The 55731-nt window shown below is 59.4% G+C and carries 57 protein-coding genes (1 of these 57 only partly in view); 33 read left to right on the plus strand and 24 right to left on the minus strand.

Features of this window, described 5'->3' with window-relative positions; all coding sequences use genetic code 11:
- Nucleotides 1-208 precede the first annotated feature (208 nt).
- Both rhtA and ACM6IK_RS25740 read left to right on the plus strand, forming a co-directional pair.
- The gene (gene rhtA, locus ACM6IK_RS25735; RefSeq protein WP_414876545.1) at nucleotides 209-1096 is read left to right on the plus strand and encodes a threonine/homoserine exporter RhtA; all 888 of its coding nucleotides are present in this window, start codon (nucleotides 209-211) and stop codon (nucleotides 1094-1096) included.
- 169 nt (nucleotides 1097-1265) lie between these two features.
- The gene (locus ACM6IK_RS25740; RefSeq protein ID WP_008054256.1) at nucleotides 1266-1547 is read left to right on the plus strand and encodes a hypothetical protein; all 282 of its coding nucleotides are present in this window, start codon (nucleotides 1266-1268) and stop codon (nucleotides 1545-1547) included.
- 14 nt (nucleotides 1548-1561) lie between these two features.
- Here the strand turns inward: ACM6IK_RS25740 and ACM6IK_RS25745 are convergent, their stop codons facing one another.
- Nucleotides 1562-2122, minus strand: a complete 561-nt coding sequence (locus tag ACM6IK_RS25745; protein ID WP_414876546.1) for a TetR/AcrR family transcriptional regulator — start codon at nucleotides 2120-2122, stop codon at nucleotides 1562-1564.
- Nucleotides 2123-2216: 94 nt separating this feature from the next.
- Between ACM6IK_RS25745 and ACM6IK_RS25750 the strand changes: the two genes are divergently transcribed.
- Both ACM6IK_RS25750 and ACM6IK_RS25755 read left to right on the plus strand, forming a co-directional pair.
- Nucleotides 2217-2945: an SDR family oxidoreductase gene (locus tag ACM6IK_RS25750; RefSeq protein ID WP_414876547.1), complete on the plus strand. Its 729-nt coding sequence runs from the start codon at nucleotides 2217-2219 to the stop codon at nucleotides 2943-2945.
- Nucleotides 2946-2981: 36 nt separating this feature from the next.
- Nucleotides 2982-3572, plus strand: a complete 591-nt coding sequence (locus tag ACM6IK_RS25755; protein ID WP_414876548.1) for a 2-hydroxychromene-2-carboxylate isomerase — start codon at nucleotides 2982-2984, stop codon at nucleotides 3570-3572.
- Here the strand turns inward: ACM6IK_RS25755 and ACM6IK_RS25760 are convergent.
- Complete coding sequence (locus ACM6IK_RS25760) at nucleotides 3569-4567, minus strand: zinc-dependent alcohol dehydrogenase family protein (RefSeq protein WP_414876549.1); 999 nt, start codon at nucleotides 4565-4567, stop codon at nucleotides 3569-3571. The genes ACM6IK_RS25755 and ACM6IK_RS25760 overlap by 4 nt on opposite strands.
- A 104-nt stretch (nucleotides 4568-4671) precedes the next feature.
- On the opposite strand from ACM6IK_RS25760, the gene ACM6IK_RS25765 reads away from it, so the two are divergent.
- A complete protein-coding gene (locus ACM6IK_RS25765; RefSeq protein ID WP_414876550.1) occupies nucleotides 4672-5592 on the plus strand; it encodes a LysR family transcriptional regulator in 921 nt (306 codons plus the stop codon).
- A gap of 65 nt (nucleotides 5593-5657) precedes the next feature.
- On the opposite strand, the gene ACM6IK_RS25770 is transcribed toward ACM6IK_RS25765, so the two are convergent.
- From ACM6IK_RS25770 to ACM6IK_RS25785, 4 genes are all read right to left on the minus strand, one after another.
- On the minus strand, nucleotides 5658-7466 hold the full coding sequence (locus ACM6IK_RS25770) for an aminopeptidase P family protein (RefSeq protein WP_414876551.1): 1809 nt from the start codon (nucleotides 7464-7466) through the stop codon (nucleotides 5658-5660).
- 65 nt (nucleotides 7467-7531) lie between these two features.
- Nucleotides 7532-8689, minus strand: a complete 1158-nt coding sequence (locus tag ACM6IK_RS25775) for a cysteine desulfurase family protein (protein ID WP_414876552.1) — start codon at nucleotides 8687-8689, stop codon at nucleotides 7532-7534.
- A gap of 206 nt (nucleotides 8690-8895) precedes the next feature.
- The gene (locus ACM6IK_RS25780; RefSeq protein WP_414876553.1) at nucleotides 8896-9510 is read right to left on the minus strand and encodes a LysE family translocator; all 615 of its coding nucleotides are present in this window, start codon (nucleotides 9508-9510) and stop codon (nucleotides 8896-8898) included.
- Nucleotides 9511-9611: 101 nt separating this feature from the next.
- Nucleotides 9612-9881 (minus strand): hypothetical protein, encoded by a 270-nt coding sequence (locus tag ACM6IK_RS25785; protein WP_116264832.1) that lies wholly within the window; start codon nucleotides 9879-9881, stop codon nucleotides 9612-9614.
- Between the two features lie 291 nt (nucleotides 9882-10172).
- Here ACM6IK_RS25785 and ACM6IK_RS25790 point away from each other — a divergent pair, with 291 nt between their 5' ends.
- On the plus strand, nucleotides 10173-10631 hold the full coding sequence (locus ACM6IK_RS25790) for a VOC family protein (protein ID WP_414876554.1): 459 nt from the start codon (nucleotides 10173-10175) through the stop codon (nucleotides 10629-10631).
- A 66-nt stretch (nucleotides 10632-10697) separates the two neighbouring features.
- On the opposite strand, the gene ACM6IK_RS25795 is transcribed toward ACM6IK_RS25790, so the two are convergent.
- Nucleotides 10698-12023 carry an ATP-binding protein gene (locus ACM6IK_RS25795; protein WP_414876555.1) on the minus strand — a complete coding sequence of 442 codons (1326 nt, stop codon included), beginning with the start codon at nucleotides 12021-12023 and terminating at the stop codon, nucleotides 10698-10700.
- A complete protein-coding gene (locus ACM6IK_RS25800) occupies nucleotides 12020-12700 on the minus strand; it encodes a response regulator (RefSeq protein ID WP_414876556.1) in 681 nt (226 codons plus the stop codon). The genes ACM6IK_RS25795 and ACM6IK_RS25800 overlap by 4 nt, the downstream gene beginning before the upstream one ends.
- A gap of 154 nt (nucleotides 12701-12854) precedes the next feature.
- On the opposite strand from ACM6IK_RS25800, the gene dsbD reads away from it, so the two are divergent.
- The 3 genes from dsbD to dsbG are packed head-to-tail and all read left to right on the plus strand — an operon-like array spanning nucleotide 12855 to nucleotide 16188.
- Nucleotides 12855-14591 (plus strand): protein-disulfide reductase DsbD, encoded by a 1737-nt coding sequence (gene dsbD / locus ACM6IK_RS25805; protein ID WP_414876557.1) that lies wholly within the window; start codon nucleotides 12855-12857, stop codon nucleotides 14589-14591.
- Nucleotides 14591-15445 carry a prolipoprotein diacylglyceryl transferase family protein gene (locus ACM6IK_RS25810; RefSeq protein WP_414876558.1) on the plus strand — a complete coding sequence of 285 codons (855 nt, stop codon included), beginning with the start codon at nucleotides 14591-14593 and terminating at the stop codon, nucleotides 15443-15445. The genes dsbD and ACM6IK_RS25810 overlap by 1 nt, the downstream gene beginning before the upstream one ends.
- Nucleotides 15421-16188 carry a thiol:disulfide interchange protein DsbG gene (gene dsbG / locus ACM6IK_RS25815; protein ID WP_414876559.1) on the plus strand — a complete coding sequence of 256 codons (768 nt, stop codon included), beginning with the start codon at nucleotides 15421-15423 and terminating at the stop codon, nucleotides 16186-16188. Before ACM6IK_RS25810 ends, dsbG begins: the two co-directional genes overlap by 25 nt.
- 64 nt (nucleotides 16189-16252) lie before the next feature.
- Here the strand turns inward: dsbG and ACM6IK_RS25820 are convergent, their stop codons facing one another.
- The 3 genes from ACM6IK_RS25820 to ACM6IK_RS25830 all read right to left on the minus strand — a co-directional run bounded on the left by ACM6IK_RS25820 (nucleotide 16253) and on the right by ACM6IK_RS25830 (nucleotide 18734).
- On the minus strand, nucleotides 16253-17065 hold the full coding sequence (locus ACM6IK_RS25820; protein ID WP_414876560.1) for an alpha/beta fold hydrolase: 813 nt from the start codon (nucleotides 17063-17065) through the stop codon (nucleotides 16253-16255).
- Between the two features lie 130 nt (nucleotides 17066-17195).
- Entirely contained in the window at nucleotides 17196-18014 is an 819-nt protein-coding gene (locus ACM6IK_RS25825) for a substrate-binding periplasmic protein (protein WP_414876561.1), read from the minus strand.
- A gap of 93 nt (nucleotides 18015-18107) precedes the next feature.
- The gene (locus ACM6IK_RS25830) at nucleotides 18108-18734 is read right to left on the minus strand and encodes a TetR/AcrR family transcriptional regulator (RefSeq protein WP_414876562.1); all 627 of its coding nucleotides are present in this window, start codon (nucleotides 18732-18734) and stop codon (nucleotides 18108-18110) included.
- Between the two features lie 177 nt (nucleotides 18735-18911).
- Here ACM6IK_RS25830 and ACM6IK_RS25835 point away from each other — a divergent pair, with 177 nt between their 5' ends.
- The 8 genes from ACM6IK_RS25835 (at nucleotide 18912) to ACM6IK_RS25870 (ending at nucleotide 28240) form a co-directional block, all read left to right on the plus strand.
- Nucleotides 18912-20714: an acyclic terpene utilization AtuA family protein gene (locus ACM6IK_RS25835; protein ID WP_414876563.1), complete on the plus strand. Its 1803-nt coding sequence runs from the start codon at nucleotides 18912-18914 to the stop codon at nucleotides 20712-20714.
- Between the two features lie 12 nt (nucleotides 20715-20726).
- Nucleotides 20727-21596, plus strand: a complete 870-nt coding sequence (locus ACM6IK_RS25840) for an SDR family oxidoreductase (RefSeq protein ID WP_108219599.1) — start codon at nucleotides 20727-20729, stop codon at nucleotides 21594-21596.
- A 3-nt stretch (nucleotides 21597-21599) separates the two neighbouring features.
- On the plus strand, nucleotides 21600-23216 hold the full coding sequence (gene atuC, locus ACM6IK_RS25845; RefSeq protein ID WP_414876564.1) for a geranyl-CoA carboxylase subunit beta: 1617 nt from the start codon (nucleotides 21600-21602) through the stop codon (nucleotides 23214-23216).
- Between the two features lie 25 nt (nucleotides 23217-23241).
- Nucleotides 23242-24399: a citronellyl-CoA dehydrogenase gene (atuD, locus tag ACM6IK_RS25850; protein ID WP_414876565.1), complete on the plus strand. Its 1158-nt coding sequence runs from the start codon at nucleotides 23242-23244 to the stop codon at nucleotides 24397-24399.
- The gene (locus tag ACM6IK_RS25855) at nucleotides 24396-25193 is read left to right on the plus strand and encodes an enoyl-CoA hydratase/isomerase family protein (protein WP_414876566.1); all 798 of its coding nucleotides are present in this window, start codon (nucleotides 24396-24398) and stop codon (nucleotides 25191-25193) included. The genes atuD and ACM6IK_RS25855 overlap by 4 nt, the downstream gene beginning before the upstream one ends.
- A 119-nt stretch (nucleotides 25194-25312) precedes the next feature.
- Nucleotides 25313-27274, plus strand: a complete 1962-nt coding sequence (locus tag ACM6IK_RS25860; protein WP_414876567.1) for an acetyl/propionyl/methylcrotonyl-CoA carboxylase subunit alpha — start codon at nucleotides 25313-25315, stop codon at nucleotides 27272-27274.
- A gap of 70 nt (nucleotides 27275-27344) precedes the next feature.
- The gene (locus ACM6IK_RS25865; protein ID WP_414876568.1) at nucleotides 27345-27887 is read left to right on the plus strand and encodes an exonuclease domain-containing protein; all 543 of its coding nucleotides are present in this window, start codon (nucleotides 27345-27347) and stop codon (nucleotides 27885-27887) included.
- Nucleotides 27888-27955: 68 nt separating this feature from the next.
- Nucleotides 27956-28240 carry a pyrimidine/purine nucleoside phosphorylase gene (locus ACM6IK_RS25870; RefSeq protein WP_400648323.1) on the plus strand — a complete coding sequence of 95 codons (285 nt, stop codon included), beginning with the start codon at nucleotides 27956-27958 and terminating at the stop codon, nucleotides 28238-28240.
- Between the two features lie 84 nt (nucleotides 28241-28324).
- Here ACM6IK_RS25870 and ACM6IK_RS25875 read toward each other — a convergent pair whose 3' ends face one another.
- Entirely contained in the window at nucleotides 28325-29131 is an 807-nt protein-coding gene (locus tag ACM6IK_RS25875) for an MOSC domain-containing protein (RefSeq protein ID WP_414876569.1), read from the minus strand.
- A 188-nt stretch (nucleotides 29132-29319) separates the two neighbouring features.
- Nucleotides 29320-30255 (minus strand): chemotaxis protein CheV, encoded by a 936-nt coding sequence (locus ACM6IK_RS25880; protein ID WP_223550721.1) that lies wholly within the window; start codon nucleotides 30253-30255, stop codon nucleotides 29320-29322.
- Nucleotides 30256-30718: 463 nt separating this feature from the next.
- Between ACM6IK_RS25880 and ACM6IK_RS25885 the strand changes: the two genes are divergently transcribed.
- The 4 genes from ACM6IK_RS25885 to ACM6IK_RS25900 all read left to right on the plus strand — a co-directional run bounded on the left by ACM6IK_RS25885 (nucleotide 30719) and on the right by ACM6IK_RS25900 (nucleotide 33726).
- On the plus strand, nucleotides 30719-31189 hold the full coding sequence (locus tag ACM6IK_RS25885) for a hypothetical protein (RefSeq protein ID WP_414876570.1): 471 nt from the start codon (nucleotides 30719-30721) through the stop codon (nucleotides 31187-31189).
- A 395-nt stretch (nucleotides 31190-31584) separates the two neighbouring features.
- Nucleotides 31585-32478: a sensor histidine kinase gene (locus ACM6IK_RS25890; protein ID WP_414876738.1), complete on the plus strand. Its 894-nt coding sequence runs from the start codon at nucleotides 31585-31587 to the stop codon at nucleotides 32476-32478.
- Nucleotides 32475-33134 (plus strand): response regulator, encoded by a 660-nt coding sequence (locus ACM6IK_RS25895; RefSeq protein ID WP_414876571.1) that lies wholly within the window; start codon nucleotides 32475-32477, stop codon nucleotides 33132-33134. The genes ACM6IK_RS25890 and ACM6IK_RS25895 overlap by 4 nt, the downstream gene beginning before the upstream one ends.
- 277 nt (nucleotides 33135-33411) lie before the next feature.
- Complete coding sequence (locus ACM6IK_RS25900) at nucleotides 33412-33726, plus strand: hypothetical protein (protein WP_414876572.1); 315 nt, start codon at nucleotides 33412-33414, stop codon at nucleotides 33724-33726.
- Between the two features lie 64 nt (nucleotides 33727-33790).
- On the opposite strand, the gene glp is transcribed toward ACM6IK_RS25900, so the two are convergent.
- Together glp and moaB are read right to left on the minus strand one after the other, a co-directional pair.
- Nucleotides 33791-35017 (minus strand): gephyrin-like molybdotransferase Glp, encoded by a 1227-nt coding sequence (gene glp / locus ACM6IK_RS25905; RefSeq protein WP_414876573.1) that lies wholly within the window; start codon nucleotides 35015-35017, stop codon nucleotides 33791-33793.
- Nucleotides 35001-35540, minus strand: coding sequence for a molybdenum cofactor biosynthesis protein B (moaB, locus tag ACM6IK_RS25910; RefSeq protein WP_108219612.1), 540 nt, complete (start codon nucleotides 35538-35540; stop codon nucleotides 35001-35003). Before moaB ends, glp begins: the two co-directional genes overlap by 17 nt.
- Before the next feature lie 81 nt (nucleotides 35541-35621).
- On the opposite strand from moaB, the gene mobA reads away from it, so the two are divergent.
- Together mobA and ACM6IK_RS25920 are read left to right on the plus strand one after the other, a co-directional pair.
- Nucleotides 35622-36224, plus strand: a complete 603-nt coding sequence (gene mobA / locus ACM6IK_RS25915) for a molybdenum cofactor guanylyltransferase MobA (RefSeq protein ID WP_414876574.1) — start codon at nucleotides 35622-35624, stop codon at nucleotides 36222-36224.
- A gap of 78 nt (nucleotides 36225-36302) precedes the next feature.
- Nucleotides 36303-36524 (plus strand): YgdI/YgdR family lipoprotein, encoded by a 222-nt coding sequence (locus ACM6IK_RS25920; protein WP_007994800.1) that lies wholly within the window; start codon nucleotides 36303-36305, stop codon nucleotides 36522-36524.
- Between the two features lie 84 nt (nucleotides 36525-36608).
- Here ACM6IK_RS25920 and ACM6IK_RS25925 read toward each other — a convergent pair whose 3' ends face one another.
- The 4 genes from ACM6IK_RS25925 to ACM6IK_RS25940 all read right to left on the minus strand — a co-directional run bounded on the left by ACM6IK_RS25925 (nucleotide 36609) and on the right by ACM6IK_RS25940 (nucleotide 39654).
- On the minus strand, nucleotides 36609-37499 hold the full coding sequence (locus tag ACM6IK_RS25925; RefSeq protein ID WP_414876575.1) for a pseudouridine synthase: 891 nt from the start codon (nucleotides 37497-37499) through the stop codon (nucleotides 36609-36611).
- A gap of 123 nt (nucleotides 37500-37622) precedes the next feature.
- Nucleotides 37623-37940, minus strand: coding sequence for a transcriptional regulator (locus ACM6IK_RS25930; RefSeq protein ID WP_414876576.1), 318 nt, complete (start codon nucleotides 37938-37940; stop codon nucleotides 37623-37625).
- A gap of 172 nt (nucleotides 37941-38112) precedes the next feature.
- Entirely contained in the window at nucleotides 38113-38349 is a 237-nt protein-coding gene (locus ACM6IK_RS25935) for a glutaredoxin family protein (RefSeq protein ID WP_414876577.1), read from the minus strand.
- A gap of 96 nt (nucleotides 38350-38445) precedes the next feature.
- A complete protein-coding gene (locus ACM6IK_RS25940) occupies nucleotides 38446-39654 on the minus strand; it encodes an ammonium transporter (RefSeq protein ID WP_414876578.1) in 1209 nt (402 codons plus the stop codon).
- Between the two features lie 328 nt (nucleotides 39655-39982).
- Between ACM6IK_RS25940 and ACM6IK_RS25945 the strand changes: the two genes are divergently transcribed.
- From ACM6IK_RS25945 to ACM6IK_RS25975, 7 genes are all read left to right on the plus strand, one after another.
- Nucleotides 39983-40297, plus strand: coding sequence for a DUF883 family protein (locus ACM6IK_RS25945; RefSeq protein WP_414876579.1), 315 nt, complete (start codon nucleotides 39983-39985; stop codon nucleotides 40295-40297).
- Between the two features lies 1 nt (nucleotide 40298).
- Nucleotides 40299-40688, plus strand: coding sequence for a phage holin family protein (locus ACM6IK_RS25950; protein WP_414876580.1), 390 nt, complete (start codon nucleotides 40299-40301; stop codon nucleotides 40686-40688).
- Nucleotides 40685-41029, plus strand: coding sequence for a hypothetical protein (locus ACM6IK_RS25955; protein ID WP_108219620.1), 345 nt, complete (start codon nucleotides 40685-40687; stop codon nucleotides 41027-41029). Before ACM6IK_RS25950 ends, ACM6IK_RS25955 begins: the two co-directional genes overlap by 4 nt.
- Nucleotides 41030-41242: 213 nt before the next feature.
- Nucleotides 41243-42571 (plus strand): deoxyguanosinetriphosphate triphosphohydrolase, encoded by a 1329-nt coding sequence (locus tag ACM6IK_RS25960; protein ID WP_414876581.1) that lies wholly within the window; start codon nucleotides 41243-41245, stop codon nucleotides 42569-42571.
- Nucleotides 42572-42749: 178 nt separating this feature from the next.
- Entirely contained in the window at nucleotides 42750-43142 is a 393-nt protein-coding gene (locus tag ACM6IK_RS25965; protein WP_414876582.1) for a response regulator, read from the plus strand.
- Nucleotides 43143-43389: 247 nt separating this feature from the next.
- Nucleotides 43390-44016 (plus strand): response regulator, encoded by a 627-nt coding sequence (locus ACM6IK_RS25970; protein ID WP_414876583.1) that lies wholly within the window; start codon nucleotides 43390-43392, stop codon nucleotides 44014-44016.
- Between the two features lie 8 nt (nucleotides 44017-44024).
- Nucleotides 44025-47666, plus strand: coding sequence for a transporter substrate-binding domain-containing protein (locus ACM6IK_RS25975; protein ID WP_414876584.1), 3642 nt, complete (start codon nucleotides 44025-44027; stop codon nucleotides 47664-47666).
- A gap of 86 nt (nucleotides 47667-47752) precedes the next feature.
- Here the strand turns inward: ACM6IK_RS25975 and ACM6IK_RS25980 are convergent, their stop codons facing one another.
- Together ACM6IK_RS25980 and ACM6IK_RS25985 are read right to left on the minus strand one after the other, a co-directional pair.
- Nucleotides 47753-48235: a GAF domain-containing protein gene (locus ACM6IK_RS25980; RefSeq protein WP_414876585.1), complete on the minus strand. Its 483-nt coding sequence runs from the start codon at nucleotides 48233-48235 to the stop codon at nucleotides 47753-47755.
- Nucleotides 48232-49122, minus strand: coding sequence for an ATP-binding protein (locus ACM6IK_RS25985; protein ID WP_218427736.1), 891 nt, complete (start codon nucleotides 49120-49122; stop codon nucleotides 48232-48234). The genes ACM6IK_RS25980 and ACM6IK_RS25985 overlap by 4 nt, the downstream gene beginning before the upstream one ends.
- A gap of 165 nt (nucleotides 49123-49287) precedes the next feature.
- Between ACM6IK_RS25985 and ACM6IK_RS25990 the strand changes: the two genes are divergently transcribed.
- The gene (locus tag ACM6IK_RS25990; protein ID WP_414876739.1) at nucleotides 49288-51609 is read left to right on the plus strand and encodes a response regulator; all 2322 of its coding nucleotides are present in this window, start codon (nucleotides 49288-49290) and stop codon (nucleotides 51607-51609) included.
- On the opposite strand, the gene ACM6IK_RS25995 is transcribed toward ACM6IK_RS25990, so the two are convergent.
- The 3 genes from ACM6IK_RS25995 to msrB form a co-directional block, all read right to left on the minus strand.
- Entirely contained in the window at nucleotides 51593-52054 is a 462-nt protein-coding gene (locus tag ACM6IK_RS25995; RefSeq protein WP_414876586.1) for a MarR family winged helix-turn-helix transcriptional regulator, read from the minus strand. The two genes, ACM6IK_RS25990 and ACM6IK_RS25995, sit on opposite strands and share 17 nt — an antisense overlap.
- Nucleotides 52051-52536, minus strand: a complete 486-nt coding sequence (locus ACM6IK_RS26000) for a glutathione peroxidase (protein ID WP_056727098.1) — start codon at nucleotides 52534-52536, stop codon at nucleotides 52051-52053. The genes ACM6IK_RS25995 and ACM6IK_RS26000 overlap by 4 nt, the downstream gene beginning before the upstream one ends.
- A 189-nt stretch (nucleotides 52537-52725) precedes the next feature.
- Nucleotides 52726-53121, minus strand: a complete 396-nt coding sequence (gene msrB / locus ACM6IK_RS26005; RefSeq protein WP_414876587.1) for a peptide-methionine (R)-S-oxide reductase MsrB — start codon at nucleotides 53119-53121, stop codon at nucleotides 52726-52728.
- 226 nt (nucleotides 53122-53347) lie between these two features.
- On the opposite strand from msrB, the gene ACM6IK_RS26010 reads away from it, so the two are divergent.
- Together ACM6IK_RS26010 and htpX are read left to right on the plus strand one after the other, a co-directional pair.
- Nucleotides 53348-54559, plus strand: coding sequence for a pyridoxal phosphate-dependent aminotransferase (locus ACM6IK_RS26010; protein ID WP_115948257.1), 1212 nt, complete (start codon nucleotides 53348-53350; stop codon nucleotides 54557-54559).
- A 316-nt stretch (nucleotides 54560-54875) separates the two neighbouring features.
- Nucleotides 54876-55731: the 5' portion of a protease HtpX gene (htpX, locus tag ACM6IK_RS26015; protein WP_007973520.1), read on the plus strand. Its footprint extends 35 nt past the window's final position; only the first 856 of its 891 coding nucleotides appear in the window; its start codon is at nucleotides 54876-54878; its stop codon lies off the right edge, out of view.

The following is a 55731-nucleotide window of genomic DNA, read 5'->3' on the forward strand; positions in this document are numbered from 1 at the left end:
TTTACCAAGGAGTTTTCCGTTTCGACTGCGCCGAAAGTGGGGCGAATTATAGGCCTCCAGAATCTGCCGTCAAGCGCCGATTCCGGTTTTCTACCGATATGTACAAAAACACTGCATATATATAGACGCGCCTGCGGGGAATGCGCAGTATATTGCCCAACACAAAAAGAAATACCCTTGATTACTATATTTCGGACGATGCCACGTAATGAATGATCAGCCCCGCAGCCTGGCCTCTACCCTGTTCTCGGTCGGGCTGCTACTCATAGCCATGGCATCGATCCAGTCCGGAGCCTCCCTGGCCAAAAGCATGTTCTCCGTTGTTGGCCCTCAGGGGACGACAACATTACGACTGATTTTTGCCAGCGTGATCATGATGCTGATACTGCGTCCATGGCGGGCAAAACTCACCGCAAGATCCCTGCGCACCGTCATCGTCTACGGGATGGCGCTGGGCGGCATGAACTTCCTCTTCTATATGTCATTGCAAACCGTCCCGCTGGGCATCGCGGTGGCGCTTGAATTCACCGGCCCACTGGCGGTGGCAATCTACGCCTCGCGTCGTGCTATCGACTTTTTGTGGATCGCCCTGGCGGCCGTCGGCTTGCTGTTACTGATACCAACGGGAGAAGCGACCGCAGGAATCGATCTGGTAGGCGCCGGTTATGCCTTGGGTGCAGGGGTCTGCTGGGCACTGTACATTTTGTTCGGGCAAAAAGCCGGGGCCGACAATGGCGTGCAAACCGCCGCATTGGGGGTAATGATTGCTGCACTCTTTGTAGCCCCCATCGGTATTGCCCATGCCGGTTCCGCTCTGCTGAGCCCGTCATTGATCCCAGTAGCTCTTGGCGTCGCCATCCTGTCCACTGCCCTCCCCTACACCCTGGAGATGGTCGCGCTGACCCGCATGCCAACCAGAACCTTCGGCACCCTGATGAGTATCGAGCCAGCCTTCGGCGCGCTATCCGGTTTGCTGTTCCTGCATGAATACCTCTCACTGTCGCAGTGGATGGCAATCCTGTGCATCATCCTGGCCTCCGTCGGCGCAACCATGACCATGAGCACTGCCGCCAGGCCAGCAGTAGCGGCAGATTGAGCGCGGATATGACACGGGTCTGGTATTTGCCGCTCAACTAGGCCATGTTTAGCCCCGCACCCCAGGGTCATGCCACGGACAAATCCAGATAGGGACATCGGTACGCGTCAAGCGAAAGCGAATACAGCCAGACCCGGGCACAAGATCCGGGGACGCTATAAGGACAGTAATGAAACGATTTTTGATACTGGTCGCCGTACTTGCAATTGCAGGCTGCGCAGCGACCTCGGAAACACAGATCAAGCACGGCAAGAAAGGGCTGCACATCAACTGTTCCGGACTGTCTTCATCCTGGGACAAGTGCTACGCCAGCGCCGCCAACTCCTGCGCCCCCAAGGGATACAAGGTCATTGCCAAGTCGGGAGATGCCGTGGAAGAGCCAGGCGATTATCCGTTTGGCCTCAATCCTGCGGGTTATACCAGCCGTAGCATGATTGTCATCTGCAAATAGACAGCGCCGTTGCGTCAGGTTCTCGGACTTGCGATCTGACGGCCGATTTCCTCATAGCTGGACTTCAGCACTGTGCGCTGGATATCCGGGCTAGCCAACATGCGCGCCACGACCAGCGCGCCAATACATTGCGACAGAATCGCCCACGCCAGGCTGTCGCTTTGCAAAACACCCGCCCAACTTTCCTGAAGCCGACAAATCCAGTGCTCTGCCTGTTGGCGGACTGTCAGGTCGGAACGGGCAATTTCCGCCCCCAATGCCGGTAATGCACAACCGGTTTCCGGATTCTCGACGTGAGACATGCTCAGGTACTGTTTCAAGCAGCGCTCAAGCTTGTCACGATCCTGCCCTTCCCCCAGTCGCGCCAGACTTTGACCCAACTCACGCTCGACAATGCTTGCGAACAGCTCGTCTTTTGACGAAAAGTGGCTATAGAAGGCACCGCCACTCAAGCCGATCGCTTTCATCAGGCCGTCCACGCCCACCGTTGAAAATCCGGACTTCTTGGCCGATACCGCACTGCTTTCCAGCAGCCTTTGCCTGGTTTCCAGCTTGTGACTGGCCGAATAACGCATCGCTCATCCCCCTTGAATTGCTCAACTTGACGTCTGTCGAATCATAGCATAACGTTCGTTTAGTTAACGATCGTTCACCAAAAGGGATCTACCCATGAATAACAAGAAGGTCGTACTGGTCGTCGGTGCAGGTGATGCCACGGGCGGCGCCATTGCCAAGCGTTTTGCCCAGGAGGGTTTTGTCGCCTGCGTCACTCGCCGCAGTGCGGACAAACTCCAGCCACTGGTGGATGTCATCAAGGCCGAGGGTGGCGAGGCCCACGGTTTTGCCTGCGATGCACGCAAGGAGGAAGACGTGATCGCGCTGGTCGAGCGGATCGAAAGCGAGATCGGCCCCATCGAGGCGTTCGTGTTCAACATCGGCGCCAACGTGCCGTGCAGCATTCTCGAAGAAACCGCCCGCAAGTATTTCAAGATTTGGGAAATGGCCTGTTTTTCCGGCTTTCTCAACGCGCGTGAAGTAGCCAAGCGCATGGCCAGGCGCCAACGGGGTACGATCCTGTTCACCGGCGCCACTGCAGGCCTGCGTGGCGCTGCCGGGTTCGCCGCATTTGCCGGTGCCAAGCACGGCATTCGTGCACTGGCGCAAAGCATGGCCCGAGAGCTCGGCCCCATGAATATTCACGTTGCCCATGTCGTCGTCGACGGCGCCATCGATACCGACTTCATCCGTGAAAGCTTCCCGGAAAAATATGCCACCAAGGATCAGGATGGCATCCTCAATCCCGAGCATATCGCCGAAAATTACTGGTACCTGCACAGCCAGCCCCGCGACGCCTGGACCTTCGAGCTGGACCTTCGCCCCTGGAGCGAACGCTGGTAAGCCCTCCCCTACAACAATAAGCAGAGCGCACCGACCATGAGCAAAACCGTGGAGTTCTACTTCGACCTCGGCAGCCCCGCCACCTATCTGGCCTATACCCAGCTACCGAAAATTTGCGCACAGACTGATACCCGGTTGATCTACATTCCGTTCTTGCTGGGCGGAGTGTTCAAAGCCACCGGCAACGCCTCTCCGGCGACTATCCCGGCCAAGGGCCGCTACATGTTTCAGGATCTGGACCGCTACGCCAAACGCTACGGCGTGCCCCTGAAATTCAATCCGCACTTCCCGATCAACACCTTGGTGCTCATGCGCGCCGTGACAGGCATGCAACTGCGCCACCCTGAACGCTTCGCCGCCTTCATCGACTGCCTGTTCAACGCCATTTGGGTCGACGGTCGCAGCCTGGATGAACCGGCAACCGTCGCGACAGTATTGAGCGAAAATGGATTCGATCCACAAGAGGTGCTGGCCCTGACCGCCGAGGAGGAAGTCAAAGCCCTGCTCAAGGACAACACCGAAAAAGCCGTGCAGCGAGGAGTGTTTGGTGCGCCGAGCATGTTTGTCGATAACCAGCTGTACTTCGGCCAGGATCGACTGGACTTCGTACTCGAGGCCCTGAGTTAAACCTCGACCACCAACCGCCCCTTTGCCGCTCCTGACAAGAGCAGTACGTGGGCGGCTTCTGCGGATTCCAGCGTAAACGAGTGCGGGTCAAGCAATGGCGCGATCTTGCCAGCTTCAATCAACTGCGCCGCCTCGTGCAGAATCTCGCCGTGATGCTCACGCCCCTTGCCGGTCAGGAGCGGCAACAAAGTGAAAACACCGGAGTAAGTCGCCCCGCGAAAGGAAAGCGGTGCCAGGCTGTGCTGCCCCCACCCCAGGCAACTGAGCACATGACCGTGATACATCCGTGCCGCCTTGAATGACGCATCCAGCGTTTCACCCCCCACTGTGTCATAGACAATGTCGAAGCCCTCACCGGCCGTATGCTCGGCCACATAGTCTTCAACCGAAGACTTGCGGTAATCGATAAACGTCGCGCCGAACCCTTCGATAATCGATTGCTGCCCGGCAGAGCCCGTGGCAAAAACGTCTGCGCCAAAAGCGCGGGCGATTTGCACCGCGACATGGCCAACGCCACCGGCGCCACCATGGATCAATACCTTCTGCCCGTGCCGAACGCGAGCCCGGTCAACCAGACCTTCCCAAGCGGTGATCAGCACCAGCGGCAAACCGGCAGCCTCACGCATGCTCAAGTTGTGCGGTTTGCGAGCCAACAGTCGCGCGTCGACCACCGCGTACTCGGCCAATGAACCTTGAATACCACCTATACCGGTGGCCATGGCATATACGTCATCCCCCGGCAGCCAACCACTGACGCCCTCCCCCAACGCCTCTACGGTCCCGGCCAGATCCATCCCCACTATCGCCGGCAATGGTTGAGCCGCATGGGTCGCCTGCCCGGAGCGGATTTTGCCGTCCAGCGGATTGACACCGCTGGCCTTGATCCTGACCAGTACCTGCCCCGCCTGCGGCACGGGCCGTGCAATGGAAACCAAACGTAACGGCGCATTGGCCGAGTCGACCATCAGAGCGCGCATATTCAGTGAGTCAGTCATTTCGCCATGTCCCATCAGTAGTGAATGCAGGACCGATTTTGTCTTGCTCAACTCATGCCGATAAGACGCCATGCCGCTATAGTGACCATTCCATTACGGCATCAATGAGCGATCCCGTGGACAAACTCAATGCAATGGCGATTTTCGTGCGGGTGGTCGAACGGGGCAGTTTTTCCGCCGTTGCCCGGGAGTTGCAGACCAGCCAGCCGACCATCAGCAAAATATTGCAAACACTGGAAACCCGATTGGGCGGAAAGCTGATTGCCCGCAGTACCCGCAAGTTATCCCTGACAGACGAAGGTCAGCGCTATTACAACGAATGCCGGACCATCCTCGCCGCCGTGGATGCGGCAGAACATAGCTTCCAGTCCGGTCGGGAAAAGGTCGCCGGACCTCTGAAAATCGGCTCGTCGGTGAGTTTCGGACGCCTGCAGATCGCCCCCCGGTTGCCGGACTTTCTCAAACACTACCCTGACGTACAGATAGACCTGCAACTGAGCGACCAAAACCTGGATCTGGTCGGCGAAGGGCTGGACGTCACATTCCGGATCGGTGCCCTGAACGACAGCGGCCTGATCGCTCGCCATGTCGGCAGTACCCACCGTGTGACCGTCGCATCACCTGACTACCTCAAGCAAAACGGCCAACCGCAAACGCCGCAGGAACTGGGCAGGCACAACTGCCTGATGTTCAACCTGCTGAGCAGTCAAAACCTGTGGGTGTATACAAAAGACGCCCAACGCCACGAAGTGCGGATCAAGGGCAATGCGCAGAGCAACAATTCCGAGGCGATCCGCGAAATGGTGCTGGGGGGATTGGGGATTGCACTGTCACCGGTGTGGCTATTCAGCGAAGACCTGAGCGCCGGCCGGGTGAGCGCGATTTTGCAGGACTACAGTACGTTGTCGCTGCCAATTTATGCCGTATCCCTGGCGAATCGTCGCCAATCCGCCAGGGTCAAAGCCTTTGTCGACTATATGGCTCAGGCGCTGGATAAAGCGCCTGAGCTGCACACAAACAAATAGCTACGCAGGAACCAATAGCTGCGCACAAACAAATAGCTACACAAGGAACCAATAGCTGCACCCGATCAGATCGCCGCAGTGCGGGTATTCAGCCACTCCAGTGCAGCACCCTCGACCAACGGACTCAGACGCTCACGCACTTCGGCGTGGTAGGCGTTGAACCACTGTTTTTCCTCGTCCGCCAGCAACGATGTTTCCAGGCAACGTGTGTCGATCGGGCACAGGGTCAGCGTTTCGAACTTCAGGAACTCGCCGAATTCGCTCTTGCCTGCCTCACGGTTCATCGCCAGGTTTTCGATCCGCACCCCCCAACGACCCGGACGATAAGTGCCCGGCTCAATGGACGTGATCATACCCGGCTGCATTGCGGTTTGCGGTGCAGGTGCGGCCTGATAGGCAATGACTTGCGGACCTTCGTGGACGTTCAGGAAGTAACCGACGCCATGACCGGTGCCGTGACCGTAATCGACACTTTCCGCCCAGATGGGCGCACGGGCGATGGCATCGAGCAACGGCGACAGAATGCCTTTGGGGAATTGCGCGCGGGACAAGGCAATTACGCCCTTGAGCACGCGGGTGCAATCGCGCTTTTGCTCATCGGTCGGTGTGCCCACTGCCACCATCCGCGTGATATCGGTAGTGCCGCCCAGGTACTGGCCACCGGAGTCGATCAGCAGCAGGCCGTCCCCTTCGATCACCGCGTGTTCTTCTTCGGTGGCGTGGTAGTGCGGCATCGCGCCATTGGCGTTGAACGCGGCGATGGTGTTGAAACTCAGCGACACATAATCCGGACGGCGCTCACGGGCGGCGGTGAGTTTTTCGTCGATGGTCAGTTCGGTGATGCGCTCGCGCCCCAGCGCCGAGTCCAGCCAGGCGAAGAATTCGCACAGCGCTGCGCCGTCCTGCTCCATGGCCTGACGGATGTGCTCGGCATCGGCCAGGCTTTTTTGCGATTTGGCCAGGGTAGTCGGGTTCAGGCCTTCGATCAGCTTCACCCCGCTGTCGAGGTTGTCCAGCAACCCCGCCGTGACCCGCGCCGGGTCGACTTGCAGGCTCGCACCGCTCGGTACGGCACGCAGTGCGGCGGCGACCTCGCTGTAATCGCGCAAAGTCACGCCGTCCTGTTCGAGGATGGCGCGCAGTTCGCTGCTGACTTTGCTCAAGGCAACGAACAGCGTGGCCGTTTGCTGATTGATCAAGGCGAAAGAAACAAACACCGGGTTGAACGACACGTCGCCGCCACGCAGGTTGAACAGCCAGGCGATATCATCCAGGGTGGCGATGAAATGCCAGTCGGCACCTCGCGCCTGAAGGGTTTCACGCAGTTTGGCGAGTTTTTCGCCACGGCTGACGGTCGCCTGTGGTGGCAAGTGCTGATAGATCGGTTCGTTCGGCAGGCCTGGGCGGTCGCTCCAGACGCCACTCAACAGGTCGATGTCGGTGCGCAGGCGAGCACCACGCTCTTCAAGTTTACCGCCCAGGGTCCGTGCCGAAGCCACGGCCATGACCGCGCCATCGACTGCGACAACGCCACCCTCGGGGGTTTGCTCGGCCAGCCATTCCAGTGGTCCGGGTTGACCCGGTTGCAGCTTGACCAGATCAATGCCGCTGCCCTTGAGCTCCTTGGTCGCCTGCTCCCAGTAACGGCTGTCGGCCCAGACGCCGGCAAAATCCGGGGTCACGATCAGGGTGCCGACCGATCCATGGAAACCCGACAACCACTGGCGCCCTTGCCAATAGCCCGGCAGGTATTCGGACAAGTGCGGGTCGGCCGACGGCACCAGCAAGGCATGAATGCCCTCCCGGCTCATCAGTTCGCGGGTTTGCGCCAGGCGCTGAGGCACCGATCCATTGATCGAAAGCTGCGTATTCATCGAGTCTCCTGCTAACCACTTCATCATTATTGTTGGGTGCCGATCAGCGCCGGCGCTTCGTCGCCTTATTGCCAGAACGCCGGAGCACTGGCGCAGGCTGCCTTGATCAGTTGAACCGCCTGGTCGATGTCCTGCTCGGTGGTGAAACGCCCGAGGCTCAAGCGGATGGTGCGACTGGCCGAGCGGGCATCATGCCCCAGGGCCAGCAGTACATGAGATGGGGTATTGCTCGCGGAATTGCAGGCCGAGGTCGCGGAAAACGCGATCGAGGCCAGCAACGCTGCAGGGTTGAACTCGCCTTCACCAAAGGTCAGGCTCAGCGTATGGGGAATGCGCCGGGTCGGGCTGCCATTGAGCCGCACACCGGGAATGCTCGACAACTGGTCGAGCAAGCGTTCACGCAAACGCACGATGACTGCTTTCTCTTCATCGAAGGACGCTGCCGCCAGGGCGAAAGCCAAGCCCATGGCCACGATCTGATGGGTTGCCAGAGTGCCGGAACGCAAACCGCCCTCATGCCCGCCACCATGGATCTGCGCCTGCAAACGCTGTTGTGCACGCGGACCGACGTACAACGCACCAATGCCTTTGGGGCCATAGAGCTTGTGCGCGGAAAACGACATCAGGTCCACCGGCCACTGCCCGAGATCGATGGCCACTTTGCCCGCGCCCTGTGCGGCGTCGACATGGAACAACGCCCCGCGATCACGCACGACCTGACCGATGGCGGGAATGTCGTTGAGGGTGCCCAGTTCGTTGTTGACCAGCATCAGTGACACCAGGAAGGTGTCTTCGCGCATGGCTTGGCTGACCGCTTGCGCCGTGATCAGGCCCTCGGCGTCCGGCACCAGATAAGTCACCGCGACACCGGCATCCTGCAGTTGCTTCGCAGTATCGAGAATGGCTTTGTGTTCGATCTGGCTGGTGATGATATGGCCGCCGCCAATGCCGCGGGCCTGAGCCACGCCTTTGAGCGCGAGGTTGTTGGATTCGGTGGCGCCGGAGGTCCAGACGATCTGCTCGGGTATCGCGCCGACCAGTTCGGCGACCTGGCGTCGCGCCTGCTCCACCGATTGCCGGGCCTGCTGGCCGAATGCGTGGGAGCTGGAGGCCGGGTTGCCGAAATTGCCGGTAAAGCCCAGACACTCGACCATCACTTTGATGACCCGCTCATCCACTGGCGTGGTGGCGGCGTAATCGAAATACAACGGGCGTTTATTCATAAAAGTCTCGCAGAGCGTGTTCCGGGATCAGGAAGCTCGTGACTGCAAACGGCAAAGCGCAGCCTTGTGAGCTGCGCGCTGTTTTCAGAACGCTACCAATACCTGATCGGATGCCGTTAAAGAAGAACAACTTCATTTAATAGTGCGTAGGAACGCTCCTGAAAAGTCAGCTTAACAGGCATCGGGCAACCGGTTGAAGCAATGCATCAGCTAAAGTTTTCGAGCAACAGCGGGTACAGCGAACCCACGAGCAGCGCGGCCATGCCCCAATTGAACAGGCGCAGCCAGCGGCGATCCTTCAGAACGTTGCGCAACAACGTGCCGCAAGCGGCCCAGACACCGACGCTCGGCAGGTTGATGATGGCAAAAACCGCCGCAATCACGATCACATTGGTGAAGTAACCCTGCATCGGCGTGTAGGTGCTGATGGCGCCAATGGCCATGATCCAGGCTTTTGGATTGACCCACTGGAACGCGGCGGCGCCCAGATAACTGATCGGTTTCGCCTCGCCCTGCTGGCTCTCCGACATGGGCCCGGAATGGGCGATTTTCCACGCCAGATACAGCAAATACGCCGCCCCCACATAACGCAGTACGGTGTAGAGCAAAGGATAAGTCTGGAACACCGCGCCAAGGCCGAAACCAACCGCCACCACGAGTACAAAGAAGCCACAAGTGATGCCGAGCATGTGCGGAATCGTGCGGTTGAAGCCGAAGTTCACCCCGGATGCCAGCAACATGGTGTTGTTCGGGCCGGGTGTGATTGAAGTAACGAGAGCAAACAGGGCGAAGCCCAGCAGCAGGTCGAGAGAGAGCGTCATGGGTGGCAGTCCGTCAGGGTCGGTCAGGTGTTGACCCTATCGCACACCCAGGGCGAAACCCATGGACAGTTACGCGAAACTTGGAGCAGTACAGTTTCGCCTCAGCTTGGACGACCGTGAAGCTGTACAGATCGCCCGGCGTTCATTTCACCCTGGTTGTCGAAGTTGAACGACTTTTGCGGCTGGCCGAGCAGTTCGGCTTTTTTCGCGTGGTATTCGTCGAAGGACAGTCCACGGCGGTTCAGCGCTTCCAGCGCCAGTTCCAGGCTTTCTTCAGCGGTGTAAGGGCGAAGCTCGGGGGAAACATGGCTGGCACATCCGGCGAGTACGGAGACGGCGAGCATCAGCATCGTTGCGATCATCGGTTTCATTTTTGGCGTCCTGGCGACTGGGTTCGAGGCAATGAACACAGGCTACCCGCGCCTCCCGGACAGCAGAAATCAACGCTTTCAATAGTGGCTATCAAGAAATGGCGATCATTGTCGATGTGCCGGGGGAACGCGGGCCGGAGACGCACTGGTGGGCGCCGGCTTGATGGCAGTTGAATGGCATTGCTGCTCGTCGGACACTCGCTGAGTACGAAACAGGCTGGCCTATATTTATTCGGTCGTATAACGGCAGAGGTACTTTCTATTCTCACAATCGGAACAGGGAGATCCATCATGAGCGTCAAACCCATTCCAGAGGGGTATCACAGCATCACCCCCTACCTGGGCATCAACAAAGCCGCCGAAGCCATCGCCTTCTACAAAAAAGCCTTCGGCGCCATTGAAGTCATGCGCCTGAACATGCCCGATGGCGGTGTCGGCCATGCCGAACTGCGCATCGGCGATTGCCCGATCATGCTGGGCACACCGTGCGATCAAGGGCCGCTGAGCAACCCGGACAATTCGCCGTCCGTGGGTCTGCATTTGTACGTGCAGGATGTCGACAAGTCCTACAAACAGGCGATCGATGCCGGCGCAACCGTTGTATCTGAGGTAAAGGATCAGTTTTACGGCGACCGTTCAGGGACCTTGAAGGATCCCTACGGGCACCTGTGGTTCCTGGCCACGCGCAAGGAAGACCTGACCCAGGCGCAGATCGAACAACGGGCGAAGGAGATGTTTGCCCAGGGTTGAAATCCCTGGTGTTGGAGCGGGCCTCTTCACGAGCAGGCTCGCTCCAACAGGTTTTTTCAGGACTTTTCAGATCGGTTGTAACGGCATCGTCAGCTCAACCCGCAAGCCGTCCGGCCGGCTATCGAAATGCAACGTGCAACCGCAACGCTGGACGATGGCCTGGACAATCGCCAGCCCCAGACCGCAACCGGTGCTCTGACCGTTGCGCCAGAAACGCTGGGTCAGGTGTTGCAGATCTTCTTCGGCAATTCCCGGCCCATGGTCGCGCACCACGAACTGCACACGATTACCGGTGGTTTCCAGGCTCAACTCCACCGCTTTGTCGGCGGGGGTATGGCGCAGTGCGTTGTCGAGCAAGTTGCGCAGCGCGGCAATCGACAGCACGGCCGGCATTTGTACCGGCGCGGCGGAAACCTTGCCCGGAGCCTGAAACCTGATGCGTTGGCGATCGCCGCTCGCCGCGTCCTGGATCGCCAGTTTCGCCACTTGCTCGGCGTTGCACTGCACACCGTCGTCAAACGACAGACTGCCCTCGACGCGCGCCAGCAACAGCAATTGTTCGAGGGTCCGGTGCATGCGGTCGGCGCCCTCTTCGGCCCGGGCCAGGGACTGGTCCCGGGCGCTGCCGTCAGTCATTCGCGCCACCTGCAGGTGGGTCTTGATCGCGGTCAGCGGGCTGCGCAGTTCGTGGGCCGCGTCTCCGGTCAGGCGACGTTCGCGCTCTATGGTCTTGCCGATGCGCTGGAGCAACTGGTTCTGGGTTTCCAGAAGGGGCTGCAACTCGCTGGGCAACGGTTGGATCTGCAAGGGCTCGAGGGAGTCGGCGCTGCGGCGCATCAAGGCGTCGCGCATGCGGTTGAGCGGCGCCAGCCCCTGGCCGATGCCCAGCCAGAGCAAACACAGGCAACCGAGCAGCGCCACGCCCACCGGCACCGAAGCGGCCAGCAGGATCGACATGTTCAACGCCTCGCGCTCGATCTGCCGGTCGGCGGTGGTGATGCGCAGATCGCCCCGGGCCAAGGTGAAGCTGCGCCACGGCGCGCCGTCGATCATCTGATCATGAAAACCGAGTGTCTCGGCCTCCAGGGCCTGCTGCGGTTCGGTGTGACTGCGGGCAAGGATTTCACCGCGCAACGAGCTGACCTGGCACGCCATGCCACCCGGAATGTTCAACTGTTCGGCACTGAAGTGGGTGCCCTCGCCCTTGCTTGGCACGGGCGGCAGTTGCTCCATCAGGCCGGCGACCATGCGTGCCGACGCCACCAGGCGCTGGTCGAGGGAAAACATCATTTGATTGCGCAAATCGCTGAGCATCCAGGCCGCGGCCAGGGCCCAGATGAACGCAAACGCGACGCCGAGCGTCAGGCTCAGGCGCAAACGCAGACTCATCACTTCGGTTCTTCTCCGCCATCAGCCGGCCCCAGGCGATAACCCAGGCCACGCACGGTCTCGACAATGCCATTGCCGAGCTTGCGCCGCAGGTGATGGATATGGACATTGAGCGCGTTGCTTTCCAACTCGTCGTTGAAGCCATAGACACTGTCCTTGAGTTGCTCGGTGGACAGCACTCGGCCACGGTTGTGCAACAAGGCTTGCAGCAGCGACTGTTCGCGGCGCGAAAGGTCCACCGGCTGCCCCGCAAGCTTGGTTTCGCGGCTGCTCGGGTCGTAAGTCAGGGCTCCGTGTTCGATCAGGTTGACGCTGCGCCCCGCCACCCGCCGCAACAGCGTGTGCAAGCGTGCAGCGAGTTCACGCAAGTCGAACGGCTTGAGCAGATAGTCGTCCGCGCCGGCTTGCAAGCCATCGACGCGGTCGGTGACCGAGTCCCGGGCGGTGAGGATCAAGACCGGCAACTCCAGGCCTTGATGGCGCAACTGCTGCAACAGCTTCAGGCCATCTTCGTCCGGCAATCCGAGATCGAGCACCATGACATCGAACTCCGCCACCTTGAGCATCGCCCTGGCGGCGGACGCTGTGGCGACGTGCTCCACGGTCAGACCCTGGGCGGTCAGGCCGGCGACAATGCCGCTGGCAATCAACTCATCGTCTTCGCAAACCAGTACGTGCATGGGGAGCCTCGTAGAAATAAAGCCGATTAAGCCGTTGACCGATTAACCCGACATTATGCCGCAAGCGCCGCCGCAACAAGGCCGGGGCGGTTAATCATCGGTTAATCGCCACCCGCCACTGTGCACCTCATCAGCACAGGGCAAAGGCTTATCCATGCATCGTCTGTTTTTACTTTTTACCCTCTTGATCGCGGGCCTGGCCCAGGCTGGAACCAATCCGTTCGACACCAAACCTGAATTTCTCCCGGTTGATAAAGCATTCACGTTTACCTCCGAACGTCTGGAATCCGGTGAAACCCAGCTCTATTGGCAGATCGGCGACGGCTATTACCTGTACCAGAAACGCTTGAAGTACGACGGATTGCCTGTCGCGCAGCATCCCGCGTTGCCGGAAGGTGAAGCCCACAGCGACGAGTTTTTCGGTGAACAGCAAGTCTACCGTCAGGGTCTGGAACTGAAGATCCCGGCGGGTGCCAGCGGCACGGTCAAAGTCAGTTACCAGGGGTGTGCCGATGCCGGTTTGTGTTATCCACCGCAAACCAGAGTCGTGGACCTGGGCAACGCCAATGCGTTGAATATGGCCACTGAGGCACCGGACCAGGCGCTGGCCAGCAGCCTGCAACAACGGGCACTGGGCTGGAGCCTTTTGCTGTTCTTCGGCCTGGGCCTGCTGCTGGCCTTCACGCCATGTTCGTTGCCGATGCTGCCGATTCTGGCCGGGTTGATCGTCGGCAGCGGCGCCACGCCCAAACGCGGTTTCGCCCTGGCCAGCAGTTACGTGATCAGCATGGCGCTGGTGTATGCGGCGCTGGGAGTTCTGGCCGCCTCTCTCGGGGCTAATCTGCAAGCCTGGTTGCAGAACCCCTGGCTGCTGGGCAGTTTCGCGGCGATTTTCGTGGTGCTGGCGCTGCCGATGTTCGGTTTCTTCGAACTGCAACTGCCGGTGGCCGTGCGTGATCGCCTGGAAAACGTCTCGCGCAATCAACGCGGTGGCAACCTGATCGGCGCCGGGGTGCTGGGGGCGCTGTCCGGCCTGCTGGTCGGCCCGTGCATGACCGCACCGCTGGCCGGTGCCCTGCTCTACATCGCGCAAAGCGGTAACGCGTTGCATGGCGGATTGATTCTGTTCGCCATGGGCATCGGTATCGGCGTGCCGCTGCTGTTGCTGGTGACCGTCGGCAATCGCTTCATGCCCAAACCCGGCGCCTGGATGAACCTGGTCAAAGGCATTTTTGGCTTTCTGTTCCTCGCCACCGCGTTGCTGATGCTGCGTCCGGTGCTGGACGAATCCCTGTGGGTCGGATTGTGCGGGGCGCTGCTGTTGATCACGGCCTACAGCGCCTGGAAACAGTCGGAAGATTTCGGCCGTATCGCGCACCTGTTTGGTGCCAGTTCATTGCTGCTCGGTTTATGGGGTGGCCTGTTGGTGATCGGTGCGGCCGGTGGCGGCGATGATCCATTCAAACCATTGCAGGTCTACCGCGCCTCGAACCAGGCGGTGGCCGCCGTGCCGGTTGGCCACGATGCCTTCACCACCATCAAGGATCCGCAGGCACTGCAACGGGAACTCGACGCCGCGCAGGCTCAGGGCCAATGGGTGCTGCTGGACTACTACGCCGACTGGTGTGTGTCGTGCAAGGTCATGGAAAAACGGGTATTCGGCAAAGCCAATGTCATGGAAGCCCTGAGCGACGTGCGCTTGCTCCGACTGGACGTCACCGCCGACAATGCCGCCAGCCGCGAGCTGCTCGGCCGTTACAAAGTGCCAGGGCCGCCGAGCCTGCTGTGGATTGGTGCTGACGGTGAAGAGCGTCGCAGCCAGCGCATCACTGGCGAGGTCGATGCCGATACTTTCCTGCAACGCTGGACCAACACCCGAGACGCCCGTTAATGCTGACCTTCACCCTCGGCACCTTTGCCATTGCGCTTAATCATCTGCTGCTGATCAGTGCGCTGGCGCTGGCCACGTTTGTCGGCTGGCGGGTGGCCAAACGTGGCGGTGACAACCCCGAGTCGGTACTGTTCAGCCTGTTTCTACTGGGCATGCTGGCGGCCCGAATCAGTTTCGTGGTGGTCTATTGGGCCCACTATCGCAACGATCCGTGGCAGGTCATCGACCTGCGCGATGGCGGCTTCCTCGCCTGGCCGGGGGTGGTTGTGGTTTTACTTGCCACGCTGTATCGCGGCTGGCGTCGCCCGGGGTTGCGCCGTCCATTGGGCTTTGGCGTGGCCAGCGGCCTGGCGTTCTGGTTGTTGGCGACGTTCTCCCTGTCGATTTATGAACAAGGCACACGCTTGCCGGAAATCGCCCTGCGCAACGCCGCCGGCGAAACCGTGCAACTGGCCGACTACAAGGGCGGTCCGTTGGTGATCAATCTCTGGGCCACCTGGTGCCCGCCGTGCCGCCGGGAAATGCCGGTACTGGAAAACGCCCAGCAACACCGGCCAGACCTGACCTTCCTGTTCGTCAATCAGGCGGAAAGCATGCAAAGCGTCGCGACCTTTCTGGAAACCCAGGGCCTGAGCCTGTCCAACGTGCTGTTCGACGGCGGCGGGCGTCTGAGCCAGGCCGTCGGTTCCATGGCATTGCCGACTACGCTGTTCTACAACCCCGAGGGTCGCCTGCTGGGTAGCCATCTGGGCGAATTGTCGGAAGCCAGCCTGGCCCGCGCACTGGAAAACTTCGATACCGTACCCGCCACCTCTTCAAGGAAACTGCCATGTCCCGCCTCCGCCACCTGCTGACCCTGAGCCTCGGTGCGGCCCTGATTCACCTGCCAACGGTGCAGGCCGAAGAGTTGCCCGATGCCATCAAGAAAATCGAGGCCAAGGGCGCGAAAATCGTCGGCCAGTTCGACGCCCCCGACGGCTTGCGCGGTTATGCCGCGCAATACCAGAGCCGCGGCATGGCGCTGTACCTGACCCCGGATGGCAAACACGTGTTGCTGGGCAATCTGTATGACGCCGAGGGCAATGACCTGAGCAGCGCACCGTTGCAGAAACTGGTGTATGCCCCGATGGCAAAGGAAGTCTGGGCCAAGTTCGAAACCAGCAACTGGATCGGCGACGGCAAGAAGGATGCGCCGCGCGTGGTGTACCTGTTCAGTGACCCGAACTGCCCGTACTGCAACATGTTCTGGGAACAGGCCCGGCCGTGGGTCAAGGCCGGCAAGGTGCAGTTGCGCCACATCATGGTGGGCATCATCCGCGAAGACAGCCCGGGGAAATCCGCCGCCCTGCTCGCCGCCAAAGACCCGGAAAAAGCCCTGCAGGATCACGAAGCCGCTGGCAAGGACAGTTCGCTCAAGGCCTTGAAGGAAGTGCCGCCGGTGATTCAGGCAAAGCTCACGGCCAACATGCAATTGATGGAAGATCTGGAGTTGCAGGCGACACCGGCGATTTTCTACATGGACGACAAGGGTAATCTGCAACAGCAGCAAGGCGCGCCATCGCCGGACAAACTGGCGAAAATCCTAGGGTCGATGTAGGTTTTCACTTTAAAAGGTAGTGACTGCACTGGCGGCGATCCGACGATGGCGCCGGTGGATTCAACTAAGCTCTGTCGGCCAAAAACGCCAGCAAGGTTTCAGTCACAAACTCAGGATTCTCCAGATTGGAAATATGCCCCGCCTTCGGCACCAGCACCCACGGGCAGCCAATCAATTCAGCCATTTCACGGGCTTCACCCGGTGGCCGGGGCTTGTCCTGGTCACCACTCATGACCAGCGTGCTCGCTGCGTCCAATTCGCCAAGACGCGATAACAGATCATCGCGCCCAAACGTAATCCGCCCCATCGGCACGATGCTTTCACGCAGGCGATCCGCAGGTAAAGCCGCCAGGGAAGCATAAAAATCCCGGTAGAGTGCCGACTGCGGATCAATGTCCGGCCGGAAGAAAATCGGCACCACGATATCCAGCAGCGCTGGCGTGATGACACCCGCCTCTTCGATCTGCTTCAACAGTGAAAAGTAATACTGGCGAGTCGGCTCCGGCTCGGCGCCGACGTAGGTGTCCATCAGCACCAGCCCATTGACCCGCTGCGCTGCCGACAACGCCAGGCGCGCGCCCCACATGCCACCGACCGACAGGCCGACCAGCGTGACCCGGTCGATGTCCAGATGGTCGAGCAGGACCAATGCCTGACGCGCCAGGTCATCCAGGGACGTAGTACCGGCAGGCAACGGCCCGGACTCGCCGTGCCCCCACAGGTCCAGGGCTATCACACGATACTGTTGCGCCAACGCAGCAATCTGCGGCGCCCACATGGCCTGGTCCCACAGGTAACTGCCGGCCAGCAGCACCGCCGGGCCGGTACCTTGATCGATGTAGTGAAGGGCTTGTCCGTCTATCGTTACGAAGGGCATGGGCTGTCTGCGCGAGTAAAAATGGAGCCGGAAGACTGAGCGGCAGACAGTCCCTCGTCAATCGCTGGAGTGTGTGCGCTTGTACCACCGCCTTCGCGGGCAAGCCCGCTTGAAGCTGCCAATGAGACCGTCAATTGGCGACGTGCGGCGCCGGTTCCTTGTGCGGGATCGGCACCAACGCAATTTTGTACGGATCGAAAATCTTCAACATCTGGCCGTTGTCCCGCAAGCCTTGCAACAACTTGCCGAAGGCCTCACCAGTGATGGGCGCGGTCGGACGGAGAATGGCGTAGTGATGATAGATCTGGTCAACGCGCTGGGACACCAGCAACTCGTCAGCGACTTTTTTATTGCGTAACAAGTAGTCGAACAGATAAGAGCGCGTGACCAGGGCAATGTCGGCCCGGTCGCGTAACACCATCAGCAGATTACTGTCGTGGGAATAGGTCAGCGTGGCGTTGTAGTTCTTCGCGAGGTACTGGGGGTCGGCATTGAAGTTGGCGAACTCGTAATGATAGCCGCTGAACAGAGCCAGGCGCTTGCCGTTCAGGTTGGCAAAATAGCTTTGCTGTCGATCGGGCAGGCGTTGCGCGACAAAGATCTCGGCGTCTTCCAGGCCCATGTCGACGGCAGTATGGGGAATGTCTTCCCAACCCCAGGCGGGATTTTCGAAGATGGCCATGTCGACCCGGCTCTGCTTGAAGTCACCGAAGCGCCGGGGAATGGACGTGGGCACCAGGACAAACTGGTAGTCAGTTTGCGATGCATTCAGGGCTTCGACCAGTTGCGGTAGCAACCCGGTATCGGCCCCGGATTCCGGGCGCACGGTATAGGGCGGAAAGTGCGCGGCACCAATGCGCACCAGCTGCGCAGCCTGGGACGGCATCACCGTTGACGCAGCAAGCATCGCCAGCAAAAGCTGCGAGGCTGTCCGAATTGGCGAATCCATCAAAACAACCCCACTCCCCAATAAAACGGCATCAATGCATTCAAGCTAGGCGGTTTCGTCCAGTTAGCCAGTTTAATGCTGACCAATACAACTTTATTGCCGGTCTTCCAGCACCAGAATCAACGCTTCATCAGCCAACTGATCGAGGCTCATGTTGCCATCGGCGCGAAACCAGGTGGTGGTCCAGGACAATGCGCCGGTCAGGAACCGCCGAGTGATGAATACATCGCCGCGGATAAACCCGGCGGTCTTGGCCTCGCCCAGTACTTGCAGCCAGATGTCTTCGTAGATATCGCGCAGCGCCAGGACTTTGGCCTGGCCCTCTTCGGACAGCGAGCGCCATTCGTAGACCAGCACGGCCATGGCCTCGCCGCTGCCGCCCATGATCGACTGCAATTCACAGCGGATCAGCGCCAGCACCCGCTCGCGTACATTGCCGGCCTCGGCGACGGCCGCACGCATCAACGCGGTGTTGTAGCATATGGTTTCCTCCATCACGGCGCGCAGGATTTCGTCCTTGCTTTTGAAGTGGTGGAAAATGCTCCCGGACTGAATACCCACGGCGCCGGCCAGATCGCGCACGGTCGTGCGTTCATAGCCTTTATTGCGGAACAGGTGGGCCGCGACTTGCAGCAGCTTGCCACGGGCGCTGTCCGGGTCGGTCAATTGGCCGTCGTCCACCAATTCACGCATGACCCTCAGGGCTTTTTGCTCGTCCACCCGTTATCTCCTACAGTCGATCAATCAATAACGCCGATCCCCCGAAAACACCGGAGTTGCGCGGGCAATTTAAGCTCATGGATGCAACCAAGCAAGCGCTTGGGCAGAAGATAATCAAGTCATTTACAAACCAAGCGCTTGCTTGGTAATGTCGATGCACTTCGGTTGGAGGTGGCTATGGAATGGACTGCGCCCAAAACAATTCGCATCGGTTGCGCCAGCGCCTTCTGGGGCGATACCTCGACCGCTGCCGCGCAACTCGTGGAACACGGGCACCTGGACTACCTGGTCTTCGATTACCTGGCCGAAATCACCCTGTCGATCATGGCCGGCGCACGGATGAAAGATCCCCAGGCCGGCTATGCAGGCGACTTCATCGAAGTGCTCGCGCCCTTGCTGCCGCAGCTCGCACAGCAGAACATCCGGGTCATCAGCAATGCCGGCGGGGTCAATCCCCAAGCCTGCGCCGTCGCCCTGCAAGCGGCCTGCAACAAGGCCGGGGTGGCGCTGAAGATCGCCGTGCTGCTGGGGGACGACCTTCAGCCGCAATTCAAACAGCTGCGCAACCTGGGCATTCATGAAATGTTCAGCGGCGCGCCCCTGCCATCGATGTGCGTCTCGACCAACGCCTACCTCGGCGCACCCGGCATCGTCGAAGCCCTGCGCCTGGGGGCGGACATCGTGATCACCGGGCGCGTGGTCGACAGTGCGGTGGTCAGCGCTGCGCTGGTGCATGAGTTCGGCTGGTCGTGGCACGACTACGACAAGCTCGCCCAGGCGGCATTGGCCGGGCACATCATCGAATGCGGCGCCCAATGCACGGGCGGCAACTTCACGGATTGGCGCGACGTCCCCGACTACGAACACATCGGCTTTCCCATCGTCGAAGTCAGCGCCGACAGCCAGTTCATCGTCAGCAAACCCGAAGGGACCGGGGGGCTGGTCACGCCGCTGACGGTGGGCGAACAGATGCTGTACGAAATCGGTGACCCGCGCGCGTATCTGCTGCCCGACGTGGTGTGCGACTTCACTCAGGTCAAACTGCTGCAACAAGGCAAGAATGCGGTGCAGGTGCACGGCGCCAAAGGCCTGCCGCCGACCGCTCAATACAAGGTCAGCGCCACGTATCCCGATGGTTTTCGCTGCACCGCCAGTTGCCTGATTGCCGGCATCGATGCCGTCGACAAGGCGCGACGAGTCAGCGATGCGATCATCAACAAGACTTCGGAAATGTTCCGCCAGCGTGGCTGGGCGCCCTACAGCGACGTGAGTATCGAGTTGCTGGGCAGCGAGGCCACCTACGGCCCCCACGGCCAGCGTCAGGACACCCGCGAAGTGGTGATCAAACTCGCGATACGCCATCCGGACAAGCAGGCCTTGATCGTGTTCTCCCGGGAAATCGCCCAGGCCGCCACCGGCATGGCGCCGGGGCTGACCGGCATTGTCGGTGGCCGGCCGACGGTGTATCCGCTGATCCGGCTGTTCTCGTTCCTGATCGACAAAACCGCCTGCACGCTGGACATTGATTGCATGGGCCAGCGCCACCGGTGTGCCCTGCCCGTCCTCGATGTGCTCGACCCGCTGGACCTGCCAGCCCCGCTCGCGCCACCGAAGCCGACGGGCCTGGCCGACGCCAGCGTGGCCCTGGTCAAACTGGCGGTCGCCCGTTCCGGCGACAAGGGCAACCACAGCAACATCGGCGTCATGGCCCGCGAGCCCGGGTTCCTGCCATGGATCGCCGAAGCCTTGACCCCGGAAGTGATCGTCGACTGGATGGGCCACGTTCTCGATCCCATCCACGGGCGAGTCGAACGCTGGTACTTGCCCGCCAGCCACAGCCTGAATTTCCTGCTGGAAAACGCCCTCGGCGGCGGCGGTGTCGCCAGCTTGCGAATCGATCCGCAAGGCAAAGCCTTCGCCCAGCAACTGCTGGAAATCCAGATTCCGGTGCCGCAGCGCATCGCCGACCAGTTCAACTAGAGGATTGCCGCCATGGCCTACGATTCGATTTTCAAAGCCGATTTGTTTGCCGGCCAAAACATCATCGTCACCGGTGGTGGCAGTGGCATTGGCCGCTGCACCGCCCACGAACTGGCGGCCCTCGGTGCCCATGTGCTGCTGGTCGGGCGCAAGGCCGACAAGCTCAAAACCGTTGCGGCGGAGATCGCCGAAGACGGTGGCAAGGCCGATTGGGCGGTTTGCGACATCCGCGAGGAAGAACCGGTGGAGCACCTGGTCAGCGAATTGATTCGCAAGCATGGCCCCATTCATGGCCTGGTCAATAATGCGGGCGGGCAGTACCCGTCGCCCCTGGCCTCGATCAATCAGAAGGGGTTCGAAACCGTGATGCGCACCAATCTGGTGGGCGGTTTCCTGATGGCCCGGGAAGTGTTCAACCAGTCCATGAGCAAGCACGGTGGCGCGATCGTCAACATGCTCGCGGACATGTGGGGGGGCATGCCCGGTATGGGCCACTCCGGCGCGGCACGTTCGGGTATGGACAACCTGACCAAGACCGCCGCGTACGAATGGGGTCATGCCGGGGTGCGGGTCAACGCTGTGGCACCGGGCTGGATTGCCTCCAGTGGCATGGACACCTACGAAGGCGCCTTCAAGGCGGCGATTCCGACGTTGCGCGAACACGTGCCGCTCAAGCGCATCGGCACCGAATCGGAAGTCAGCGCGGCGATTGTATTCCTGCTCAGCCCGGCAGCAGCGTTCGTCAGCGGCGCCACCTTGCGCATCGACGGCGCCGCCAGCCTCGGCGGGCGCGCCTGGCCGATTCACAAGGCGACCAACAGCACGTCGTATAACGGCTTCCACCGCGCCTACGTACCAGACGTGTTGAAGGACAAGGAATAACCCATGCCGGTGATTCAGTCGTTACTCGATCCCCACAGCGAGCCGTTCGCCCGGAACCGCGCGGCGATGCTGAGCGCCATCGAGCAGGTTCGCGCGCTCGAACAGAACCTGCTGGACAAGGCTGCCGAAGCCAAACCCAGGTTCGAAAAACGCGGTCAGTTATTGCCCCGTGAACGCCTCAATCTACTGCTGGACCCCGGCGCGCCGTTTCTTGAACTGGCGAGCCTGGCCGGCTACAAGCTGCACGACGACAAGGACGGCAGCTGCGCCGGTGGCGGTTTGATCGCCGGCATCGGCTACGTGTCTGGCGTGCGTGTGCTGGTAGTCGCCAACAACAGCGCGATCAAGGGCGGGACCATTTCCCCCAGCGGCCTGAAAAAATCCCTGCGCCTGCAACAGATCGCCATGGAAAACAAACTGCCGGTGATCACCCTCGCCGAAAGCGGCGGCGCCAACCTCAATTACGCGGCGGAGATTTTCGTCGAAGGCGCGCGCAGCTTTGCCAATCAGGCACGGATGTCGGCCATGGGGTTGCCGCAGGTCACTGTGGTGCACGGCTCGGCCACGGCGGGCGGTGCCTATCAGCCGGGGCTGTCGGATTACGTGGTGGTGGTGCGCGGCAAGGCCAAGCTGTTTCTCGCCGGCCCGCCACTGCTCAAGGCCGCCACCGGGGAAGTCGCGACCGATGAAGAACTGGGTGGCGCCGAGATGCACGCACAAACCGCCGGCACCGCCGAATACCTGGCTGAAAACGACGCCGATGGTGTGCGGCAGGTACGCGAGATCGTCGCCTTGCTGCCGTGGAACGAGCAGTTGCCCCCACTTCCCGAACGTCGCTGGGAGGAACCGCTCTACCCTATCGACGAACTGCTGGGCCTGATCCCGGATGACCCGAAAAAACCCTACGACGTACGCGAGATCATCGCCCGGATTGCCGACGCTTCGAACTTTCTTGAATTCAAGGGCGAGTTCGATCAGCAAACGGTGTGCGGTCACCTGAAAATTCAGGGCCGCGCCTGTGGCTTCATCGGCAACAACGGCCCGATCACGCCAAAAGGCGCGAGCAAGGCCGCCCAGTTCATCCAGCTGTGCGACCAGAGCCGCACGCCGCTGCTGTTTTTCCACAACACCACCGGGTTCATGGTCGGCACCGAATCGGAACAGCAAGGCGTGATCAAACACGGCGCGAAGATGATCCAGGCGGTGGCCAACGCCCGGGTGCCGAAGCTGGCCATCGTCGTCGGTGGCTCCTATGGCGCGGGCAACTATGCGATGTGCGGACGCGGCCTCGACCCGCGCTTCATCTTCGCCTGGCCCAATAGCCGCACCGCCGTGATGGGCGGTGCGCAAGCGGGCAAAGTACTGCGCATCGTCACCGAGGCCAAACAGGCCAAGGACGGCCTGGTGCCCGATCCGAAAATGCTCGACATGCTCGAACAGGTCACCGCGCAGAAACTCGACAGCCAGTCCACGGCGCTCTACGGCAGCGCCAATCTGTGGGACGACGGATTGATCGACCCGCGCGATACCCGGACTTTGCTCGGTTACTTGCTGGACATCTGTCACGAGGCCGAGGTGCGGCCATTGCAAGCCAACAGTTTTGGCATAGCCCGCTTCTAAGGGCGATCAGAGGAGAACAATAAAAATGATCTTCACCCAGGAACACGAAGCACTGCGCCGCACCGTGCGCCAATTCGTCGAGCACGAAATCAACCCGCACGTCGAGGAATGGGAAAAGGCCGGGCGCTTCCCCATCCACAACATCTTCCGCAAGGCCGGCGACCTGGGTTTGTTGGGTATTTCCAAACCGGAAAAATTCGGCGGCATGGGGCTCGACTACAGCTATTCGATCGTCGCCGCAGAAGAGTTCGGCACCATTCATTGCGGCGGCATCCCGATGTCCATCGGCGTGCAGACCGACATGTGCACCCCGGCGCTGGCACGATTCGGTTCCGATGAGTTGCGCGAGGAATTCCTGCGCCCGGCCATCAGCGGTGAGCAGGTCGGCTGCATCGGTGTCTCCGAAGTCGGCGCCGGGTCTGACGTTGCCGGATTGAAAACCACTGCGCGCAAGGACGGCGACGATTATGTGATCAACGGCAGCAAGATGTGGATCACCAACTCGCCGAGCGCCGACTTCATCTGCCTGCTGGTCAACACTTCGGACGACAAGCCGCACATCAACAAATCGCTGATCATGGTGCCGATGAACACGCCGGGCATCAGCTTGAGTTCGCACCTGGACAAGCTCGGCATGCGCAGCTCGGAAACCGCCCAGGTGTTTTTCGACAATGTGCGTGTACCGCAGCGCAACCGCATCGGCCATGAAGGCGCGGGGTTCATGATGCAGATGCTGCAGTTCCAGGAAGAACGTCTGTTCGGTGCGGCCAACATGATCAAGGGCCTGGAGTATTGCGTCGACAGCACCATCGAATACTGCAAGGAGCGCAAAACCTTCGGTAACGCGCTGATCGACAATCAGGTGATCCACTTCCGCCTGGCTGAACTGCAAACCGAAATCGAATGCCTGCGGGCGCTGGTCTATCAGGCCACCGAGCAATACGTCAAAGGCCAGGACGTCACGCGCCTGGCTTCCATGGCCAAGCTCAAGGCCGGGCGGCTGGGCCGCGAAGTCAGTGACAGTTGCCTGCAATATTGGGGCGGCATGGGTTTCATGTGGGACAACCCGGTGGCCCGGGCTTACCGCGATGTACGGCTGGTATCGATTGGCGGCGGTGCCGACGAAATCATGTTGGGGATCATCTGCAAACTCATGGGCATCCTGCCGGGAAAAAAGAAATGAGCAGCCTGCCGGTTTGCCAGACGTTGCTGCTGGAACTGCACAACGGCGTATTGCACATCACCCTCAATCGCCCGGAATGCCGCAATGCGATGAGCTTGCAGATGGTCGCCGAGTTGCGCTCGGTGCTGGCCGCGGTACGCGATAAACCGGGGGTTCGCGCACTGGTGATCGGTGGCGTCGGCGGGCACTTCTGCGCCGGCGGCGACATCAAGGATATGGCCAATGCCCGCGCTCAAGGCTCGACTGCGTACCGGGATCTGAACCGGGTGTTCGGCGCGCTATTGCAAGAGGTGCAGCACGCACCGCAAGTGGTGATCACGATACTGCAGGGCGCGGTGCTCGGAGGAGGTCTCGGCCTGGCTTGTGTCAGCGATGTCGCCCTGGCCGATCACCAGGCGCAATTCGGCCTTCCGGAAACCAGCCTCGGATTGCTACCGGCGCAGATCGCACCCTTCGTGGTGCAGCGCATCGGCTTGACCCAGGCCCGGCGCCTGGCCCTGACGGCGGCGCGTTTCGATGGTACTCAGGCGCGCCGCATGGGGCTGGTGCATTTTGTCGAGCATGATCCGCAGGCCCTGGCCGAGCGTCTCGATGAGGTGTTGGCCCATGTGTTGTGTTGTGCGCCCGAGGCGAATGCGATGACCAAGAAACTCTTGCTGGCGAGTGCAGGGCAGCCCTCGGATGCCCTGCTCGATCAGGCTGCCGAATGGTTCAGCGAAGCGGTGACCGGGGCAGAAGGCGTCGAGGGAACGATGGCCTTCGTACAAAAACGCAAACCGGGGTGGGCTTCCTGAAAAGCATCGCGAGCAAGCTCGCTCCCACATTGGATTTATGTCGTTCATAAACCCTGTGGGAGCGAGCTTGCTCGCGATGAGGCCCGACCAGACACCGCTAAAAATCAGAGAGCCTACCCATGCCCGGAGTCAAAAAAATCCTCATCGCCAACCGCGGTGAAATCGCCTGCCGCATCCAGCGCACGGCCCAGGCGCTGGGTTATCGCACGGTCGCCGTGTTCAGCGACGCCGACGCCGATGCGCTGCACGTGCAGATGGCCGACGAGGCCGTCAACATCGGTCCGGCCCCGGTGCAACAGTCTTATTTGAACATCCCGGCCATCCTCGACGCGGCCCGGCGCACGGGCGCGGATGCGATCCATCCGGGCTACGGCTTCCTCTCGGAAAACGCCGGGTTTGCCCTCGCGTGCCAGGACGCCGGCATCACCTTCATCGGCCCCAGCCCCGAGGCCATCGAACTGATGGGCAGCAAGCGCCTGTCGAAGATCGCCATGCTCGAAGCCGGCGTGCCGTGCATCAAAGGCTATCAAGGCGCCGAACAGGACGACGCCACCCTGAGCCGCGAAGCAGGGTGCATCGGCTATCCGTTGATGATCAAGGCCAGTGCGGGCGGCGGTGGACGCGGTATGCGCCTGGTGCACGACGCCAGTGATTTGCTGGAACAGATCCGCACCGCACGCTCCGAAGCCCTGAACGGTTTTGGCAGCGGTGAGCTTATCCTCGAACAGGCATTGGTCGAACCCCGTCACGTCGAGGTCCAGCTGTTCGGTGACCGGCATGGCAACCTGATTTACCTCGGCGAACGCGATTGCTCGGTACAGCGCCGGCATCAGAAAGTCATCGAGGAAGCGCCCTGCCCGGTGATGACCCCTGAGTTGCGCCAAGCCATGGGCGAGGCGGCGCTCAAGGCCGGACGAGCGGTGAAGTACGTCGGCGCGGGCACCGTGGAGTTTTTGCTGGATGCACGCGGGCAATTCTATTTCCTGGAGATGAACACCCGACTGCAAGTGGAGCACCCGGTGACAGAACTGATCACCGGCCTGGACCTGGTGGCCTGGCAGTTGAACATCGCCGAAGGACAGCCGCTGCCCTTGCGCCAGGAGCAGGTACAACTCCATGGGCACGCCATGGAAGTACGCCTGTATGCCGAAGATCCGGCTCGGGGTTTTTTGCCGCAAACCGGGCGCGTCGTGGCCTGGGAACCGGGATTGCAGGACGGCGTGCGGATCGACCACGGCCTGATCGAAGGCCAGATCATCAGCCCCTTCTACGACCCGATGCTCGGCAAGCTCATCGCCCACGGCGCCACCCGCGAGCAAGCCCGACGCAAATTGCTGCGGGCGGTACAAGACAGCGTACTGTTGGGCGTGCAAAGCAATCAGCGCTTGCTCGCCAGCCTGCTGGAGCACCCGCAGTTCGCCGGCGGGGACTTCAGCACCGGGTTCATCGCGCAGCATTTTTCCGAGCATGCCTGCCTGCAATCCCATGCCCCGGTCGCGCATCACCTGGCCATCGCCACCGCCCTTTTCTATCAGGCATCAGCACAGCCTCATCCGGCCGCGCTTTGCGGTTGGCGCAACAACGCCAGCGTGCCGCTGCACTATCGCATCGGCCTTGAGGATCAGGACTGGTCGATAGCGTTGCAGGCGATCCCGGGCGAGCCGTTGCGCATTCAAGTCGCCGAGCACAGCCTTGAACTGAAGATCATCCACAACGATGGACGCTGGGCCACCCTTGAGATGGATGGCATTCGCCAGCGCCACGCTTATCGCCTGGAGGCCGGGCAGCTCTGGCTGTTTACCCGCCCAGGCAGCCTGCAATTTGAGGATCGCACTCAGGCACAGGTCAGCAGCCAGGCCGGTGCCAGCTCCGGCACCCTCAAGGCACCGATGGACGGGGCGATTGTCGACGTCCTGGTCAATGAAGGCAGCCCCGTGATCAAGGGCCAGTTGCTGGTGGTACTGGAGGCGATGAAAATGGAGCACCCGTTGAAATCGGGCATCGACGGTGTGCTCAAACGACTGCAAGTCAAAGTCGGGGATCAGGTAAAAAACCGGCAGATTCTGTTGGAGATCGAATAAGCCGCTAGGCGGAACCGCCGGGTTTGGCTACGCTCAAACCCTACAGGACGCGGATACCAGGAAACCTGCAATGCCTCACTGGCTGGTCATTGATCTGGAGGCCACCACCGATGGAGGTGGTTGGCCCGTAACAGATATGGAAATCATTGAAATCGGCGCTACCCTGGTGGACCGCAAGGGACGCGAACTGGATCACTTCCAGTGCTTCGTCCGCCCTTTGCGGCGGCCATTGCTGACGCCGTTTTGCCGCGAGCTGACGCACATCACCCAAGCCGACATCGATGCCGCGCAACCGCTGGGCGAAGTCTGGCCTGCGTTTGAACGCTGGCTCGGCCAACACCACACACGACTGGAGGGCTGGGTCAGTTGGGGCGATTACGATCGCAAACAACTGCTTCAGGATTGGCAGCAACTGGGACTCGCCAGCATGCTGGCCAACGTGCCGCACATGAACCTCAAACAACGCTTTGCCAAGGCTCGACGCCTGGAGCGCCCACTGGGGCTCAACGGCGCCCTGCAACTGGCCGGCCTGCAGTTCACCGGCCAGCAACACCGGGCGCTGGAGGACGCGCGCAATACCGCACGCCTGCTGCCACTGGTTCTGCCGCTTTAGACAGTGACGACACTGAGGGCCTTGTGCATACTGGCCGGCCCTTTTTAGCCCTTTTCGAGGAATCGCCCATGTTTAAAGTCAACGAGTACTTCGACGGCACCGTCAAGTCGATCGCCTTTGGCACCGCAGAAGGTCCAGCGACCATCGGCGTCATGGCTCCGGGCGAGTACGAATTCGGCACCAGCCAGCGTGAAATCATGCACGTGGTCAGCGGCGCACTGATTGTCAAGCTGCCGGACAGCAGCGACTGGGAAACCTTCGCCGCCGGCAGCCAGTTCAACGTGCCGGCCAATAGCAAGTTCCAGCTGAAAGTGGCCGTCGACACTGCCTACCTGTGCGAATACCGCGGCTAAACCTGCGCGGTCTCAACCCAAAAAAGTCGCCACAAAAAAAATGCCCGTGTTTTTCGACACGGGCATTTTTATTTCTGCGCAAAGTTACTCGAGGATCTCCACCGGCATGCCGACTTCGAGTCGACCGTTGCCGTCGTTGACCAGGTTCTGGCCGAACATGGCGCCGTCCGCCTGGGAACGATATTTCTGCAAGGTGGCCAAGGGTTCGCGGTCGTCGCTGCGCTCCCCGGTTTGCGGGTCGATGGTGGTCAGGATGCAGCGTGAACAGGACTTGACCACGCGGAACTCGACCTCGCCGATACGAATACGCTTCCAGCCGTCCTCGGCGAACGCTGCACTGCCTTCGATCACCAGGTTCGGCCGGAAACGCAGCATCTCCAACGCACGCCCGACCCGTTGCGACAAGTCCTCAAGAGAGGCCTGACCAATCAGCAACAGCGGATAGCCATCGGCGAACGCCACCTGATCGTCATCCTTGCCATAGCCGGCCTCGGTCATACGCGCCCGATCGAGCGGCACTTGCACCAGGCGTGTCGGTTTGCCGATGAACTGGCTGACCCAGGCCCCAGCTTCATCGCCTGCATCGGGCACTCGCAAGGTATCGCGCCAGATCGTCACGCCACGCAGCTCTGCATCGTTACCAGGCAAGGCAACGTCGATCGGCGAATGGCCGGGCACACTGAGGGTCAAACCTCCCTCGGCATTCCACAACGCGGACAACTGGCTCATCTGCGCCACTGCACGCTGGGTCAGGAAGCGCCCGCTGGCCTCGTCCACCAGCATCCAGCGGCGATCGCCGTCCAGCCCCAACTTGTCGAGACCGATTGCTTGCAAGGCCTCGCCTTTGGCGGATTTCAACGGATAACGATACAGCGCACTCAGACGCAACATGGCCAGCTCCCTGATAGGCAAAAACGCCACCCTATACGAGCTTGAAGGCCGAATCAAAGGCTGAAAACGGTCTCTACATAACCTGTGGGAGCGAGCTTGTTCGCGATAGCGGTAGGACAGTCAACATTGATGCTGAATGCAGTATCGCCATCGCGAGCAAGCTCGCTCCCACAATGATTGTGTTTTGATCAGGCCGGTACTTCGTCAAGCATCAGGCGCTGGCGCACCACGTCGACGAGTTTGTCCGGCTGGAATTTGGAGAGGAAATTGTCGCAGCCGACCTTTTTGACCATCGAGTCGTTGAAACTACCGGACAAAGAGGTGTGCAGCACCACGTACAAGCCTCGCAGGCGTGGATCGTTGCGAATTTCGGTGGTCAGGCGATAGCCATCCATTTCCGGCATTTCCGCATCGGTGAAGACCATCAGCAGTTTGTCGGTCATGTCCACGCCGGTATCGGCCCAGGCCTTGAGCAGATTCAAGGCTTTCAGCCCGTCGCTGGCGATGTGCATCTTCACGCCGAGCTGTCCCAGGGTATCGCGCAATTGCGCCAGGGCCACGTTCGAGTCGTCCACCAGCAGCACCTCACGGCCACGGGCACGCTCCAGTACCGGATCTTCGAGCTTGTCGCGGGAGACTTTGGCGTTGTACGGGACGATTTCGGCCAGGACCTTTTCGACGTCAATGATTTCCACCAGTTGATCATCGACTTTGCTGATGGCCGTCAGGTAGTGCTGGCGGCCCGCACTGCTCGGTGGCGGCAGGATGGCTTCCCAGTTCATGTTGACGATCCGGTCCACGCCACCGACCAGGAAGGCCTGCACCGACCGGTTGTATTCGGTGACGATAATCGTGCTGCCAGGCCCCGGCACCAACGGGCGCATGCCAATGGCCTGGGACAGGTCGATCACCGGCAGGGTCTGGCCACGCAGGTTGACCACGCCGCACACAAAAGGATGGCGCTGCGGCATCAGCGTCAACTTTGGCAACTGCAAGACTTCCTGCACTTTAAAGACGTTAATCGCGAACAATTGCCGCCCGGCGAGCCGGAACATGAGAATTTCCAGGCGATTCTCACCCACCAGTTGGGTGCGTTGGTCTACCGTATCGAGAATGCCGGCCATCAATGACTCCTGGTCTTATTCGGATGAATTCACTCAAGGAAGGTTATCGGCTGTTTTTGCCGAAGCTTAACCCTCTCTGAAATGCCACGCCCGGCCATTGATGTCACATTAACATCATGCTTTACTGGCGCCGTGATCACATCCGCCGTACTTCTGCGCCACACGACCTTTGCGCGTGCGAAAGGTTCCCCTGCGTAAGGGATTCCCCTATCAACAATCAGGCGCAACCTGATATTCGCAATATCCAATAGCCATTAATGTGACGCCATTCTCATTGCATGAACGGAGTCAGGCTTGTGTCTGCGATCGCAAGTAAGTGGCCAACCACCCTCTCGTGTTCCCCAGCCTGCCTGCGGGCCAGCCGCAGTTCGTTCACCCGACGACTCGACAATGCCGGGGTCCCGACCGCCCTCGTCGACACACTCGATATCCCCTCATTTGACATGACGTTGTGGAGATAAGTATGCCGAACGACCGTAAAGAGTGGGCCCAACGGCTCATGGCGTTCCTCGTCGAGGCTGAAACACTCCTGGCTAAAACCGAGGAATGCCTGAGTCATCTGCAATTGATCAGCAATGACAAGGACGCTATCGACTGCCTGCTCAGCACTCTACTCAAGCTGGCCAACAAGGCCGATGCCCTGGCGTTGGCGGCCGTGTCTGAATTCTCCTTGCATATTCATGGCCTGCTGAACCACGCACAGAACACCATGAGCCTGCACGACGAGGCACTGAATGCCCTGAAAGACTGCCTGACCCTGATTGCCTGGCAACTCGAACTCATCGACCAGACCACCGGACAGCTCAGTCTCGACGACAGCGAACAGGCTACCCTGATCGAAGCCTTTGCCTTTCAGGTCGGGCAAAGCCGGTTTCAACCACCGGTCAACTCCAGGCCGTTCACCCTCGTGTCCTATTCGCAGCGACAAGCCTGAACTTGCCGAACCATGCCCCATGGCGTGTTTCGGTTATCAATACCGCGCTGTAACTTGAGTGCGCACATGTCGCAATTGATTTTCTCAACGCTATAAACGACCTCTTTTAACCAACGCATCAACCAACTTGTTCCTTCTATGGAACCACTGTCCAACGACCGGACTCCTGATTTTTCGGACATATCTACGGACGCGACCAACGGTATCTTAGGTGCTACTATGCCGCCTGTTAGTTGACGCCAATTAGTGGCAGTGTGGTTGCAGCCGGACGGTTTGGGGCTGATTTCTCCAAAAAATACACCCCGTTGAAGTCGACGCTCCAGATTAAAATACAGGGGCCTGTCAGCCAGCATGACCGGTCTGCCCGCAGCGAACATCCATTGGCTCCATCCGCTATGCACGCCAGCCTCAAGTCAATCGCCACGTGGCCACCTTCTCGAGAAAGTGCACGCACATTCACGCTGTTGTTATGCGCCTGCTCGACACTCGGCAGTCTGTTGACCTATGGCTTGTCCATCCCGTTGCCCCTGTCATTGCTGGTGCTCAACATTGCGGCGCTGACCAGTGCGGCCGTGCAGTACTGCCTCTCGCGCAAATCCATCAAATTCCAGCCCCAGGAACTGGCCGACCGGCTGTTGCAGGTTCAGGAAAACGAGCGTCACCGGCTGAGCCGGGAACTGCATGACGACATCGGTCAATTGCTGACCGCCGCAAAACTGCAAAGTGACTGGCTCAAGCGCCGGATGCCCGAAGAACTCCAGGAGCAATGCTCGGTCCTCTGCGACACGCTGGAAGAAACCCTGACCAAAGTTCGTGACGTATCCGCCATTCTCAATCCCCGGCAGTTGACCAGCCTCGGGCTGGAAGCCAGTCTGCGCGCGCACCTGCTCAAGACCCTGACCAACACCCCGGTGCACTGGAGTCTGGAATGCCAGCAGCGCCTGACCGGCATACCGGAGGAAATGGCCGTGGCAGCTTTCCGCATCACCCAGGAAGCGGTCACCAACATCCTGCGACATGCCCAGGCCAAGAACCTGGTGGTATGCCTGCAGCGCCTGCCACAAGGCCTGAAGTTGCAGATCACCGATGATGGTCAGGGCTTCGCGCCTGCAACCGACCCCGGTCGTGAAGGGCAACGCGGTATGGCCGGGATGTCGGAACGGATCGATCAACTGGGCGGCACGCTGACCGTTACCAGCGAGCCGGGCAAAGGCACTCGAATCGAAGCTCTTTTTCCCTGGGCGCCCCGTGCGCTCGAACGGGCCAGCTCGAATAAGGTTATGCATTGACTTGTAATTTACTACTGGTGGATGACCACTCGCTGATCAGGGCTGGCGTGCGCGCCCTGGTAATGGATCTGCCGGGCTATGCCGTCATCGGTGAGGCCAGTGACGGCTCGCAGTTGCTGGAAATGGTCGGGCAGCTGTCCCCGGATATTGTCCTGCTGGATATTTCGATGCGCCAGACCGGCGGCCTCGAAGCCTTGCAGCAACTCAAGCGGGTGCGCCCGCAGAGCAAGGTGCTGATCCTCTCGATGCACACCGACCCGGCCCTGATCATGCAGGCGCTGGAATTCGGAGCCCATGGCTACCTGCTCAAGGACACCACGGCGACCGAGCTCGAGCACGCGCTGGAGGCCTTGCGCAACAACGAGCGCTATCTGAGCCCGGCCATTGCCCACACGGTGATCACCCAGGCGCTGACCCGAAACCAGAAGCACCCGCCCGAGCCTGCCGACTCGCACAACCTGACGGCACGTCAGCTGGAAATCCTGCGGTTGATCGTTCGCGGAAAATCCACTCGAGAGATCGCAAATGGCCTGGGGCTAAGCGTCAAGACCGTAGAAACCCACCGTTCGCAGATCATGAAACGCCTGCAGATCTACGACGTGGCCGGCCTGGTGCTGTTTGCCGTGCGCGAACAAATCATCAGCCTTGACGACTAGGGGGCGAATCCTCAGGCAGATGTACGAGTAACGCCGCCGGGCGAACCGAGAAACTCAAGTTGTCCCATTCCAGGGCAGGCGCGCACGAACATGCTGTCGACGCCAGAAGCCTCCCCGTTAAAAGTCGCAAGAAAACAAATGACTTCCAGTCGGACAGTCTTGATTCCCCCACACGGCAGGATTTTTCTTACAAAACGTGAGGAATCGGCTCAATTGACCGAAAACCTGAATTGGTAGATTTTTGGGGGGCTAGAGCAGGACACCACAAGGACGTGCCATGCAAAGCCAAAACCTCGGATCACCGGCCATTTCAGTCTTGCCGCTCACAGATAATAAAAATGCAGGCCATCGAGCCGAATACCGCAACAGCACAAAAGCCACGGGAGAAGTTGATATGGAACCTCGCGTCACCGAGCTGGAAACACACCTCAAGAGCTTACGCAGGGACATGGACGAAGTCCTGGATGACGTCAAATCCATCAAGCACAGGCTTACCTATTCCGCCTGCGGGACAGCCGTGATCCTCGGCCTCCTTGGATGGATCGCCAATAGCCGTTTCGAGCAGGTTATTTCATTGCTTCTGGCGCATTGAGTGGCCCTCAACACAAAACCCGGTTCAATCAACCGGGTTTTGTGTGACCAGGCTGCTCAAACTATCAGCCCAGAACTTCACTCAACGGAATGAAGAATACGCTATCGCCCTGACCCAGCGTGCAACCCTCCAGGACTTCTACCAGTCCATCAGCCCAGGCAGCGCTACGCAGTACGCCAGAACTCTGGTTTTTGTAGATCGTCGCCCTGCCGTTTTCCAGCCGCGCGCGCAAATACTCACGCCGATTGCCGGGTTTGAGCCAGTCAAACCCGGCCGGCACCTGCACCTTCAGCGGTTCGACGTTTTTTACACCCTGACGGCGCAGGAGATAGGGCCTGGTCAACAATGCAAAAGTCACGAGGGTCGATGCCGGATTGCCCGGCAAGCCAATCACCGGCACTCCGCGAAAATGTCCGAAGGTCAGCGGTTTACCGGGCTTGATGGCGAGCTTCCATAGCGTCAATTCGCCCTCTTCGCGCAAGGCGATGCCCAGAAAATCGGCTTCCCCTACCGATACGCCACCGGTCGAGAGGATCAGGTCGACATCCTTCAATTCACCCAATCGGGAGCGAGTGGTTGGCAGATTGTCTGGCAGAATTCCCGCGTCGACGACCTCACACCCCAAACGCAGCAACCAGCTGCACAACAACACCCGGTTGCTGTTGTAGATCTGTCCCGGCCCCAGCGCCTGCCCAGGCTCAATCAATTCGTCGCCGGTGGACAGCACCGCCACACGCACTTTGCGAACCACCTCCAGCTCAGCGCACCCCAATGAGGCAGCCAACCCTTGCTCGATCGGCCCCAACCGCGTACCTGCCGGCAGAATCAGCTCGCCGACGGTGGTTTCCTGGCCTTGCGGACGGATGTTCTGACCTTGGGTCAAGGCTTCAGTGAAACGTACTCGCTCATCGGCCTGAACCTCGACATTTTCCTGCATCTCGACGCAATCGGCACCGGCGGGAACAGGCGCCCCGGTGAAAATGCGCGCACAGGTTCCTGGCTGCAACGGATCGGGGGCCTGGCCGGCAAACACCTTTTGACTGACCAGCAACGGTGCTCCCGTCCAGTCGGCCACGCGCAAGGCATAACCGTCCATGGCGCTGTTGGGCCAGGGCGGCAGATCAAGCGTCGACACCAGGTCTTCAGCCAGTACACGCCCCTGTACCTGCGCCAACGGCAAGCGTTCACGCTCGACAATCTTCGAGGCCTCGGCCATTTCCAGCAAGCGCGCCAACGCCTGTTCGACAGGCATCAGGCTGCCAGACTTGCCGGGCTTACCCACGGGATTCACAAGGCGCGGCCTGTTTCAAGTGAGGCACGAAATTGCACGGACGATGCCGCGAATCCAGTTGCTCGGCCAGTATGCCGTCCCAACCGGTGCGCACGGCATTGGTCGAGCCCGGCAAGCAGCAGACCAACGTGCCGTTGGCCAAACCGGCCAACGTCCGGGACTGAACGGTCGAGGTGCCGATATCGGCAACCGAGATCTGACGAAACAGCTCACCAAATCCATCAACCTGTTTGTCCAGCAGGCAACTGACGGCTTCCGGCGTGCTATCACGCCCGGTAAAACCGGTTCCGCCGGTGATCAGCACAACCTGCACAACATCATCGGCAATCCAGTTGGCGACTTGCGCGCGAATTTTGTACAGGTCATCTTTGAGCAAAACCCGGGCTGCCAGGTTATGTCCGGCAGCGGTCAAGCGGTCGACAAAGACCTGACCTGAGGTGTCGGTTTCCAGTGTGCGGGTATCGCTGACAGTCAGCACTGCAATATTCAGTGGTGCGAAAGGCACATCAGCCTTGGCTTTCATAGGCTCGTCCAGTTGTAGGAGAAACAGCCCGGTGTTATATCACAGCGCTCGGTTTTTTCGCCGCTCCCATGGAGACCTGCCATGACCTCGAATTCACAATTGCCACCCTGCTCCATTCTGCTCCTGGCGGGCGGGCGCGGCCAACGTATGGGCGGGCGGGATAAAGGATTGCTGGACTGGCACGGCGAGCCGCTGATTGCGCACTTGCATCGCAAGACCCGTCCGCTGACCGATGACCTGATCATCTCCTGCAATCGCAACCTTGAGAAGTACGAGCCCTACGCCGACCAGTTGGTCCACGATGATGAAGGTGACTTCCCCGGGCCACTGGCCGGTATTCGTGCAGGCCTGAAAGCGGCTCGTCATACTCATCTGTTGGTCTTGCCCTGTGACGTTCCCGGCATTGATGCGGCGCTGATCGGCAGTATGCGCGAGGCCGCCAACCTGCATCCGGACAAGCCGCTGATGGTGCGGCATGATGACCACTGGGAACCGTTGTTGTGCGTGATTCCTGTGCTACACAGGGCAGCATTTGAAAACGCCTGGAACGAAGGTGAGCGCAGCCCTGGCCGGTTGATGCGCAAGCTCGGTGCGACCGCACTGCAATGCCCCGACAAGGACTCTCGGCTGGCCAACCTCAACACGCCGGAACTGTTAAGCGGTCATAACACTGTGTCAGACTGAGATTAATCAGGAACTTGCGCGAACGGTGCACGTCTCACGCTCAGTAACCAAAGATTTCTAATTCGGAGAAACACACTCATGACTCAACGGACCCTCGCCACGTTCATGCTTGCACTCGGTCTCGCCACCCTCGCCGGTTGCGCATCGCCTACGGTGATCACCTTGAATGACGGTCGCGAAATCCAGGCCGTCGACACGCCACAGTTCGACAAGGATTCCGGTTTCTACGAATTCGAACAGCTCGACGGCAAACAGACCCGTATCAACAAAGACCAGGTTCGTACCGTTAAAGAGCTGTAATCCTGGCACCGCCGGATACAGAAAAGCCCGCTTGATGCGGGCTTTTTCATGCCTGAAGAACAGCGCTTCAGGTTCGCTTTTTGATCACCATTGCAGGGTGATTTCACTCTCGAACTCTCGCGTCTGGCCTGTGACCGGATCGATAAATTTCAGCCCCTGAGCCAGCAGTTTCAATGGATTGGCGTAGTCATCCTGCGCATCCTTGAGCACCTCGGGGTAAAACGGGTCGTTGCAGATACCGGCTCCCAACGCTGCCATATGTACCCGCAGCTGATGTTTCTTGCCCGTCACCGGGTAAAGACCGTAACGCCAGAGATTCCCCTGTTTCGCCCTGACTTCCACCGCAGTCTCAGTGTTGCTGGCCCCGGGCCCCTCCTGCATACGGAAGAACGGTTCGCCGTCGACCAGTCGGCTTTTATGAACCAGCGGGAAAGCAAGGTCCGGCAACGCCGCTGCGATGGCCTCGTAACGCTTTTCGATCTGCCGGGTTGGAAACAACGACTGATAAGCCGAACGACTCTGCGGATCGGCGGAAAACAATACCAGCCCTGCGGTATGCCGGTCGATGCGATGCAATGGCACCAGATGCGGATTGTCCAGGCGACGGATCAAACGCCTGAGCAGCGTCTGTTCGACGTATTCGCCAGCCGGCGTCACGGGCAGAAAGTGCGGTTTGTCGGCCACCACCAGATGCTCGTCCGCGTACAGGATCGACTCGATCACCGGGATCGGCTTTTCATCCGGCACTTCGCGAAAATAATGAATCCGCAAACCTTCCTTGTAGGCCAGATCGAGGGCTATCGGCATGCCCTGCCCATCGAGGACCCGGCCACGGGCGATTCTGTCCAGCCATTGTTCACGACCGATGGCGCTGAAATGCTCGCACAGGCAATCGACAACGGTGTGCCACGAGCCAGGTGGCAAGTAGAGCGTACTGGCCTGACTGTGTGCCGCGGAAAAAGAAGAAGTGGACATACGAAAGCTCTAACCCTCAGTGCAGAGCGGCATTATCCAACAGCAAGGGGAATGAACCTAGGGGCCGTTCTCAATTAGTTTCCCCGCGAAAACTAATTGAGTACGCTCCCTGGAGGAGATTCCTCAAGCCGGGATCTGCGTGTGCGCCGCCGCTTCGGTGTACTCCTTGAGCCAGCGCAGCACATCGACCGCTTCCCAGCGAGTTGGGTCATACAGGGCGTACAACAATCCCTGGTAACCCACGACATCGAGTTGCCGGTGATAACCCGCGCGTTGAAACAAGGCTTCGACTTCTGCGAAACAGGTATTGAAATGCATTTTGTTGAAGGGCGTTTTCCCTTCGGTCACCAGACCATCCAGACGCAACTCAACGACGGCCTCGCGCACGACGTCTGCGGACATCCGGTTCACGCTGTTCTTCAACTGTTCGACATTGACCACGATTCATCCCTCTCACGCCCGGGCTTGCCGGCTCACTCCCGAAAGTCAGGAACGGCAAGGCAGGCGCCACGAATAACTGTATGACCATACAGTATCCGATCGGCACCGATTAAGCCAAGAGGATCAATCGCAAAGTTCGACAGGCGGGACATGTCACCAACGCAAAAACCGCTTAACGCAGGAATATCACCACCTGATCGGCACTGAACGGCCAGCCCAGTTCAGCGCCGGTATCGACTCGTCGCAGCACTGGAATTCGCAGGCTGTAAGCGGCGTACCACGCTTCATCGTCGGCGATATCCACCACTTCCACCAACAGGCCGCGCTCGACAAACTCCATCAACATGGCTTCGGCTACTTCACAGAGATGGCATCCAAGGGTGCCGAACAGCTGACATTCGGGAAGCATGAGCGCTCAACCAGATAATGAATTGACCATTCTAGGCCTGCCCCGAAAAACAGTCGAGCCATTGGGCTCCCTGCCCTGACGATGAAAAGACCTGAATCAGTCCTGGCTCACGGCACCGATCTTGTGGATCGAGAGGTCCGCGCCGTAATACTCCTCTTCCTGACTCAGGCGCAATCCATGCAACGCCTTGATCACGCCATACACGGCAAACCCGCCGGCCAGTGCCACAGTGACGCCCAGTGCAGTACCGATCAACTGGCTGATCAAACTGACCCCACCCAGACCGCCCAAGGCGCTTTGACCGAAAATGCCGCAGGCAATGCCGCCCCACACGCCGCACAAGCCATGCAACGGCCACACACCCAATACATCGTCGATGCGCCATTTGCCTTGGGCCGCGGTAAAGCACCAGACAAACAGGGCTCCCGCGATGGCACCGGTGACCAGCGCCCCCACAGGATGCATCAGGTCGGAACCGGCACAGATTGCCACGAGCCCCGCCAACGGACCGTTATGCAGAAAGCCGGGGTCGTTGCGCCCGACAATCAATGCCGCCACCGTACCGCCCACCATGGCCATCAGCGAGTTCACCGCCACCAGTCCGCTGACACCTTGCAGGGTTTGCGCGCTCATGACGTTGAAGCCGAACCAGCCAACGATCAGGATCCACGAGCCCAACGCCAGAAACGGGATGCTCGATGGCGCGAACGCCACCAGGCGACCTTCGCGATAGCGGCCATTACGTGGCCCGAGCAACAGCACCGCCGCCAGTGCCAGCCAACCGCCCATGGCATGCACCACCACGGAGCCTGCGAAATCATGGAAACCGGCGCCAAAGCGTTCGAGCAACCAGGCTTGCAAGCCCAGATTGCCGTTCCAGACCACGCCTTCGAAGAACGGATAGATGAATGCGACAATCAACGCGGTTGCACACAATTGCGGGACAAACCGGGCACGCTCGGCAATCCCTCCGGAAATGATCGCCGGAATCGCCGCGGCAAAGGTCAGCAGGAAGAAAAACTTCACCAGTCCATAGCCATGGTCGGCATTGAGCACGGCCGCTGGCTGCATGAATGTCACGCCATAGGAAACCCAATAGCCTATAAAGAAGTAGGCCAGAGTCGAAACGGCGAAGTCACTGAGGATTTTCGACAACGCATTGACCTGGTTTTTCTGTCGCACAGTTCCGACTTCGAGAAAGGCAAAACCGGCGTGCATGGCCAGAACCATGACCGCACCGATCAGAATGAACAGCGTGTTGGAGCTATGGACCAGGGTATCCACAGCGCTTTGCAGGTTTTCCATGGGATGGGCAGACCTTATGGCAGAAAAAAGCACCAAAGCAGTTCGCGATGACTGTCCGTGCACCAAGTTGCGGCTTCCAAGCATCAGCGCACTGATCTCGTTGAACCACTTTGGCGCACAGACGCCCTCCAGGAAAAACGCGCCCCGGACGTTTACGCGAGTTTTTGATTGTTGGCCCTACGGTGTTACTGAAATCATGCCCGGCCATAGCACAATGGTGCAGACCGGCGCACCAAGACATAGCAAAAGTTGTACCAGTCATTTGTACTGAACCTTCGCCGAAGGCTCATACTCGAACACATCAGAAAGCCACTTAAGGAGATCCCCCATGGCCCGCACCCAGGCAAAGACTGCTCAAGAAATCCTGATGAACGATTTTCAGACACTGGTCAGTGACACCGAACGGTTGCTGGAGCACACCGCGACCTTGGCCGGCGATCAGGCCGACGAATTGCGCGAGCAGATACACGACAGTCTCTTGCGTGCCCGTGAAACCCTGAAATTGTCCGAAGACGCCCTGCGCGAACGCGGCAAGGCAGCTGTCACCGCCACTGAAGACTATGTCCAGGCCAACCCCTGGCAATCCGTCGGAATCGCGGCCGGCGTGGGGTTCCTGATTGGCCTGCTGGCTAGCCGGCGCTGATATGTCGATCGGTGAATCCGTCCCGTCTGGAACGGGAGCCAGCTCCTCATCGCGGCGCCTGGGTGCTGCCTTCCTTGGGTTGCTGCACAGCCATGTCGAACTGTTCGGCATCGAATTGCAGGAACAGAAAGCCCGCACCGTCAGCCTGTTGCTGTTTGCCGGCCTGGCCCTGGTATTTGCATTGCTGCTGTTGGTGGGGCTGTCGACGCTGGTGCTTATTGTGTTCTGGGACACTAATCGTCTGACTGCCATCTGCGGGCTCTGCGCGTTCTACACCCTCGCCGCCATCTTCTGTGGAATGCGTTTGAGAGCGGCGATTTTCGATGAGTCCTCGCCCTTCCACGGCACGCTGCAAGAGCTGGCCAACGATCGGGAGCGCCTGCTGCCATGAGCCTGCCTGAATTGCCACACAACAGTTCACGCACGGAAATGCGCAAGGCCCTGATCCGCTTGCGCATGGAAATGCATCGTCAGGAAATCCGCCACGAATCCGCGCAACTGCTGCAACCTTTGCAGCGGGTGCGCGGGATCACACAAAACCTGCAGGACGGTTTTGGTATCAAGCACGCACCACTCTGGGGCGTGGCCGCCGTCACCTTGCTGGGCTTTCTGAGCGGCAAGGGTGCAAAAAACGGTGGCGGCCTCAGCAGCCTGACCCGGCTGGTCCGGCTCGGCGCCACACTGGCGCCGCTGATCAAACTGATCACGCAGGGCTCTTCGCGCAAAGACTGACCAGTTTTTTCTGGCTGTATTCTTGCCATGCCGACGGGATACGCCCCTCTATCGAGGGGTGCAATCCTGTGTGCCTACCCGGTCAACAGGCACCCTCCAAAAAAATCTTACAAGGAGGCCTCGATATCGACGCCGCCGAGTTGTAGTTCCGCTTGCAGGTCACGGCGCGAAACAGGAAGCTAGGCCATCAGTCACCTGACGGAGAGACCTGCCTTGGATTGGCACACCCTGCTTACCCGCGAACGCCTCGGAAAACCTCTGCACAGCCCTGAAGAGCTCGGCCGCAGCCCTTTTCACAAAGACCACGACCGCATTATTTTCTCGGGCGCTTTCCGCCGCCTCGGGCGCAAGACCCAGGTCCATCCGGTGTCCAGCAATGATCACATTCATACGCGCCTGACCCACTCGCTGGAAGTCAGTTGCGTGGGTCGCTCACTGGGCATGCGGGTCGGCGAAACCATCCGCAATGCCCTGCCCGACTGGTGCGAACCCAGCGACCTGGGAATGGTGGTGCAATCGGCTTGCCTGGCACACGACATCGGCAACCCGCCTTTCGGCCATTCCGGTGAAGACGCGATCCGGCACTGGTTCCAGCAAGCCGCCGGCCGTGGCTGGCTGGATGCAATGAATGAAGCCGAGCGCAATGACTTCCTGAATTTCGAAGGCAATGCCCAGGGCTTTCGGGTACTCACTCAACTGGAGTATCACCAGTTCGACGGCGGCACCCGACTGACCTATGCAACGCTGGGCACGTACCTGAAGTATCCATGGACGGCCAGGCACGCCGACTCGCTGGGCTACAAGAAACACAAGTTCGGCTGTTATCAGAGCGAGCTGCCGCTACTCGAGCAGATCGCCCATAAACTTGGCCTGCCACAACTGGAGGAGCAACGTTGGGCGCGACATCCTCTGGTGTACCTGATGGAGGCTGCCGACGACATCTGCTATGCACTGATCGACCTGGAAGACGGCCTGGAAATGGAGTTGCTGGAATACGCCGAAGTCGAGTCCCTGCTGCTGGGGCTGGTGGGCGATGACTTGCCTGAGACCTATCGCCAGCTCGGTCCCGGCGATTCGCGCCGACGCAAACTGGCGATCCTGCGCGGTAAAGCCATAGAGCACTTGACCAATGCCGCGGCCCGGGCGTTTGTCGAGCAACAGGATGCGCTGTTGGCCGGTACGCTTTGCGGCGACCTGGTGGAACACATGCACGGTCCCGCCAAGCGTTGCGTGCTGAATGCCAAGGACATGGCCCGCAAGAAAATCTTCCAGGACAAGCGCAAGACTCTGCACGAGATCGGTGCCTACACCACACTGGAAATCCTGCTCAACGCCTTTTGTGGCGCAGCGCTGGAGCAACACAATGGACGTACGCCGTCGTTCAAGAGCCGTCGTATCCTTGATCTGCTGGGCAACAATGCACCCGACCCTCATGGCCCCTTGCACACTTCGTTTTTGCGCATGATTGATTTCATCGCTGGCATGACCGACAGCTATGCCAGTGACATGGCCTTGGAAATGACCGGACGCGCCAGCCACTGAGGTGTATCGATTGATCAGCCATTACGGCATTCGTAATGGCTGATCCCCCCTTCAAACTCCAACAGCACTCAAGTTTCATCGAATCGCCCTACAGCACCTGTCGAGCAAACTGATCGCTTGTCCGGCACTCTCGCGAAACAATCGCCCTCCCTTCTGTTTGACAGATGAAGTACTCCCCATGGCCGAAGACGATCTACGCATCCTCGTGGTGGAAGACCACCCCTTCCAACTAATAGCCACTCAATACCTGCTGGAAAGTTATGGCTTCACCCGGCTGACTACTTCCGATAGCGCCAAAGGCGCCATGCAACAAATGCTCAGGGCCGACCAACCGTTCGACATTCTTCTATGCGATCAATGCCTGCCCGATCTGACGGGACTCGATCTGGTCCGGTTCGCCAGCCAGCGAGGGCTGATCAGACAGGCGATCATTCTGAGTAGCCTGACACCGTCTGAATTGGATGAGCTTGTAAAAACGGCCACTGATTACGGGCTGCCATTATTGGGATACTTGATAAAACCGCTGAAACAATCTGAATTTAGAGACTTATTGACCTCAGCACCACTATAGAAAAAAGAAACATATAAAAGCCAGAAAAAACCCAGCGTAAAACTTACAAACAACTTCCTTCCAAAGTGCACCAAAGCGCTGGACTTTCTTATCCTTCCTAATAAGAAACCTAGTTGATACGTAGTCCCATTCCTTTTAATTTGTAGGATTTCTCCTATATTGCTGCTGAAGCTCGGTCAGTTCATGCGGCCCTTCAAGTATCTGAGCTAAGGTGCGCGCTTTATTTGAGCTCGCATGGGACTTGATTATGAACTCCGTTTTTATTGTCGACGATCACCCGGTTATCCGCCTTGCCGTTCGAATGCTGCTGGAACATGAAGGTTACAAAGTCGTTGGCGAAACTGACAATGGGGTCGACGCCATGCAGATGGTTCGCGAATGCATGCCGGATCTGGTCATTCTCGACATCAGCATTCCAAAACTGGATGGCCTGGAAGTGTTATCCCGATTCAACGCAATGAATACACCTATTAAAACACTGGTACTGACAGCACAATGCCCGACACTTTTCGGCATTCGTTGCATGCAATCCGGCGCCTCGGGCTATGTCTGCAAACAAGAAGACATCAGTGAACTGGTCAGCGCCATAAAAGCGGTATTTGCAGGTTACAACTATTTTCCGAGCGAGGCCTTGAACCCCATCCGCGGAGATGAAACACGCTGCATCGAACTGGAACTGTTCAAATCCGTAAACGACCGGGAACTGATGGTCTTGCAACTTTTTGCCCAAGGTCGCACAAACAAGGAAATCGCCAACGGGATGTTTCTGAGCAACAAGACCGTGAGCACCTACAAAAAGCGCCTCATGCAGAAGCTCAAAGCCAAATCCCTGGTTGAACTAATCGAGTTGGCTAAACGAAACGCGCTAGTGTGAGCCCCTCGATGCCCAGCCGTTTGAAAGTTTATCTGATACAGGTGACTGCTGGTCTATGCCTGAGCACCTCGTTGTTCGGGGCACCGAACAGTGAACACTACACGCTGCTCAGCCGTTCGAAGGCCGGAGCAATGGAGGTTCGACTGGATGAATCCCAACGGCAATGGATAAAACAAAAACATGAACTGACGCTCGGGACGTCGGCCCCGGACTACCCCCCTTTCGACCTGACCACCAGTGGGCAAGACTATGAAGGGTTTACCGCCGATTACGCGGGTCTTCTGGGAAAAATAACCGGTTTGCCCGTCACGGTTCAGCGTTTCGAATCCCGAGGGGCCGCGATCGCTGCACTGGAAAGCGGCGAAGTCGATCTGCTAGGCACCGCCAATGGATTCGAAGCTGGCAATGCCGACATTGCACTGTCGATACCCTATGCCGTCGACCAACCCGTATTGGTGACCCGCGAAAGGGAAACCCGATCCCTCACCGATGGCCTGGCTGGATTGCGCCTGAGCATGGTGTATCACTACTTGCCGCTGACGGAAGTCAGGGCGCTGTATCCGAAGGCGATCATCACGTCCTATCCCTCCTACCAGAATGCAATCAACGCCGTTGCTTTCGATCAGGCGGACGTGTTTCTCGGTGATACCATTTCAACTCACTACATGATCAACAAGGGATACCTGAACAACATCCGGATGGCCAACTTCGGAAAACATGAAGCCTATGGTTTCAGCTTCGCCGTTAACAGGAACAACCCCGAGCTGCTTGGCATCATCAACGCGACGATCACGGCCATCCCCTCCAGTGAACGGGAAAACATCGCCAAACGCTGGAGCGCCGGTAGCGACATTCTGCTGACCGATCAAAAGTTGCAACTTACTGACAGGGAAGAACGCTGGCTGGCACGCCACCCGATAGTGCGCGTCGTCGTCAACGAAGCCTTTGCGCCACTGACATTTTTCGATAGCAACGGTAACTTTCGCGGGGTCACCGCAGATTTGCTTGAGCTGATCAGGCTGCGCACCGGCTTGCGCTTTGACATCCAGCGCAGTCGGAGCGATGACGAGATGATCAAACAGATCAAGAACAACAAGGCTGATGTGATCGCCGCGTTGCTTCCCAGCGCACAACGTCAAACCCAACTGAACTTTACCCGACCCTTTCTGGAAAATTCCTACGTCCTGCTAACCCGCAAAGCCGCCGACAGCCCGACCAACCTCGTGCAGCTGCAGGACAAGCGCTTGGCCATTGCCCGCGGTAATCCACTCATGGACTACCTGCGCAGAGAATTTCCCCGGATCAAGTTGATCGAAACCCCGGACACCTTCAGCGCCGTAGAGTTACTTGCCGGAGGCCAGGCCGAGGGCGCGGTGAACTCACTGATCATTGCCAATTACTTCATTTCGTCGCGACTGTTCGAGCACACACTGCAAATCAGCACCACCATCGGCACCGAGCAGGCAGCGTTTTCCCTTGCCACTGCTCAGGGCGCCAAAGAGCTGAACGCGATTCTCGACAAGGCGTTACTAAGCATCTCGCCAGAAGAGCTGGGCATCATCAACAGCCGTTGGCGCGGCTATTCGGCGTCTTCGCAAAACACCTGGCGCAACTATCAACGACTGTTCTACCAGATCGTCATCGGTGCCGGCGTGCTGTTGCTGATTTCCATTGCGTGGAACGACTACATGCGACGCCAGATCAAGCAACGCAAGGCCGCCGAGCGTGCGTTGAACGATCAGTTCGAGTTCATGCGATCGCTGGTCAATGGCACGCCCCATCCGATCTACGTACGTGATCGCCAGGGGCTACTGCAAAGTTGCAACGACAGTTACCTGCAAGCGTTCAGCGCCAGGCGTGAAGATGTCATCGGCAAAAGTGTCATGCAGGGATCGATGAGCAATGTATTCGAAGCCCGGGAGTACCAGGCTGACTACCAACGCGTGGTGGCCGAGGGCAGGCCTTTGATCGTCGATCGCGAACTGCATATTGGCGGCCGGCGGCTGACGATCTATCACTGGATTCTTCCCTATCGGGACTCCAGCGCAAAAGTGCAAGGCATTATCGGTGGCTGGATCGATATCAGCGAACGGCGGCAACTGCTCGATGATCTGCGTTGCGCGAAAGAACGTGCCGATAACGCCAACCGGGCCAAAAGCACGTTTCTGGCCACGATGAGCCATGAGATCCGCACGCCGATGAATGCAATCATTGGCATGCTTGAACTGACACTCAAGCGTCTTGATCATCAGCACCCGGAGCGTGCGGCCATCGATGTCGCGTACAACTCGGCGAAAGGGTTGCTGGAGCTGATTGGCGACATTCTCGACATTGCCAGAATCGAATCAGGACGCTTGAGCCTGAGCCCGGAGCGCGTTAGTCCGGGTGAACTCGTAGCCTCGGTCGTGCGGATTTTCGATGGCCTGGCCCGACAGAAGGAGCTCGAGCTGGTACTGGAGTTTCCATCGGCCAACCCGACCGCCGATGTGTTGCTGGACCCTTTGCGCTTCAAGCAAGTGCTGTCCAACCTGATCAGCAATGCCATCAAGTTTACCGAGCAAGGTCAGGTCCGGGTCATTGTCGATCTGCAGCCGGCAACGCAATCCGGGCACGTGCAGATGCGGGTGCAGGTTCACGACAGTGGTATCGGGATCAGCGAACAGGATCGACAGCACCTGTTCGAACCCTTCGCCCAGGCCGACAACGCCATGCAATCGGCCAGGGGGGGCGCAGGGCTGGGGCTGGTAATCAGCCGCAACCTCTGCGAGATGATGGGCGGCAGTCTGCAATTGCGCAGCGAGCCGGGCGTCGGCACTCAAGTGGAGATGTTGCTGCTGCTGGAAACGTTGCCGCCGCAACAGTCAGCCCAGGTGGTCGAAACGCAAATCATCGTCGCCACAACCCCGTTGAGTGTGCTGGTAGTCGACGATCACTCGGCCAATCGCTTGCTCACCTGCCAGCAACTGGAGTTTCTTGGACATCGATTTACCGTCGCGGCCAATGGCCAGGAGGGACTGGATGCATGGAAAGACCAAGCGTTTGATCTGGTAATCGCCGATTGCAACATGCCGGTCATGAACGGTTACGAGCTGGCCCGCGCCATTCGCCAGCATGAACGACAAAACCATCGTCCTCCCTGCACCGTTCTCGGCTTTACCGCCAACGCCCAACCGGAAGAAGTACAGCGCTGCAAACAGGCGGGAATGGACGACTGCCTGTTCAAACCCCTCAGCCTCGGTGCCTTGAGTCAATGGGTGGAAGGCATTGGGCCCACCCAGGCAACCCCGGCGTTCAACCTGCACGGGTTGAAACTGATGACCGGAGGCAACCCGATGTTGAACCGGCGATTGCTCAACGAGTTGGTGAATAGCAACCGCCAGGATCTGCAAACACTGTTGGCACTATCCAGCCCAGGGGATACGCAGGCGCTGCAGGACATTGCCCACAAAATCAAAGGCGCAGCCCGGATAGTGCAGGCATCCCGCTTGATCGACCGCTGCGAGGCACTCGAAGCAGCCTGTCATGAGGATTTCGACCGCGAAAAAGTGGCTGCATGCTGCAAATCCATGGAGCGCGCCATGCTTGAGCTGGAGGACGCGTTACTACGTCAGATCGAGCACTACGACGAAGGCAAAGTGACAGAGCCTTGACGATGCCTTCACCCTCGGCAGGGTGTTGACCGTCATGGAGAAAACCGGCGTCAGGCCTGCTGCTCAAGGCAGGCCCGGGGTCTTGATCAGCAGTCGGTCAGGCGCAGGAAAATCGCCGCCAGCTGTTCGATTCCTGCCTGGTCCTGTGCAGTGAAACGCGCCAGTTTCGGACTGTCGAGATCGAGCACGCCGATCAATCGGCCGTCCTTGACCAGCGGCACCACCAGTTCGCTGTTCGAGGCGCTGTCGCAGGCAATGTGACCGGGAAACGCGTGCACATCTTCGACCAACTGAGTCTGCAAGGTGGCTGCCGCAGTCCCGCATACACCGCGACCGAACGGAATCCGCACGCAAGCGATCTGCCCCTGAAACGGCCCCAGCACCAGTTCTTCATGGCGGTTGAGGTAGAAGCCGGCCCAGTTCAAGTCATCGAGCTGATTGAACAGAAACGCCGAGAACTGCGCGGCATTGGCGATGAAATCCCGCTCGTCCGCCAGCAAGGACTCCAGTTGCGCGTACAGCATGCCGTAGCCTTCGAGGCCCTGGCCGCTCTTTTGTAAATCGATCATGCCTTGTGCTCCAACAGTTTCAGCCCGACCCAATAACGGGCAAATTGATAAGCGCAACGTCCATTGCGATTGCCTCTGCCTGTGGCCCAGCGTACCGCCAGAATGTCCAGTTCCTCGGTGCGCTGCCACGCCAGTCCGGCCTTGCCGGCCAACTGGCCGATCCAGTGTTCGACGACGTCGAGGAAGTGTTCCTGGGTAAACGGATAGAACGACAGCCACAGGCCGAAGCGGTCCGATAGCGCGATCTTGTCTTCCACCGCCTCGCTTGGATGCAATTCTCCGTCGACCCGTTTCCAGTTTTCGTTGTCGCTTTCCTTTTCCGGCACCAGGTGGCGACGGTTGGACGTGGCGTACAGCAAAACGTTGTCCGGCGCCTGTTCCAGCGAGCCATCGAGGACGCTTTTGAGCACTCGGTAATCACCCTCGCCCGACTCGAAGGAAAGGTCATCGCAAAACAGCACGAAACGCTGGGGCAGTTTGCCAATCTGTTCGACCACTCGCGGCAGGTCTGCCAGGTGATCACGCTCAATCTCGATCAAGCGCAAACCGGCTTGAGCGTGCTCGGCCAACAAGGCGCGCACCAGTGACGACTTGCCGGTGCCGCGCGAGCCCCAGAGCAAGGCGTGGTTGGCGGGCATGCCATCGAGAAACTGTCGGGTATTGCGCCCAAGCTGCTCGACTTGCCGGTCGACGCCGATCAAGTCCGACAGGCGCATGTCGAGGCAAACCTCCAACGGCATCAGATAACCGCTGCGCGACTCACGCTGCCAGCGAGCGGCCAGGCATTGCGTCCAGTCGATGGCTGGCCGAGGGGCCGGCAGCAATGGCTCGATACGGGCCAGAACGGCATCGGCGCGTTCAAGAAAAGCATTCAATCGGGAATCCACGACTTCTCCTCGGGCACGTTCACAGTAATGATGGTGATACAGCGACGAAACACAGCGTCACACAAGCGGCGGCCCCCGCAGTACAGGCCTCGCGAGAACATCAACAGGCAGGCATGATCGACTATGCTTGAGCAGCGAAAGGAAACGGAAGTGGTTCACCCCTCCATGGACATCAAATTCACCAACCGGCTGTCATTCAAGCAAGCCCGGCTTACCGTGCTGGTCGGTTTCATTCTGGGCACGCTGCTCAGCCTGCTGCAAATAGGCATCGATTATGCCAGTGAAGACGCCTCCATCAATCGTGAAATCCTTTCATTACTGGAAATCAGCCACAACCCGGCCTCGCGAATTGCCTACAACATCGACGCCGAACTCGCCAAGGAACTGACCCTGGGCCTGCTGCGCTCGCCAGCGATCACTGGCGTGAAACTGACCGACAACAACGGCACCGTGCTGGCCAGCGTCAAGCGACCCGGTGTGGAAAACGGATACCGGATGCTCAGTGACTTCCTGTTCGGTGCCAACCGACAGTTCGAAGACCGGCTTTACCTCGATCATTTACCCAACGAATCCCTGGGTACGCTACGACTGAACGTCGATACTTACGCTTTCGGCGACCGGTTCCTGCGCCGGGCCGAAGTGACCCTGCTCAATGGTTTCGCCCGCAGCCTGCTGCTGTCCGGCATCCTGCTGGCGCTGTTCTATGTGATGCTGACCAAGCCCCTGGTGCGGGTCATCCGTGAACTCAGCGGTCGCGACCCGAGCAGCACCGAGCCGACCTCACTGGAGTGTCCCGCCGGGCACGCCGACGATGAGATCGGCGTGTTGGTCAAGGTTGCCAACCAGCAATTCAAAAACATCGCCACCGAAATCCAGCAGCGGCGCAATGCGGAAAACCGCCTGACCGAGTATCTCGGCCAGCTGGAAAACATCGTCTCGGCCCGTACTGCCGAACTCAACGCGATCAATGCCCGGCTGAGCCAATCCAACGAGGAACTGGAAGTCGCTCGCAGCACAGCACTGGACATGGCCGACGCCCGCTCGGTGTTCCTGGCCAACATGAGCCATGAAATCCGCACGCCCCTCAATGGCTTGCTCGGGATGATCGCGCTGTCCCTCGACGGGCCGCTGACTGCCGAACAACAGCAACAGCTGTCCATCGCCCATGACTCGGGCAAAGTGCTGGTGGAATTGCTCAACGATATTCTCGACCTGTCGAAGTTCGATGCCGGCCAACTCGAACTCGAACACATCCCCTTCGACCTCGGCTCGCTGATCGAAGACACTGCCAACCTGTTATCGCAGAACGCCGCCCCCAGCGTCGAGCTGACCTGCCTGATCGACCCGCATTTCCCGACACTCGTGCTCGGCGACCCGACCCGGGTGCGGCAGATCGTCAGCAATCTTCTGTCCAACGCCCTCAAATTCACCCGTTTCGGGCGTGTCGACGTGCGTCTGTCGACGTTCGGGGACGGCGTCAGAATCGAAGTCTGTGACACCGGCATCGGCATCCCTCAGGATGCCCAGGTGAAAATTTTCCAGCCTTTCACTCAGGCCGGCGCCGGTATTACCCGCCAATTTGGCGGCACCGGGCTGGGCCTGGCACTGACCTACAACCTTTGCGAAGCCATGCAAGGGCGCCTGACGATCGACTCCGAGCCGGGTTTTGGCAGCCAGTTCTGCGCGGACTTGCCATTGCCCAGCCATACCCGTGCAATGCCTGCTGTTTCGCTCAAGGGCAAAGTCATCGCCATCACGGCCGCCAGCAGCGGGCTGGGCGAACTGCTGAACGGCCTGTTGCCTGGCTGGGGCCTGGACTACGAACGACGCTCTATGGATGACCCACTGCTTGGCCTGGCGGCCGACGTGCTCATCACCGACTGCCCCGAATGCCTGTTCAATTTGCGCCCCACCCTCAGCGCGCCGATCCTGCTGGTTACCGCTTATGGCAATTTCATGCCCAGTGAAGAGGTCAACGCCCTTGCCCCCTTGCAACAGCAGGCCCGCCCTCTGGCACGCAATACGCTGCATCAGTTGTTGCGGCGAATCCTGCAACCGCAAACCCACCCGATCAACAATGTCCCACTCGACGCGCAAAGCCCGCAGCGCCGCGGGCGCGTGCTGCTGGTGGAAGATAATCCGGTCAACCAACTGGTGGCCAAGGGCATGCTCGGCAAACTCGGCTGCGAGGTAACCACCGCGGCCCATGGTGGCGAAGCACTCGATCAACTCGAACAACGGGAGTTCGATCTGGTGCTGATGGACTGCAACATGCCAGTGATGGACGGCTATGAGGCCAGCCGGCAAATCCGCCGCAGCGGCCGCTGGCCCCAACTGCCCATCGTCGCCCTGACGGCCAACGCCATGTCGGAAGAGCGCGAACGCTGTCGTGCCGCGGGCATGAGTGACTACCTGGCCAAACCCTTCCGGCGGGAAGAACTGGCCACCCTGCTGGACTTGTGGATTCCCGCTACGACAGCGCCTTGATCTGTCCCAACAAGTGATCGAGGCCATCGCGCAAATCGTTGAGACGGTTCAGGTCGACCCCGCTGTCGCACAACAGGCGGGCCTTGAGTGGCCCGACCTGATCGCGCAGGGCCGTGCCGGCTGGCGACAGACTCAGATGCACTTCACGCTCATCGCGCGCCGAACGCTGACGCTGCACCAATTGCAGTTGTTCGAGGCGCTTGAGCAACGGAGTCAGCGTGCCGGAATCCAGGGCCAGGCGCTCGCCCAGCGCCTTGACGGTCGGCTGCTCCGGGGCCGCTTGCTGCCACTCCCACAGCACCAGCATCGCCAGGTACTGAGGGTAAGTCAGGCCCAACTGATCGAGCATTGGCTTGTAGGCGCGAATGACCGCCCGGGAAGCGGCGTACAGCTTGAAACACAGCTGGCTGTCGAGCTTCAGGGAATCGACTGACAAGGTATTCATTTGAGCAGGGCTTCGATCTCGCGGGTCAGGTCCTGCGGCTTGGTCGCCGGAGCGAAGCGCTTGACCAGTTGCCCGTCCTTGCCGATCAGGAACTTGGTGAAGTTCCACTTGATGCCCTGGGAACCCAGCACACCCGGTGCGCGCTTTTTCAATTGCACGAACAGTGGATGGGCGTCGGCACCGTTTACGTCGATCTTTTTGAACAACGGGAAGCTGACACCGAAGTTCAGTTCGCAGAATTCGGAGATCGCCCCTTCGTTGCCCGGCTCTTGCTTGCCGAACTGGTTGCAGGGAAAACCGAGCACCACCAGGCCCTGGTCCTTGTAGGTCTGCCACAGCTCTTCCAGGCCTTTGTACTGCGGAGTGAAACCGCACTTGCTGGCCGTGTTGACCACCAGCACGGCCTTGCCGGCGAAATCCGCCAGGGTCTTTTGCTCACCCTTGATGGTGGTGCAAGGGATGCTCAGCAGGTTGTCGCTCATGTTTGAGGGTCCGAGTGAATGGAAGAAATAACAAAATAGCGAGCAATTGAATTGCGTGCAATTTAAATAATCGATCTCCCCCCAATACAGATTTACTGTAGGAGCTGGCTTGCCAGCGATGGCGTCCTTTAATGCACCGCTGTACTTGAGGGCCTCTTCGCTGGCAAGCCAGCTCCTACAGGGCTCGCATTACGAGCGGGGCACCAGGTCCAGGCACACCGAGTTGATGCAATAGCGCAGACCGGTCGGCGGTGGACCATCAGGGAATACATGCCCCAGGTGCGCGTCGCATTTGGCGCAGACCACTTCGGTGCGGATCATGCCATGGCTGACATCACGGATTTCGGTCATGGCGCTGTTGCCGATCGGCGCATAGAAGCTCGGCCAGCCACAGCCGGAATCAAACTTGGTCGAGGAGTCGAACAGCGGCTCGTTACAGCAGATGCAGTGGTAGATACCGTCGGTCTTGGTGGCGTTGTATTTGCCGGAAAACGGACGTTCGGTGCCTTTGAGACGGCACACGTTGTACTGCTCTGGGTCGAGCATCGCCTTCCATTCTTCCAGGGTTTTTTCCAACTTTTCCATCATCACACCTCAGCGGCTGAAAAAGCCCGATCTGTACCTTTTCCACGGATCGGGCGGCACGTATGATTGCGCCTCGTCAAACGCCAGTCTGGCAGCCAGTCCACGCGCATTCAAACGGAAATATGGGTGCTGCATCTCAAGGCGTCAGGCCTGTGTGAATACGCAGGATTCCCAGCACGGTTGTCCAAAGGCCGTCTGGATCGTTCATTTTCGGGAACACATCGCCATGCAGGTCAGCAAATCGAACAAGCTCGCCAACGTCTGCTACGACATTCGCGGCCCGGTGCTCAAGCACGCCAAGCGCCTGGAAGAGGAAGGCCATCGCATCCTCAAGCTGAACATCGGCAACCCGGCGCCTTTTGGTTTCGAAGCACCGGATGAAATCCTCCAGGACGTGATCCGCAACCTGCCGACCGCCCAGGGCTATAGCGATTCCAAGGGCCTGTTCAGTGCGCGCAAGGCCGTGATGCAGTACTACCAGCAAAAGCAGGTGGAAGGCGTCGGCATTGAAGATATTTACCTGGGCAACGGCGTTTCCGAACTGATCGTGATGTCGATGCAGGCCCTGCTCAACAATGGCGACGAAGTGCTGGTGCCGGCGCCGGACTATCCGTTGTGGACCGCAGCCGTGAGCCTGTCCGGCGGCAATCCGGTGCATTACCTGTGCGACGAGCAAGCCAACTGGTGGCCGGACCTGGCCGACATCAAGGCCAAGATCACCCCGAACACCAAGGCCCTGGTGATCATCAACCCGAACAACCCGACCGGCGCGGTGTATTCGAAGGAAGTGCTGCTGGGCATGCTGGAACTGGCCCGCCAGCACAATCTGGTGGTGTTCTCCGACGAGATCTACGACAAGATTCTCTACGACGATGCCGTGCACATCTGCACCGCCTCCCTGGCGCCGGACCTGCTGTGCCTGACCTTCAACGGTCTGTCCAAGTCCTATCGCGTGGCCGGCTTCCGTTCCGGCTGGATCGCCATTTCCGGCCCGAAACACCACGCACAGAGCTACATCGAAGGCATCGACATGCTGGCGAACATGCGTCTGTGCGCCAACGTGCCGAGCCAGCATGCGATCCAGACCGCCCTGGGTGGCTATCAGAGCATCAATGACCTGGTGCTGCCGCAGGGCCGCCTGCTGGAGCAACGCAACCGCACCTGGGAGTTGCTCAACGACATTCCGGGCGTGAGCTGCGTCAAGCCGATGGGCGCGCTATATGCATTCCCGCGGATCGACCCCAAGGTCTGCCCGATCCATAACGACGAAAAGTTCGTCCTGGACCTGCTGCTCTCCGAAAAGCTGCTGGTGGTACAAGGCACCGCCTTCAACTGGCCATGGCCAGACCACTTCCGCGTCGTGACCCTGCCGCGTGTCGATGAGCTGGAGATGGCCATCGGACGCATCGGTGGCTTCCTCAAGTCCTACCGCCAGTAAACGATCTGTCACCGTGCGACGCCCCCCGAACGTCGCACGGTGATTCATCCGGCAACATTTGTTTGCATTGCGCCACTGGCAGTCGCTTTGTCGCTGCCGGACAGCGCCTTGCCTGCTCACGCCTAACAAAGGCGGGGCCTTCGACACGAATTGACTGACAAACACTTCCCGCATACTTGTCGGAAATGCCCTGCAAGCAGCTAGACTGTTGCCGTAGGACACAGTTTGAAATAGTCACCCGGTTGAATACCCCGGTGCAGCACCTTATATACCCCGCAGTACGCTACATCTTTAGCATGAGGAGATTTCTACAACCATGATGCGCATCCTGCTGTTCTTGGCCACTAACCTGGCGGTCGTGCTGATTGCCAGCATCACCCTGAGCCTTTTCGGCTTCAACGGGTTCATGGCGGCCAATGGGGTTGACCTCAACCTCAATCAGCTGCTGATTTTCTGTGCGGTCTTTGGTTTCGCAGGTTCATTGTTCTCGCTGTTCATCTCCAAGTGGATGGCGAAAATGAGTACCAGCACCCAGATCATCACCCAGCCACGCACCCGTCACGAGCAATGGCTGCTGCAAACCGTCGAGCAACTGTCCCGCGAAGCCGGGATCAAGATGCCCGAAGTCGGTATCTTCCCGGCCTACGAGGCGAACGCCTTCGCTACCGGCTGGAACAAGAACGACGCATTGGTCGCGGTCAGCCAAGGTTTGCTCGAGCGCTTCTCGCCGGATGAAGTGAAAGCCGTCCTGGCCCACGAAATCGGTCACGTGGCCAATGGCGACATGGTTACCCTGGCGTTGATTCAGGGCGTGGTGAACACCTTCGTGATGTTCTTCGCACGGATCATCGGCAACTTCGTCGACAAGGTGATCTTCAAGAACGAAGAAGGCCAGGGCATTGCCTACTACGTGGCGACCATCTTCGCCGAACTGGTTCTGGGCATCCTGGCCAGCGCCATCGTCATGTGGTTCTCGCGCAAGCGTGAATTCCGGGCCGACGAAGCCGGTGCAAACCTGGCCGGTACCGCCGCGATGATTGGCGCCCTGCAACGCCTGCGGGCGGAACAGGGGCTGCCGGTGCACATGCCCGACACCCTGAATGCCTTCGGCATCAACGGCGGCATCAAGCAAGGGTTCGCTCGCATGTTCATGAGCCACCCGCCGCTGGAAG

The sequence above is a fragment of the Pseudomonas sp. IT-196MI5 genome, assembly GCF_949767415.1.
In the GTDB taxonomy this organism is placed as follows: domain Bacteria; phylum Pseudomonadota; class Gammaproteobacteria; order Pseudomonadales; family Pseudomonadaceae; genus Aquipseudomonas.

Coding starts and splice junctions, on each gene's coding strand:
- atuC (WP_414876564.1), top strand. CDS start 21,600: ATGCCGGTGATTCAGTCGTTACTCGATCCCCACAGCGAGCCGTTCGCC.
- ACM6IK_RS25755 (WP_414876548.1), top strand. CDS start 2,982: ATGAGCAAAACCGTGGAGTTCTACTTCGACCTCGGCAGCCCCGCCACC.
- ACM6IK_RS25760 (WP_414876549.1), bottom strand. CDS start 4,567: ATGACTGACTCACTGAATATGCGCGCTCTGATGGTCGACTCGGCCAAT.
- ACM6IK_RS25790 (WP_414876554.1), top strand. CDS start 10,173: ATGAGCGTCAAACCCATTCCAGAGGGGTATCACAGCATCACCCCCTAC.
- dsbG (WP_414876559.1), top strand. CDS start 15,421: ATGTCCCGCCTCCGCCACCTGCTGACCCTGAGCCTCGGTGCGGCCCTG.
- rhtA (WP_414876545.1), top strand. CDS start 209: ATGAATGATCAGCCCCGCAGCCTGGCCTCTACCCTGTTCTCGGTCGGG.
- ACM6IK_RS25970 (WP_414876583.1), top strand. CDS start 43,390: ATGAACTCCGTTTTTATTGTCGACGATCACCCGGTTATCCGCCTTGCC.
- ACM6IK_RS25770 (WP_414876551.1), bottom strand. CDS start 7,466: ATGAATACGCAGCTTTCGATCAATGGATCGGTGCCTCAGCGCCTGGCG.
- ACM6IK_RS25835 (WP_414876563.1), top strand. CDS start 18,912: ATGGAATGGACTGCGCCCAAAACAATTCGCATCGGTTGCGCCAGCGCC.
- ACM6IK_RS25740 (WP_008054256.1), top strand. CDS start 1,266: ATGAAACGATTTTTGATACTGGTCGCCGTACTTGCAATTGCAGGCTGC.
- mobA (WP_414876574.1), top strand. CDS start 35,622: ATGACCTCGAATTCACAATTGCCACCCTGCTCCATTCTGCTCCTGGCG.
- ACM6IK_RS25940 (WP_414876578.1), bottom strand. CDS start 39,654: ATGGAAAACCTGCAAAGCGCTGTGGATACCCTGGTCCATAGCTCCAAC.
- ACM6IK_RS25945 (WP_414876579.1), top strand. CDS start 39,983: ATGGCCCGCACCCAGGCAAAGACTGCTCAAGAAATCCTGATGAACGAT.
- ACM6IK_RS25810 (WP_414876558.1), top strand. CDS start 14,591: ATGCTGACCTTCACCCTCGGCACCTTTGCCATTGCGCTTAATCATCTG.
- ACM6IK_RS25840 (WP_108219599.1), top strand. CDS start 20,727: ATGGCCTACGATTCGATTTTCAAAGCCGATTTGTTTGCCGGCCAAAAC.
- ACM6IK_RS25980 (WP_414876585.1), bottom strand. CDS start 48,235: ATGATCGATTTACAAAAGAGCGGCCAGGGCCTCGAAGGCTACGGCATG.
- ACM6IK_RS25955 (WP_108219620.1), top strand. CDS start 40,685: ATGAGCCTGCCTGAATTGCCACACAACAGTTCACGCACGGAAATGCGC.
- ACM6IK_RS25860 (WP_414876567.1), top strand. CDS start 25,313: ATGCCCGGAGTCAAAAAAATCCTCATCGCCAACCGCGGTGAAATCGCC.
- ACM6IK_RS25885 (WP_414876570.1), top strand. CDS start 30,719: ATGCCGAACGACCGTAAAGAGTGGGCCCAACGGCTCATGGCGTTCCTC.
- ACM6IK_RS25900 (WP_414876572.1), top strand. CDS start 33,412: ATGCAAAGCCAAAACCTCGGATCACCGGCCATTTCAGTCTTGCCGCTC.
- ACM6IK_RS25825 (WP_414876561.1), bottom strand. CDS start 18,014: ATGGATTCGCCAATTCGGACAGCCTCGCAGCTTTTGCTGGCGATGCTT.
- moaB (WP_108219612.1), bottom strand. CDS start 35,540: ATGAAAGCCAAGGCTGATGTGCCTTTCGCACCACTGAATATTGCAGTG.
- ACM6IK_RS26000 (WP_056727098.1), bottom strand. CDS start 52,536: ATGAGCGACAACCTGCTGAGCATCCCTTGCACCACCATCAAGGGTGAG.
- ACM6IK_RS25950 (WP_414876580.1), top strand. CDS start 40,299: ATGTCGATCGGTGAATCCGTCCCGTCTGGAACGGGAGCCAGCTCCTCA.
- ACM6IK_RS25890 (WP_414876738.1), top strand. CDS start 31,585: ATGCACGCCAGCCTCAAGTCAATCGCCACGTGGCCACCTTCTCGAGAA.
- ACM6IK_RS25865 (WP_414876568.1), top strand. CDS start 27,345: ATGCCTCACTGGCTGGTCATTGATCTGGAGGCCACCACCGATGGAGGT.
- ACM6IK_RS25925 (WP_414876575.1), bottom strand. CDS start 37,499: ATGTCCACTTCTTCTTTTTCCGCGGCACACAGTCAGGCCAGTACGCTC.
- ACM6IK_RS25820 (WP_414876560.1), bottom strand. CDS start 17,065: ATGCCCTTCGTAACGATAGACGGACAAGCCCTTCACTACATCGATCAA.
- ACM6IK_RS25855 (WP_414876566.1), top strand. CDS start 24,396: ATGAGCAGCCTGCCGGTTTGCCAGACGTTGCTGCTGGAACTGCACAAC.
- ACM6IK_RS25765 (WP_414876550.1), top strand. CDS start 4,672: ATGAGCGATCCCGTGGACAAACTCAATGCAATGGCGATTTTCGTGCGG.
- ACM6IK_RS25800 (WP_414876556.1), bottom strand. CDS start 12,700: ATGCACGTACTGGTTTGCGAAGACGATGAGTTGATTGCCAGCGGCATT.
- ACM6IK_RS25750 (WP_414876547.1), top strand. CDS start 2,217: ATGAATAACAAGAAGGTCGTACTGGTCGTCGGTGCAGGTGATGCCACG.
- ACM6IK_RS25935 (WP_414876577.1), bottom strand. CDS start 38,349: ATGCTTCCCGAATGTCAGCTGTTCGGCACCCTTGGATGCCATCTCTGT.
- ACM6IK_RS25775 (WP_414876552.1), bottom strand. CDS start 8,689: ATGAATAAACGCCCGTTGTATTTCGATTACGCCGCCACCACGCCAGTG.
- ACM6IK_RS25990 (WP_414876739.1), top strand. CDS start 49,288: ATGGACATCAAATTCACCAACCGGCTGTCATTCAAGCAAGCCCGGCTT.
- ACM6IK_RS25785 (WP_116264832.1), bottom strand. CDS start 9,881: ATGAAACCGATGATCGCAACGATGCTGATGCTCGCCGTCTCCGTACTC.
- dsbD (WP_414876557.1), top strand. CDS start 12,855: ATGCATCGTCTGTTTTTACTTTTTACCCTCTTGATCGCGGGCCTGGCC.
- ACM6IK_RS25745 (WP_414876546.1), bottom strand. CDS start 2,122: ATGCGTTATTCGGCCAGTCACAAGCTGGAAACCAGGCAAAGGCTGCTG.
- ACM6IK_RS25780 (WP_414876553.1), bottom strand. CDS start 9,510: ATGACGCTCTCTCTCGACCTGCTGCTGGGCTTCGCCCTGTTTGCTCTC.
- atuD (WP_414876565.1), top strand. CDS start 23,242: ATGATCTTCACCCAGGAACACGAAGCACTGCGCCGCACCGTGCGCCAA.
- ACM6IK_RS25920 (WP_007994800.1), top strand. CDS start 36,303: ATGACTCAACGGACCCTCGCCACGTTCATGCTTGCACTCGGTCTCGCC.
- ACM6IK_RS25870 (WP_400648323.1), top strand. CDS start 27,956: ATGTTTAAAGTCAACGAGTACTTCGACGGCACCGTCAAGTCGATCGCC.
- ACM6IK_RS25965 (WP_414876582.1), top strand. CDS start 42,750: ATGGCCGAAGACGATCTACGCATCCTCGTGGTGGAAGACCACCCCTTC.
- msrB (WP_414876587.1), bottom strand. CDS start 53,121: ATGGAAAAGTTGGAAAAAACCCTGGAAGAATGGAAGGCGATGCTCGAC.
- ACM6IK_RS25975 (WP_414876584.1), top strand. CDS start 44,025: ATGCCCAGCCGTTTGAAAGTTTATCTGATACAGGTGACTGCTGGTCTA.
- ACM6IK_RS25995 (WP_414876586.1), bottom strand. CDS start 52,054: ATGAATACCTTGTCAGTCGATTCCCTGAAGCTCGACAGCCAGCTGTGT.
- ACM6IK_RS25875 (WP_414876569.1), bottom strand. CDS start 29,131: ATGTTGCGTCTGAGTGCGCTGTATCGTTATCCGTTGAAATCCGCCAAA.
- ACM6IK_RS26010 (WP_115948257.1), top strand. CDS start 53,348: ATGCAGGTCAGCAAATCGAACAAGCTCGCCAACGTCTGCTACGACATT.
- ACM6IK_RS25880 (WP_223550721.1), bottom strand. CDS start 30,255: ATGGCCGGCATTCTCGATACGGTAGACCAACGCACCCAACTGGTGGGT.